Raw genomic sequence first — 57,671 nt, forward strand, 5'->3', positions numbered from 1 at the left:
TACCTTGGCCAAAAGGACCTAACATTTGAAGCTGCTGATACGTTTCTGCTTGGAAATCTCGACTCGTAATTGGTGCGGTGATTTCCAAAGGCTGCTTTTGTTGCGTTTGATATGTTTGCTGTGCTGCCGCATCCTTCAACCAAGTTCTCAGGGCTGACACCTGATCCTTGGCCACTGTAATTCCTGCGGCCAAAGCATGTCCACCAAAACTCACCATTTCATCTCGATGGGGATTCAAAGCCGCAAATAAATCAAATCCAGGCAGCGAACGTCCCGAGCCCTTAAAGCCTTGTTCCATCTCAGTTAAAACAAGGGTTGGTTTGCCAACTTCATGCATAACATGTGCAGCGACAATTCCCAAAATTCCCTCATTCCAATTCGACCCAGTTAATAGCAACACTGGATCATTTGCAAATTGCGTTTCAGCCTGTTGAAGCGCCACTGTTACAATCTCGTCCACTAAAGCTTTGCGCTCTTGATTCAATTGCTCCGTCTTTTGTGCTAGTTCTTTTGCTTCATGCTCATCTTCAGTTAAGAGTAACCGAACGCCCATCTGAGCATCCGCTAAACGCCCAATCGAATTTAAGCGGGGGGCAATTTGAAAGCCCACCGTTTGTGCGTCGATCTCGGTTTGATGTAAATTGACGAATAAAGCTTGCAGGCCAACACGTGGGCTTTGATTAATGTTTTTCAAACCAAGTTGAACAATTACGCGATTTTCGTCAGTTAAATCCATCACGTCTGCAATGGTTCCCAAGGCAGCCAAGTCCAACATTTCATCAGCGGGGGCATCTAATAAAGCCGATGCCACTTTAAAAGCGACTCCAGCTCCAGATAGTCCTGAAAATGGGTACGGCGTCGTTTGTGGTAGTCGGGGATGAATAATGGCTATCGCATCGGGTAATTCAGCTGGTAACTCATGGTGATCGGTCACAATCACATCAATCCCCCGTGCCATCAAAGTATCAATCGCGGTCTTCCCGCTTACGCCATTATCAACTGTAATTAACAATTGCATCCCCGCGTCAGCTAAGCGCGCATAGGTTTCTGCATTCGGCCCATATCCATCGGTAAAACGACTTGGAACATAAGCTTCCACCTCGGCCCCCATAATCTCTAAGGCGGAGGTCATAATCGCTGTCGCAGTCATCCCATCAACATCATAATCGCCATACACTACAATTTTTTCACCTTGATCAATCGCCGCAAAAATACGATCAATGGCCGTCTGCATGCCTTCAAACAAAAATGGATCATACAAATTTTCAAGGTCAGGATACAAAAAAGTTTGGACCGCTTCAGGCGTCTGATAACCCCGTTGAGCTAAAATTTGCGCCACTAATTTCGTAGCACCAAATTGCTCTTGAATCATTTGGACGGCTTCATCTTCAGGTAACGCTAAAGCCTGCCAATCAAATTTAGCATCAATCATTCTTCATCCTCGGTTTCTAACTCATCTGTAATTTTAATCGGTCCGCCATTATTTTGAGGACCCATTGGTATTTCATAAACATCAAAGTCTTGAACCACCCGGGTATTGGCAAAAAACGGTTGCGCCGTATAAGCTAATTCGTTTGCCTGGCGTCCAGGATAGCGGGCCGAGATGTGTGTCAACAACAAACGTCCAACTTGATTCCGTTGTGCTGCTTCCGCGGCTTGGATGTTAGTTGAATGATGATAAGCTCGTGCCAACTTTCCTTCGCCCTTACCATATGTGGACTCATGCACCACCACATCGGCCTCTTGAATCAGCTGATCGATAGTCGGGGTTTTACGCGTATCACCTAAAATCGTCACCACACGCCCTTTCTTCGGCGTTCCAACGACATCATGCGCAAAAATCGTCCGCCCATCGGCTAAAGTTACGTCTTCGCCACGCTTTAACTGCCCATAAATTGGTCCAGCTGGCACTTGTAAGGTTTGCAATTTATCTACTTGCAATTCACCTTCATGATTGGCCTCAGTCACACGGTACCCAAACGATAAAATCCGGTGATCTAAGGGCAAAGCTTCAACTTTAAATTTATCTTGATCAAAAATTAAGCCACCCTCCGGCTTTAATTCATGAAACCGCAAAGGATAAGTTAGATGTGTCTGTGAAACTCTTAAACTGGTCTCCACATAGCGCTTAATCCCCACTGGACCATAGATATCTAATTGTTCTTGTCCACCTTGAAAAGAACGTGATGACAATAACCCGGGTAACCCAAAGATATGATCACCATGCAAGTGGGTTATAAAAATTTTGGAAATTTTACGAGGTCGAATCGTCGAACGCAACATCTGTTGTTGTGTCCCTTCACCAGCATCAAATAACCAAACTTCATTGAGCTCTTCTAATAAGCGCAACGCAATGCTCGTCACATTCCGATAACGAGCCGGTGCCCCAGCGCCTGTCCCTAAAAATTCCAACTGCATAAATTTCTGCCAGCTTTCTTTAAATTTATTTTTTTAACGTGTCGGTTAACCCTAACCAATAAGGGATTCCAAACTTAATCGTATTTTCAGTTCCATTGATCATGCGTTGAATATTTTTTCGATGTAAATAAATCACGTAAAGCATCACAACGCCAGTTACCGTTGCCAATATTTTTTCGTCCAACCAATAAAAAATAATCGTGCTAAATAAAAAGGTTAGCATCGAACTCATTGAGACGATACTAAAAAGAAACAGTCCCGTGATAAAAACAGCAAAAGAAATAAAAAACAAACTAACAGAATAAGCTAACAAAACCCCTAAAGAAGTTGCGACCCCTTTGCCACCACGAAAATGTAACCAAGGCGAAAATGTATGCCCTAAAATTGCAAACACCCCCACCAATAAAACATAAAAATGTTGGTTAGCTGTCAAAGGGCCAAAGAGATAAACGACACTCGCCCCAGCAGTCCCTTTGAGCACATCTAAAATAAAGACCACGGTCCCTGCTTTAGTCCCTAAAATGCGAAACGTATTCGTCGTTCCGATATTGCCCGATCCTCTTTTCAACAGATCTCGATGATAAAAAACCTTGCCAATCCAATAACCAAAGGGTAATGAACCCAAAAGATAAGCCAATACAACACTAATTCCTAGTTCATATAATTGCATATACATTTTACTCCATTAATTATCCGTGCTAAGCACCATTTCTAATCATTTTTTAACAAATTAATTTGAAGTGCCATTCTTGAAATGCTGCGCTCTTTTGCAATAAAAGTTCTTTTTCAACTTTAATTTATTTAATTTTTGCAATAATCATGCATCATCCATTATACCAAAAATCACCAACTTAAAAAAGCAACCATTCTGCAACTTATTAAGTAGACAAATCCATAAAATGAAAGTACTAACGCCTAGGAAAAAATAAAAAAAGGCCTACGTTAAAGTCGTTGGCCTTGTATTTTAATTAGTAAAAAACTCCGCTTTGACTGCCTCGTTGTAAAATGGCGTTCAATTGCGGATTCTGTTGCAATAAATCCGTCAAATTCGGCCAGGTATGCTTTTGATATAAAACCGCCCCCAACGAACCAATTAATGGCATAATCGCTTCTGGATTACCGGGAACGGTTTGCGTAACATCTAATGCTTCCTGATATGAAGTTGTGTTCAAAAAGACCCACACTAGGGCTTCTAAACTTTGGACCACATATCCTGTCACGTTTAAATCATCTTTGGATTGATTCATAAAATCCGGTGTATTTAAATTATCAAATTCGCTTAAGAAGGGCATGAAGATAGCGTGTTCTGCGTAATATTCATAAGTAATTCCGATGGCGCGATCCAATGCATTTAAAAAGTCAAACCCATCTAGAATTTGACCGACCAAAATGGCATAAAAGCCAATTCCCATCAAACCACGGGGATGATTATGTGTCAACCCAGCCACTTGATGCAAAATTAGCATCGCAGCTTCATCATTAATAAAGTCAGAACCATACTTTGTATAAACATAGAAAATAACAGGCATCATTCGCGTTAAAGCACCGCTACCATTGTCATCATCAGCAATTCCACCAGAACTAAAAGGGTCTTGTGCTTGTGCAAAGCGTTCCAACGCTTGTTGCGTAGTCCGCCCAATATGGCGTACCTCACCATCAGCGGTATATGCTCCATTTTGTGCCCAGCGTTCAAAACTATTCATTATGTCATTTAAATTGTAATTTAATGACATTGCATCAATCGTTGCTAACGTCAGAGCACATTCACTTCCCCAGATGGTTGTATCAAGTCCTCGCAACTTAGCTGCTTGAATATCCCCGTCAAATAAGCCTAGAGTACTGTTGATGAACGGATTATTCGGTAAGTCCATATTTATTTCCACCCTTTCCATTCTGGCATTGTAACATTATTGCAACCTATTTGGCAAATTTATTAAATTTCCGTTATAATAGGGCTATTGAATAATAAAGGAGTACATTATGGCGCACGAATCAAATAATCTTTTTCCAATTACTCTACTACGGGACCGGCTACTACCAGACCTTTTCACCGACGATTTAAGTGATATTTCTTACTGGGCCGGCAAAAGTCTTGCTCGTGAAATGCCATTAAAAGGAATCAATGCCATTATTGATTTTTTCGCCAGTGCCGGCTTTGGGACCCTAGATATTGAACAACAAAAAGAAACTTCACAAAAATGGTCTTTAACTGGTGACATTGTCGAAACCCGTCTCTTTGACCAAGACACCCCCGATTTTTACTTAGAAGCTGGCTTTTTAGCTCAGCAAATTGAGCAACAAATCGATGCGAGCGCGGAAGCTGAAGTTGAATTTGATAAAAACAAAATTAACTTCAACGTCCTCACCGCTGATTCCGCCAAAGATTTAATGGAATAATTGCATTTATAAGCCCGGGCATTTCGCATGCGCCGCTTTTTATACCATCAAATCCACCCATCCATCATCAAAAAAGGGTATTACCTCAGTCAGAAGTGATACCCTTTTAATTATTTAGTTTTATAGTAGATATTTGGCATCAAATTCAGGATCTTGTGATGTTAAAATCTTCGGTCCGTCATTAGTGATCGCCACCACATGTTCATACTGAGCCGACCATGAACCGTCAGCCGTTGTCACCGTCCAACCATCTTCAGTTGACGTTTCAACTTCATAGCCACCCATATTAACCATGGGTTCAATCGTAATGGTCATTCCAGGCTTCAAACGCAATCCACGTCCAGCTACTCCATAATGGGGAACAGCTGGCTCTTCATGCATCGTAGGACCAATTCCATGTCCAATATAATCCCGGACATTTCCATAACCATTTTGATTTTCCACGAAATCATTAATTACCGCCCCAATATCACCTAACCGATTGCCAACTTGGGCTTGGTCAATTCCTAAATATAAAGCTTCATGGGTTACATCCATCAAACGTTGCACTTCTGGTGAAACATTCCCAACAGCATAACTCCAAGCCGAATCAGAATAGGCGCCATCCAAATCTACCACTGTGTCAACTTTCACCAAATCACCATCTTTTAAAATGAGATCCTTACGTGGGAAAGCATGGGCCACTTCATTATTCACCGAAATCGTCGTCGCATATTTAAAGCCTTCAAACCCAATTTGAGCAGCCCGGCCACCGTGACCTTCAATATAATTACGTCCAAATTCTTCAATGGCCCAAGTTGACACCCCCGGCTTAATAATTTTACGTAATTCTTGGTGCATCCCGGCGATGATTTCTCCCGACTTCTCCATGGCAGCTAATTCGCGGTCTGATTTAAGTGTTATCATTTTATTCCTCCAAATTTATCTTAAATACCATTATAACGCTATTTAAAAGCTTGCCAAGTCCTTTATTTTGATTCTTGATCCTGAGCTAAAAGCTTTTGGCAGTCCGGGCACAACCCCCGCACTTCAACTTGATAAGATGAAATTTGAAAGCCTGTCGCCGCTTGTGCCAATTGTGATAAATCTTGCATCGCAAAATTATCTGCATCGACAATTTTACCGCAATTCGTACAGATTACGTGATAATGTGGTGTCCCAAACCAATCGTAATGCATTTTACCGTCCATATTATTATCGATTGCTAAGACTAAATGCGCGGAAACCAAGGCCTCCAAAGTATTGTAGACCGTTGCTCGACTAATCGAACACCCCGCTGCATTTAAATCGTTATAGATAGCATCTGCGGTTGGATGTTTTGGAAACATTTTATTTTCGACCAAATACTTAATGATCGTCGAACGTTGCGCGGTCAACTTAAATCCCGCCTGACGTAACTGCTCCAACGCCTTTTCAACTCGTCTACTCATCCGATACCTCCCATCTAACATTCAATTAACATTGATGCTTAAAATAATAAACCAATTCCGTAATGAATCAGAATTGTCACTAACCCAATTATAACATTACGCACAACTGCTTTTTTCACAAAGCCATGCCCCAAAATTGCACTGGCCCCTCCAATTAAGGCGGAAGCAACAGCAGTAGCGAGCACCGCTACCCACATACCTAGATGACCATGAATTAGCGTCATCACAATCAGTGGGATCGCACCTCCTAAAGCGGCACAAATCATTGAAGATAATGCAGCAGCCCAAGGATTAACATAATGCCCCAATTGGACATCATACTTAGTGGCTAAAATGGCTTGTAGTGGATTCGTCTGCATCAATTGATCCGCAATTTGATCCGCAGTCGCACGCGTCACTCCACGTTCCTGATAGAACTGACTAAGATCATCCCAAACAGCAACAGCATCCGTCTGTATGCGTTGAGCTTCTTGTTGTACCACGACTTTTTCCGCATCGGATTGTGAACTGACCGACGCATATTCACCGGAAGCCATTGAGAGCGCGCAGGCTAAAAGATCAGCTAAGCCAGCAATAAAAATCGTAAATGCATTATTGGTGGCGGCTCCAACTGAAAAGAGCACGCCTACGACAGTTAAGACACCATCATTAGCCCCTAAAACACCGGCACGAACCACATTCAAGCGCTCTTCCATCGTTAACTTTTCCGATTGTTTAGGTCCTTTTTGCAGTAATTGTTGATCTGTTGTTGATAATTCCATCTTAACGTCCTCCAATCAAAGCGCCAATTCCAAAGGTCACCAACATTGTAAAGATTCCAGCAACAACATTGCGCAGAGTGGCCATTTTAGTATTGGCTCCCGATTGCTTGGCAGCGCTATAACCAGTAAGCGCTAACGCCACGGCGACCGTAATCCCTGTCACAATAATGTTCCAATGCTGACTACTAGGGAATAAAGTGATTGCTAACATCGGTAAGAGCGCCCCTAAAGGAAATGAAATCATCGAAGCTAAACTAGCCGACAAAGCGCTAACTTCTTGATGTAAAGTAAACCCGTAACGCTCGCGCACCATGGTTCCTAAGGCATCCCCCGCCATCATTTCTTGCGCTGCTTGCAACGCTAAGCTTTCAGAGATCCCCGGCCCCAAATATTTTTGCTGGACAAAAGCTAATTCGCCCGCATAATCTTCATCCAGACGATGCGATTCTTCAGCTTCCGCCTTTTTTTGCGCATCATTTTGTGAATGCACCGAAACATATTCACCCATCGCCATTGATACCGTTCCTGCTAACGTTCCCGCAAAACCGGCAATAAAAATTGCGAAGGTGTTCGTGCTCGCACCGGCTACCCCTATCACAATTCCAGAAACCGATAAGATGCCATCATTAGCGCCCATCACAGCCGCCCGCACAATATTATTTCGTTGCGCTAAAGTTTGCTTTAACTTTTCTTCTTTTTGTCCCATACTAACTCTGCAGACCTACCTTTTTTAGATTGATTCTAAACAAACATTAGTATAACAAACCCATGCTTGATATTCAACGCTAATTCATGATGCTTGAGAGCTTGAAACTTTCTTAAATTCAAAAAAAGATTACCTTCCCTAAGTCCAAACTGGCACTCGAGAAAAGTAATCTTTCTTTAATCTTTAATTTTTCACGCTGTTATTCTTCACCTTCGTCAATATCTAAATCAATATCATCGACTTCCGTTTCAGCTGGCTTAGCTTCTTCGTCTTCATCCGTTGACACGGTAAGCTCCGCATCAGCATCTAATTCAACTGGTGCATCCAAGTAGGACTTTCGAACCAAATCAAAGATCTCGTCATAAACAGCCTTGTTTTCAGGGTCATTCAGCCAGTTCATAACATTAACTTTTCCTTGACCAATTTTGGTACCATTATAAGAGAACCATGAACCGGCTTTCTTAATAATATCCTTATCCACCGCTAAATCAATCAACTCACCAGTCTTGGAAATTCCCTTTCCAAACATAATCTCAATTTCAACTTCGCGGAAAGGTGGCGCCACCTTGTTTTTGACCACCTTGATGTGGGTCGTATTACCCACCTTAACCTTGTCTTCATCCTTGCTACCCTTACCAGAATCAATGCTTCCACGCCGCCGCACGTCTAGTCGTACCGTTGAATAGAATTTCAAAGCACGTCCGCCCGGCGTTGTCTCAGGATTTCCAAACATCACCCCAATCTTTTCTCGCAATTGATTAATGAAAATAACTGTCGTTCCCATTTTCAAAATGGCTCCTGACAATTTACGCAAGGCCGATGACATCATTCGTGCTTGTAAACCAACGGTCGTATCACCAATCGCCCCGTCAATTTCGGCCTTAGGAGTTAATGCAGCAACCGAATCAATGACAATTAAGTCCACTGCTCCTGATTTGATCAATTCTTCAGCAATTGAGAGCCCTTGCTCACCAGTATCTGGCTGAGACAAAAGCAAATCATCAACTTTAACGCCCAAATTCCGGGCATATTCGACATCCATGGCATTTTCCGCGTCAACATACGCGACCGTTCCCCCCTCAGCTTGTACTTCAGCTGCGGCATGTAATGCCAAAGTCGTCTTACCTGATGATTCAGGTCCATAAATTTCGATAATTCGTCCCTTTGGATAACCACCGATTCCCAAAGCAATATCTAACTTCAAAGATCCCGTTGAAAATGATTCCACTTTCGTAAATTTTGAATCACCCATCCGAATCACGGATCCTTTTCCAAAATTCTTTTCAATTTTCTTTAATGCATCATCTAATGCTTTTTTACGGGCTTTAGGTTCTGTAATTTTTCCTTCTAGCTTTTTTGAAGGATTAATGTTCTTTCCTGACGTTGCCATAAATTTATAGCCTCCGTTTTTTTGTTATTACATTAAGTATAACCTAATTGTTTTCGTTTGTAACTACTTTATTTAATTCACTTAAGACCCAAGCTGCCCCAGCTTGAACAGCCGCCATTCTGACTGTGTCACGAGTGCCTTTAAAATTAAATTGGCGTGCTAAAACCTGATTTTTGGGGGCAGCTACTCCAATCCAAACCTCTCCTGCAAGATGTCCTTCCAGCGCATCGGGGCCCGCCACTCCTGTAAAACTAATCGCCCAATCCGTTGATAACTGCTGCTGAGCTCCTTTGGCCATGGCCTTAGCAACTTCGGCCGAGACAACTCCATATTCTTGAATCAAAGGCGCTGGCACCCCAACTAATTGCGTTTTAGCCTCCGGACTATACGTCACAAACGCGCCTGGCAAAACCTTTGAAATTCCTGGCACCTGCGTCAAGGAACTACTAAAAAGGCCGCCCGTCAAACTTTCCGCTGACGTTAACGTTTGTCCTACTTGAATTAATTTTTTACCTAATTGTTGCACTTTTTCCATTACATACCTCAATTCTAATCACTCGACGCCAAAATACCAGCCAAGGCATCCCACTCTATTTATTAAGAACCCTTCCTGAGTTCAAAGGAAAAAAAAGATACCATTGATGCCAATGATACCTTTTATAATCTATTTAAATCCATCCGCAAACACAAAGCGAGCCTTTACAAAATAATCAATTCCTGAATAAATCGTGAAGAACAACGCAATTCCCAGCATAATTTCCGCAAAAGGAATTCCAAAACTTCGGAAAATGATATTATGCAAAAGGTAAAAGGTGATGGCGAGCATCTGCGTGGATGTCTTAATCTTACCAGGCATCGCAGCCGCCATTACAGTCCCATTATTTTCAACAATTAATGTCCGTAATCCAGTCACCGCTAACTCCCGAATGACAATCAATGCAACCACCCAAGCTGGAACCCATTGAAATTGAACAAAGAACACCAATGCAGTCATCACTAATAACTTGTCTGCAAGGGGATCAGCAAATTTACCAAAGTTAGTCACCAAATGTTGACGCCGAGCAATTTGACCATCCGCAGTATCAGTTAACGAAGCCACCACAAAGATAATTGTTGCAATTAGATGCGTCGTGGGCAATTGCGCATCGCCGCCCCAAATATTAGTCGGTAACATTAAAACAATGGCAAAAATAGGAATTAAGATAATCCGAAAAACGGTTAATTTATTTGGTAAATTCATAGTATCGACCTATTAATGTTGGCTTGAAGCAACTGGGGCTTGAGCGGACGTAATGTTCAAAACTGCTTGCCAAACGAAACCGGTATTATTTAACTTCACATCTTCACCATTGAATTGTAACTTCAAATTATTAGCATTTCCGATTTGAACACTAACCCCGGTGACGGTATTGTCAACGACAATCTCCTTAGTCTCATTGGCGTGCACTGTTCCAGAATACAAAACTGCCCCCGTATTTGACTTAATTTGATTCCATGAATCACCATTCGTACCAACCAAAGTTAACTTACGCTCACCTTCTGCTGGGACTTTAACCGCAATGGTTGAGACATTTCCAACCACCGCTGGCGCTCCAATTTCTGTCTTAGTCTCTTGCTTGCTGCTAGAACTACTCTTTTCCGCTGAGCTTTCCTTTGAAGAACTCTTTGAAACTATAGAGCTACTTACAGATACATTTGAATTTTCCGAAGTATCCTTTGAATGTCCGGCAAAATTAGCTACCAAAGCCCAAATGACAACTACAATTGCAATAGCTGCCACACCCATGATTACCTTAGGCAACATGTTATTGGCTTGTTTAACCCGCTTAGCTTCATCCTGACGCATCCCTGCACGTGAAACGTTCTCACCAGCATTAATCCGCATCGCACTCTGATCAACAACTGGCTTAGTTTCGTCAGCTGGTATTTTCGTATCCAAGGCATGTCGCTCTAACAAATCCTCAGCATCTAAGCCAACTACAGCTGCATATTGACGAGTAAAAGCACGTTCATAGAAACTTCCGGGCAATTGATCGAATTGATCATTTTCAATTGCCTGTAAATAACGCTTTTGAATTTTTGTCTGGGCTTGAATGTCATCAAGCGACAAACCTTTTGCAATCCGGGCCGCTTGTAACTCTTCGCCGATTCCTTTTTGTTCGATATCTGCCATTTTAACAATTCCTTTACTAAATGATTTCTAAGTATAATTTTACCATAACTTACTCGTAATAAATCAATTCTTCTTTGAATTATTCTGGATGAACTGTCACGCTTACTGGCGCACTTACAGACACTTTTGCAATAATTTCACTAATTTCTGCGCTGGTCAACGTATTTAAAATTTCAATTTCGTCCCATAAGAAAGCATCCTCAAAGGTTGGTCCTTCAAAGCGAGTGGCAATTTCATCAAGTGAATTCAAGCGGCTGATATAACGACCCAACTGTTCTGATTTCACAAGCTCTAAGCCATCCGCTAAGTTCAAAAATTCAGTCTGTAAATGTTGCAAAACACTTTTAATTTCTGAAATTAAAGTTTCTGGCTCTGGTGTTTCACCTAATAATAACAAATGGGCCGCTCCCCGCTCCATCGTCAATTCAGTGCTAAACCCATCGTCAATCAAACCTTGGTCATACCAATCCAAATAACGAGCTGAGTGTTCACTAAATACTAGGTCCAAAGCTAGATTATAAGCTAGACTAATTTTTAATCCTAAACGCCCCCCTGGCACCGCTTGTTGCTCAAACAACCGCTGACCAACGGCAATTTTATTCCTTAACGTCGCACCTTCCAATTCCAACGACATTGCAGGTAACGGCATTTGCGTAAATTGCTGGGCTTCCACCGTTGTGCCATGTTGACTAGCTGAACGTTGACCCAACGGCGACTGTTCGATTACTTCCAAGACCTGGTCTTGATCAAAGTTACCAGTTACGAACAGTTCCATATTGTCAGGTCGATAATGTCGTGTGTAAGCTCGATTTAATACTGCAGGAGTAATCGCAGCAATACTCGTCGTGGTCCCGCCAATATCAATGCCGAGCGCATCGTTAGGATAAAGGGCCCCCAAAATATTTTGGTACAATTGCGCTCCCGCATCGTCTTCATACATTTTAATTTCTTGTTGAATGATTCGTTGCTCTCGTTCCACTGAAGTAGCTTGAAAATATGGTTCTTGCGTAAAAGTTAAAAGCTCCGCTAAGCTTCGGTAATCCTTTGCCGGGGCAATCGTAAAATAACTTGTCTGGGTCATAGCTGTAAAAGCGTTGACTGTATCTCCCCAACCACTAATTTTATCTAAAGCATCATACCCTGGTTGTTGAAAAAGCTGATGTTCAATAAAATGGGCCGTCCCAAAAGGTTCGTCCGTCCATGTGTTTTGATCGCGCGCACCATAATTTACAGTTAATAAACCTGCTAATTGATGGTATTGCGGACGGGGACTCAAATGTACCTTTACCCCATTAGTCAATTGAAAAGATTGAAGGGTTGGCATTAAATTATTCATCATTCTCATTTGCTCCAATCAATTGCACTTCACTCGCTAATTCAACTAATTGCGCGACGTGTAAAATATCTTCCGGTGTTACGGACAAAATGGCTTCCATCCAAGCTTGTTCATCCAAATTCCAACCACTGACAGATCCTGCCACTTCACGCTCAACTTGATTTTGCGGTTGATCTTTAGCAATCACGAAATCATGCATTAAAGCTTGTTTACTCTGCTCCAGCTCTGCTTTTGAAACCAACTCGGTCTGCAAAACGTGCAACGTTGTTTGAATTAATTGCTGCGTGGCGGGCAATTTTTCGCCATCCACCCCGGCTACCACCATGAGTAATTGATTATATGGATTATAATCGGAATAAATTGTATAAGCCAATCCAGCCTTTTCGCGCACCTCTTGAAATAAGCGGGCATTGCCAGCTCCACCCCATAACGCATTAAACACATAACCCGCAAAGCGCATTGAAGCTGGTAAAGGTAAATGATAACTTTGCGTTAATTGACTTTGTTTTGCTGGATGTTGAATTGTGAGCTTTTGATGCTTAAAGGCATCTTGCGTCTGCGGTTGCTCTACTAAACGCGGACGAGGGGCAAACATATCCAATTGCGCTAACTGTTGCTTGACCACCACTGGATCAACATCACCTAAAATCACAATTTCAATAGGATCATTTTGCCATGTTTGCATCCAAGCTTGCCACGCTTGCTGCGGTGTCACTTGCGCTAAAGCTGCCATTGTATTATAGGTTGGCAAGCCTAATGTTGGATCCGCAAAATTAATATTCAGGAGTTGCTGTACTGCTTGATACTCATAGTCTTCATCCCAACTGGCAACTTCATCTTGGGCCATATTTTTTTGATGCTCAAAAATAGTGCCATCATAACCATTTTCTACATCTCCCAAAGGCGCTGCAATAAGTTGCTGAATAAATTGTAACCCCTCAGCAAATAAAGCCGCATGTGGCGTCGCAAACTTATCATTGACTAATTCCATTGAAATCCGCAATAAGCTTAGTCGCCCCATGTTAATGAGGCCGATATTTAAGCTCGCGCCATATAAACGCTGTAAGGCTTCCATAAAGGAGCGTTGCGTTGGATACTGAGCGCTTACCGTCTCGGCCATTTGACTCGCCATAAACCGCGGCGCTAAAGTTGGGGCCTGCTTTTTTTGGATCGCATTAATTTGAATCTGCGTAGTGGTGAATTGTTGCGTCGAAATAACTGTTAAATTAATTCCGGTTTGTAATTCAAATTTAACTGCTTGCATTTGTTTTCCTTTTATAAAATTGGGCTGATTAACCGTGAAACTCGCTGCACAAACTTTTTCCAAACGGATTGGTTTTCAAAATACTGTGCATCTAATAATGTTGAATTTTCCATATCTTTTTGATAAATAATCTCTAATTGTTGGGCCACATCCCGGTCATAAATGAACGCATTCGCTTCAAAATTCAAAGTATATGAACGAATGTCTTGATTCGCCGAACCTACTGAAGAGACGCGGCCATCAATCATAACCATTTTCGCATGCATAAAGCCATAATCATAACGATAAATTTTCGCACCTGCTTGTAATAATTGCTTAGAATACCATTCTGTAGCACGATAAACAAAGGGATGATCCGGGAAAGCCGGAATCATTAAACTAACTTCAACCCCCGACTGTGCAGCCATTCTTAACGTTTCTAAGACCGCTTGATCGGGAATAAAATATGGAGTTTGAATGAAAATTTTCTCTGTCGCCGTCGCAAACATTTTCAAATAACCAGTTTGAATTTGTTTATTTGAATCATCGGGCCCAGAAGATACAATTTGAATGGCTGTCGAATGCTTTTTCGTTTGTTGATGCTGTGGGAAATAATCATCCGAAAAAGTCAGTTGCTGCTTTTTAGTGGTCGCATTCCAATCAGTAAAGAACCGTGATTGAATCGCCAAGACGGCGTCACCTTCAATTCGCAAATGTGTATCTCGCCAGTAACCAAACTTTTTACTACGTCCCAAATATTGGTCACCTACATTATAACCACCAATATAACCCACATTACCATCAATCACAACCAACTTTCGATGGTCACGGAAATTAATCCGAAAAGTCAATGGAACATAACGGGGGGATAAGAATGGGATGACTTGCCCACCAGCATCACGTAAACGCCGCCACATTTTATCATGCCGCCCATGCGACCCCCATTGATCATAAAGGACGCGTACTCTAATTCCAGCTTGTGCTTTTTGCGTTAATAAATTAGCCAATTCATTCCCAATTGCATCATCATAAATGGTAAAGTATTCCAAATTAACATGGTGTTTAGCGGCTTTTATATCCGCGAACAATTGCTTGAACTTATCGGGCCCATCCGTAAAAATTTTCACGCTATTTTCTAAAGTTAATAAGGCGGCATCATTTTTCAAAAATAAACGGACGAAGCTACTTTCTTCTTCCAATTGATCTGCCGCATGTGTTTTTAAAGCTAACCGTTTTTGATTCTCAACGATTTTATCAATTCCCAAAATCTCTTGCGTCTGCAAACTAAAGATTTTCTTACTGGTCAAATTGCGCCCTAAAAACATATAAATTATTAATCCTAAGCCAGGAAACGTAATCAACACCATTAACCACGCCCAGACCGATGACACTTCGCGCTCACCGTGAAACACCACATACAATGCTACTATTGTGTTTAAAAGCACCACTATTGTAGCTAAACAACCCCAATTTAGATATAAAAATGGCATACCTATAACCTATTCCTTCACCTTTTTCCAGCGTCTTAATCGTCCGCTGCCTACTACTTAATAATTGATTCCATATGCGAAATATTAAAACAATCAAACCAACCTGTAAACCACTTTAACCATCTTTTTTCATAGATTTCTATTATTAAATGTCTTTTTTGAGTTTAACATAAAAGAGGTCAGCGAAAACGCTAACCCCTATTTTGTAATAAATTTTATGATAATAGTTTGATTATGAGAACAAAGCGCTCAAAATCAAGATAACAATCAAACCAACTACTGATAAGATAGTCTCTAAGACAGTCCAAATCTTAAGGGTCTGTGGCACATCCAAATCAAAGAATTCTTTAAACATCCAGAATCCCGCGTCATTGACGTGTGAAAGTCCAATTGACCCGGCCCCAATGGCCAAAACCACAAAGGCTGGATTAACGGCTGTTTGACCAGCAACCAATGGTGCAACAATTCCGGCGGCCGTCAAACCAGCGACCGTGGCAGAACCAACTGATACACGAATGATCAAAGCAATCAACCATGCGAAGATAATTGGTGACATTGATGTCTGTGAGAAGGCATCAGCAATCGCTGTTGAAATTCCACCAGAAGTTAAGATTCCCTTGAAGGCAGCTCCACCACCGATAACCATCAACAAGTTAGCGATGGACTTAAGTGCATCTGACATCGTATTTCCAACTTGCCCCATTGTCCGACCTTGCTTTGGACCCATAGCCCAAATTGCAAAGACCATCGCAATAACCATAGCAATCATTGGATTTCCCAACATTGCCATAATTTGGTCCATGGTTGAAGGATTGTGCAAGTAACCATTTTGAGCAGCGTGTGACATTGCTTGCCAAGCTGTATCACCAAGTTTACCAGCATAAACTTGCTTACCACCATTTTTAATCATGGTGTAAGCAGTAGCAATTAACATAAAGAAGACCGGCATCAATGAAGTTGCGATGGCCAACCCAAAGCTTGGTGTTTCCTTCAAATCGAAGGTCTTAACTTCTCCAACTGCATCCAACTTCTTTGTAATACGGAAGGCCTTAGGCTCGATTTTACGGGCAAAACGCGTAAAGACAGGTCCGGCAACAATCATCGCTACCAAAGCAACAATGACTCCATACATCAAGACAACCCCAACGTTGGCTCCTAAGATATTAGTAACCGCAGTAGGTGATGGTTGTGGAGGCAAATATCCTTGGGCCGCTGACAAAGCCGCAGCCATCGGGATACCTAAGTAAAGCAATGGTACATCAGCTTCCAATGCAATCGTGAAGACGATTGGAATTAAAACAACCATACCAACTTCAAAGAGCAATGAAATTCCGATGATAAATGAAGCTAACGCCACAGCAAGCTGCAACCGCTTCTTACCAAAAGTATTAATCAACGTTGAGGCGATTCGATATGAGCCACCCGCGTCCGCTACTAAACGTCCAATCATTGAACCGAATCCGAAGACGACAACCAATTCGCCCATCGTTCCACCGATTCCACTCTTTAACGCATCCGCGATACTTGCGGGAGCCATTCCTAGACCGATGGCAACCAAGATTGAAATAATAATCAACGAAACGAAGGTATTAACCTTAGCTTTCAAAATCAAAAATAGCAAAACAACGATTCCAAGAATCAGAATCAAGAATGGCCAAACGTTGATTCCGTTGACCATCCAAGCATAAAAACCTGTAGAGGCATCAGTTGTGATACCAGCAGCAACATTAAACATTATATCTTCCTCTTAACTTCTTAAAAATTTATTACCTATTTAATATGGGCACGTTGGAAGTCCGCGATATTCTTATATTCCGTTTGAAGTTGACGGCTCAATCGAATAAAGATGGGTGCTAACTCACGGTAAACTTCATAGTTTTCAGGATTTGGTTGGTAAGTATTTGCTTCTCCAACCATATCACCGATAACGTCCAAAGAATCAACCAATCCCAAAGCCTTTTGTGCCATCACAGTTGCAGCTAACGCACCTGATTCAAAGGCTTCGGGGACTGTAACAGGTTGCTCAAAGATATCAGCCAACATTTGACGCCATAGGGCTGAACGGGCGAACCCCCCAGTCGCTTGAATTGACTTCAAATCACCAACAACTTCTTCCAAGGCTAATTCCACCATGTAAATGTTGAAGATGATTCCTTCCAAAACTGAGCGGGCCATGTGGGCACGAGTGTGGCCGTGGGTCAAACCAAAGAACGAACCACGCGCATTCGCATCCCAAATTGGAGCTCGCTCACCACCCAAATACGGGTGGAAGATCAATCCATTGGCTCCGGCAGGAACTTGGCTGGCGATTTCAGTAATCAAATCATATGAGTCCATGTTCAACAATGAAGCCGTTGACTTTTCAGAATCAAACAAGTTGTTACGAACCCAACGGAAGACATCTCCACCGTTGTTAACTGGTCCCCCCACAACCCAATGATCACGGTCCAAAGCATACGTAAAGGTCCGGCCCTTTGGATCAATCTTAGGGGCATCAGTCACGACCCGGATTGCTCCTGAAGTACCAATGGTTACGGCCGCTACACCAGGTTGTACCGCATTAACTCCCAAGTTTGATAGGGGACCATCACCGGCTCCGTATACGAATGGAGTGTCCTTTGGCAATCCAAGCAAAACAGAATATTCTTCAATCATATCCGTTTCCATTGCGTATGGATCAACTGTTTCTGGCATTTGCTCTTGTTTAACACCAGTGACTTCCAAGGCTTGCTCATCCCAATCTAGGTTAAAGCTGTTAAACATTCCCGTTCCAGAGGCAATTGAGATGTCCATCCGGTTAACCCCAAACAAACGGTGGAAGATGTATTCTTTAATTCCCAAGTAATGAGCCGCATTATTATAAATGTCAGGGTGCTCATTCTTTAACCAAAGTAACTTTGACAACGGTGCCATTGGATGAATAGGTGTTCCGGTGTGTGCATAAATCTCATCACCAATTCCATTCGCCTTTAACTTTTCTGTGTACTTAACAGCCCGTGTGTCGGCCCAAGTAATGACTCGCGTCAACGGAGTCCAGTCTTTGTCAAAAGCAATCAAAGAGTGCATCGCTGATGAAAATGAAACAGCTAAAATATTAGCGTTCTTATCATAACGTACAACTTCACGAATCGCATCAGAAAAGGCTTCAAAGATTTCATCCAAATCTTCTTCGGCCATATCTGGCTCATCACGATACAAGTTGTAACCCTTGTTAGCCGAGGTAATAACATGCCCCGCCTTGTCAAACAAAACCGCTTTCGTTGAAGTGGTCCCCATATCAACACCAATTAAATAATCCATTAGATCCTCCATTGTGTTTTGTGAAATCAATATCAATATTATATGTGTATAATTTTTACATTTCAAGTTAGTTTTATGAAAATTAATTACAAAAGTATAACATTTCTGTAGTATTATTTGCAAAATGATGTTGCTCATAAAACATTAACCACTACAGTAACTATTATAAGTAAAACGTTTACATTTTGCAAACGTTCTCATGAATTTTTTTGTATTTATCCATAAAATCACCTACTTTGATAATAACATAGCTGTCCAGAACCGATGAACCTGCTCAGGTTAATCCTTTTACCCGAAATATTCGTTTTTTGAAATATTTCTTTGACTAATTATATGTTTTAGAAAGTAATTATGCATTACTATGTATATTTCACAGCATTTAAGCATTTATATAAGCGTAATATTTGAAATATTACATCTGCTGTTCGATTTTTATTAAACATCAAAAAAGACCAGTTTTGACACTGGCCTGCGCTACTATTTATTTTGATAATCTTTTTTATAATCAGCAATAAATTGATCTGCTTTAGCGGTTTTGCCACGCAAATCATCCAATTGATACGTATCGATAATCTCCAATTCGCGATCCAAAGTCATGCGTTCATCCGGATTTGCCAGCTGATAAGCCCGCAATAAAGCATTAATTGAGCGGATGGGCTCTTTTGGCTTACCATTGACATACTCAATTTCGGGATTGAAAGCAAGTCCTTTAAAGACACCATTAATAATCATCCCGGCTTTTTGCCAGCGGAATTTAATATTGCGCTTCAATAAGACTCGTGGCAATTCATAGCGCAAGGCTCCCCACGCCACAAGGCGCATTTCACGTTTAGAAATCCGACGTGCCGTTAACACCCGATTCCGGAATTCATACCGATACCGCCATAGACGTGAATCATCCTTTTCCCGGATAATATCACCCGGCATCGAATTTTCTTTAGACTTATGCACGGCCACCGACTTTACGACGGTGTAGCCCCGATCGACATCCGCAATTCGATTCGTAAATTCCATGTCGTCACCCCAGATAAAGTATTCCTTCTGAGGCAAACCAACCTTGTTCACCATTGCTCTTGAAAACATGACCGAAACAAAAGTTGAATTAACAACTTCGATCCCGGGATTATCATAATTTAAAGCTGTTTGCCATGTGAAAACGCGTGGTGCTGGAACATTCATCCAAGAGGGGTTCCCATTCCGGGCCCCCCAACGGACTACTGAATTGACGAAGCCAACATGCTGGTGTTCATCCATAAAATCTACCAAATACTTCAAAGCATCTGGCTCCACCATGGTGTCGTCGTCCATCAACCATACATAATCATCATCTAATTGTTCCATAAATAAACGTACTGCTTGGTTAAAGCCACCCGCGCCTCCTAGGTTTTCCGGTGAATTATACACCAACACCCGGGGATCACTAATGGTTGCTAAATACTCTTTCGTCCCATCATCGGACTTATTATTTACCACAATCACATGGCTGAGGTAGTCTGTTTGGTTTAAGACCGCAGCCAATGATTCTTTTAAGAGCGCCAAACGATTATATGTGACAATCGCCGCCGTTACTTTTTTATCAGTCATTTTTGTCTCCATGTATTTCCATTTTTAAACAAAATCAATTAATTGATCTTTAAATTTTAAGTATAGGTGGGTTCCGATAATTGCAAAGAAAGCCATCTCTAACCAGAAAATTGCCATCACAGTTGGAGAATTCCAAAACCACTCATTATTTAAGAAAGTCCCGCGCCACCCATTTACAATATAATAGAACGGATTAATTCGCGAAATGTAATAAATAAAGTTATTAAAGCCATTCCCTTGTACTGGTTCAGACAAAATTCCTGAAACGAAGAAAAGTAACCGGAGCACTTGCCGGATAGCTAAGTCATAATCGGGAATTAAGATATTAATTGTCGCATTGAAGATTCCTAAGAAAAAGAGCATAACAAAAGCTGCAAACAAATAATAAACAATCTGTAGCCAATAAACACTTGGGTGAAAATGACCGGTGACAAGCATCGCAATTGCTGCCACAACCGAAATCGATAGTACGGCCGGAATAACCTGTACGACTCGAATCATGGGTAAAATTACTACCGGAAACTTAACATTTTTCACCATGTATAGTTGCGTTTGAATGGAACGAATTGTGTCAGAGAAACCTTGATTGACCAAATACCAGGCCGCAAACCCTACCGCCATCCACGTAAAATATGGCATTCCATCTTGAGGTGCCCGTGTTTGAAAGCCGCCACCAAAGATAACCGCGTAGGTCAAAACTTGAAATAGGGGATCCAAAATTTCCCACAAGCTCCCCAAGTATTTATGCGCATTATTGGCCCGCGTATCATAAATGGCCAGACGCACCGTCAAGCCAATATTTTGAATTTGATCGGCTGCTAACTGAAAAATTGATTTAATTATAATCCACATTTTAATTACCTACCGTATCCTCTCATAATTACCAAAACCATTAACCCTATAATTAAGAGCAAGCTAACCCATAAGCTGAAACTATTGAAGCCCTCAAAGCTTCGCAACTTTGTTACTTCACGTACTTCATCCTCAGGTACCTTTTGAATAGCAAACTGATCTTGTAATTGTTCAATAGTAAATAATTGTTGTTGATTCTTTTCAGTATTCACAAACGCCGTTCGCTCTTCTTCTGACATTTGATCGAGTTTAGCTGTAAAGGCCTGATATTCATCCGCAACTTTTTTAGTCGCCCCGAAATCACGCATTTCACCATACTGAATCCACATGACCTTGTTCGTAAATTCGCGAACTTGCTCTAAATCATGCGAAACAAAGAAAATCGTCTTCCCTTGCGCAATAAATTCACGAATTTTACCCAAAGCCTTTTTCGAAAAGTTTTGGTCTCCAACAGATAACGCTTCGTCCACAATTAAAATATCAGGATCATTATGCGTGACAATCGAGAAGCCTAACTTAGAACGCATTCCAGAAGAATAATCTTTAACTGGTTGATCAATAAACTCCCCTAATTCGGAAAATTCAATAATATCAGGCATTGCCGCATCAATTTCTTTATTGGTCATCCCCATCATCAACTGCTTTAGACGAATATTTTCACGGCCTGTCAAATCCCAGTTTAAGCCTTCATTAATGGCCACCACACCAATCGAACCATTAATTTCCAAAGTCCCAGAAGTTTGTGGAATAACTCCGCTCAAAATATTGAGCAAGGTTGACTTCCCCGAGCCATTTGTTCCTACAATTCCGACCACATCACCTGGTTCAATATCAAAATTAATACCCCGGAGAGCCCAAAAATCAGCAGCGTCCGTATTACCTTTAAAAATCGATTTTAGTTTTTCTGCTTGCGTCGAAAATAATTGGAAATTTTTTGTAATTCCTTTCGCACGCACTGTATATTGCTCTTCTTGTTCGGACATTTTATCTTCCTTACTATTTTTAGTTAATTCGAACCCATTTAGAAATATCGTATAAAACCTGAACTGATTTTTCAAGCTTTGATGTATGTTAAAAAATACTATTATATCTATTGTAATCAGTCAAGACCGGTTGTAACACCATATCCCTAAGTCTTATGCAGTTTTTAATATCTAAATAAGCGCAGCAAAATTTTAAAATAGCCAAATTTATACTTACGGCTATTTAGCTGGCGCTTGTCGTAACCGTTGAACTACCGCCGCACTAGGGGTCACCGTCAGCGTCTGTTGCCCTTCGAAAATGACAAATCCTGGTTTGGATCCATTGGGTTTTCGTAACCGTTTCACCGGTAAATAATCAACCGGCACATTTGATGAATCTCGAGCCTTTGAGAAATACGCTGCTAATTGAGCACCTTCCAACAAGGTTGCTGGACTCGGTTCACTAGTATGCAAAACAACGTGTGACCCAGGAATGTCTTTTGTGTGTAACCAGATATCATTACGATTGGCCGTATGCATCGATAAACGTTCATTTTGCAGATTGTTTTTTCCCACCTCAATTAACGTCCCATCACTAGCATAAAACTTTTCCGGTGCACTTACCTTAGGTTTTTGCTTCTTCTTAGTCTGTAAACGTAAGTAACCCTCTTGAATCAACTCTTGCTTAATTTCTTCAATATCGCGGGGAGCCGCCAAGGCGACTTGTTCTTGCAAATTTTCAAAATAAGCAATTTCCGTTTGCGCTAAAGCCATCTGTTCATTGATATATTTCACAGACGTTTTTAATTTATTATAACGGGTGAAATATTTTTGCGCATTACGTGATGGACTCAATTGATTTGATAAAGCGATGGTCAATGGATGATTATCATCATAATAATTTGGCAAATCGATTGAATTCATCCCCCGTTCTACTTCATGCATGTAAGTCGTCAAAAGCTCGCCTTTGACCTTCAACTCATCCGCATGGTCAACCTGTGCTAACTCTTGTTCAAACTTTTTAACCTTATTTCGATTCTTTTTTAACTCATTTTTAATTACGCGCAGCACAACACTAGCTTGTTGATTAACGCGATCCCGTTCGGATTTATCCGCAAAATATTGATCCAACATTTCCGACAAAGTGTCAAAATACGTCTTTTCACCCGGTAAGGTCAGCCAATCAAAGGTGGCAAACGCCATCTTTTGATCCGTCGTTACTAACTGCGGCTGCGGATGATCAAAAGCCGCTAACCACGCCTTAGCATATGCCATAGAATCACCCGACTGTAGTACCACCGTCGCAAACTCAAGACTCGAATCACGCGCTAATCCTTGAAAATGTTGTTGTAAGGCTGGCGCGAGTGTCTCAACGTCCGGATGCTCTAAAATTAAAGGTGCTAACCCTTGTAATGAAGTAAAGGGGTTAATCAATCCCGATTGTTTTGGTGGCTGAACATACTGACCCCCTGGAATCAGCGAGCGGACCCGGTTTTGATCAGGTGAAACGTGCTTAATTAAATCAATAATGCGTTGCTTAGCTTCATCAACTAAAAACAAATTCGAATGCCGTCCCATCATTTCTAAATAAAGGGAAGTCTTCTCTTCATCACCTAATTCATTGCGCCCCGTGGTCGCAAATTTAATAATACGATCATTTTCAATTTGTTCAACACTCAACAACTGAGCACCTTCGAGGTGTTTACGTAACATCATGACAAAATTCGGTGCCGTTTGCGGATTCGTGTATTTAATTTTAGAAATTTGGGCCCGTGCAAAGTTCGGGTGGGCACTTAACAAAACTGGATAGTTTTGATGATGATTCCGCACTACCATAAAAATCTCATTAGGATAAGGCTGGTGCAGTTTTGTAATCCGTCCGCCCGCCAAAGTTTGATTTAATTCACGAACCATTGCATGGGTAAATAAACCATCAAATGACATAAAAAACCTACTTTCCTTTCTATAACACTCACTACAAATGAGCTAAATAATCTTTACTAACTGTTCGGTCTTCTATAAGTTGTTGGGTCAACGCTTCCACCCCCGCAAACTTAACTTCTGAACGCAAGAATTGATGCCAATGAATCTGCACTTGTTCACCATAAACTTCACCATGAAAATCAAATAAATTAATTTCTAACGTTTTATCCCGATTCGACTCAAAGGTTACGTTATAACCGATTTGGGCCATACCACCATACCACTGACCGTTTAATAACACCTCCACGACATAAACGCCATCGCCGGGTAATAGTTCATTTTCTGGTGTCACAATATTCAAGGTTGGAAACCCCATTTGCCGCCCGCGCGCATCACCATGCACCACCACACCATCTGTCGTGTAAATGCGCCCTAATAATTGGTTAACGGACTTTATCTCACGTTGGCCAAGATGCTTTCTAATATTAGTCGATGAGGCTTCTTCTTGGACCACCATTTGACGAGGGACTTCCACCACAGCAAACCGCTGCTCAGCTAATAATGGCAAGGTCTGCATATTGGCTGTCTCGCGTGGCCCAAATGTATGGTCAAAGCCCGCCACAACCGTCTTAGCGTGGAGTCCCACCATATATTGTTCTACAAAGGCCTGCGGAGATAAGGCTGCTAATTTGGAAGTGAAATCAACTACAAAAACCCGCTCAACACCCAGCGCTTCAAATAAGACCAACTTTTGCTTTAACGGACTAACATACTTAAATGGTTGCGGTTGCTTTTTAAACACTAACGAAGGATGTTGATTATATGTCAAAACCGCCAAAGGCAATCCTTGCTCCTCAGCCACAGCCCGCGCCTTTGCTAAAACCGCTTGATGGCCTACATGGACGCCATCAAAAAAGCCCATCGCTAAAACTACCGGCTGCCTATCTAAGTCTGCTGCTGTATATGGATGATGTAATTTAAAAACTTGCATTGGCGTGCTCCTTTTTAATGAATTTTAAAGGTCCGATAGGGACGATACTGATTTTTCTCTGCATTCCAAGCGACCACCGACTTAACTTCGCCCGCATAAACATACACTAATTGCGGAGCTGTCTTTGGTACCTCGCTAGCTGGTAACCCTTTCCCATCTTTGACCTCACCCCATTGGGACGCACTCAAAGTAAAATGTGGGAAATCTTTTAATGCATAATCAAGCGGTTCAACCCAACCACCTAAATCACCAGTCATTTGCATCCGCTCGGCGAATTCCTCAAGGGTATGCGTATCTTCTAACGTAAAGCCACCGGATTGCTCACGCGTTAATTGGCTCATCACAGCCGGGTAACCCAATGCTCGACCTAAATCCACCGCTAGCGTGCGAATATACGTCCCCTTTGAAACGACTGCGCGAAATTGAAAAGTCTGCGTTTGCTGCTGAGCATCATACTCTGGCGTCCCAACCAATTCAAATTGATAAATCTCAGCTTGTCGCTTGGGACGTTCGACCGTTTCACCAGCCCGGGCATATTGATATAAACGCCGACCATTCACCTTAACAGCTGAATACATTGGTGGTACTTGCGTAATCGTTCCCGTTAATCTGGCCATCTCTGTTTGAATTTGAGCAGAAGCCACGGGCTGCAAAACGGGTTTTATTTCCACGACCGCCCCGTCTAAATCTTCCGTTTCCGTCGCCAATCCAAGCGTGACCGACCCGGTATAGGTCTTCCCTGCCGCCTGCAAAAATTCAATAGTTTTAGTTCCTCGACCCAAAGCGACGGGTAAAACACCGTCCACATTTGGATCCAAAGTCCCAGCATGACCAATTTTTTTCATCTGTAAAATTTTACGTAACTTAAAAACCACGTCGTGTGAAGTCATGCCTTTGGGCTTATATACCCCAATAATTCCATCCATACCAAACTCCTAAATTCAAAAAGGGAACTTCAGACAGGCCCACCTTGCATGTTCCTCGACCAACGCTCCCATTCTTTAATTAATTACATTATTATAAGACCGACCTACTTCAGTTTATCATGTTCATACGTATGAACCATTTCTAAACCAGGAAAATTTTGTTGCCGTAATACCTCATAAATCACAATGGCAGCCGTATTTGACAAGTTCAAAGCGCGAATATGTTGATCGTTTTGGGGAATGCGCAAAGCTAACTCGCGATGGGTTTGCATAAACTCTTCTGGCAACCCCGTCGTCTCTTTACCAAACATAAAATAATACTCATGATCTTGTTTCTGGTAATTAGCTTGCGTATAACTCCGATCCGCAAATTTTGAAATTAAAAACAGCTCGTCCGTGTCCGTTAAGGTTTGCATAAACGCCTCTAAATTCGGATGAATCGTGATATCAACCGTATCCCAATAATCTAAACCGGCGCGCTTTAAATGCTTATCATCCAGTTGAAACCCTAATGGCTCAATAAGATGTAATTTGGTATTCGTCCCCGTTGCCGTACGCGCAATATTACCAGTATTGGCTGGCATCAAGGGTTCAAATAAAACAATATGATTGGTCATCTATGGTGTCTCCTCTGATGACGGGCGCTCACTTAACCGCGCCTGCCATAAATTTAATTTTTGAATAAAAGATTTACTCTTTAAATGCACTCCAACTTGGTCATCGTAAATATGATTCATCAAGCGAGCCATTTCCGAAGTCGTCTCGGGTTTTAAGCGAAGTGTCCCAATTTGTTTTAAAGGGACCGTCGCTAAACGGCCCAAAATCAACATCGCACGCGGATTAATATGCCAGCGTTCTAAGTCTTGGTCAAAATGATTTTGACAGATGGCCCCATGATAATGGTCTGAAAAATCAAGTGGCAGATCCCGTCGACCACAAATCACACAATGATTAAAAACCATCTGCACCCCAAAGGCTGGCAACAATGCTAGTTCAAAATAGTTAGCAATGCCTTGCCGACTAGCGCCCTGTTTTAATTTTTCCAGTCCTAAAGCAGCTAAATCGTACCATGCCGATAAAGGTTGATTATCAACAAACGCTGAATCAATTAGGCCTAAAATATACACGCCGTACGCGTTCAACTCGATATCTTCCATAAATTCTGGCTGAGCTTGTTGGGCTTTAATATCCGTAATAAAACTCAGCCCGCGCTGGTTCAAGGTACCTTCATAGGTGGCCTGCGCCAAGGGTTGGAGTTCCGCACTAAAACGATTACGCTTACTCTTACCGCTTTTAACAAAAAACATCTTCTTACCAGCTTCACGCGTCAAAATTTTTACTAATAAGTCGCGCTCTTTATGTTCGCGTTGATACATCACAATCCCATGAAACGTGGTTAATGGTTGATCCGCCATGCTTGCCCCCTACTTAAACGTCGGCATCCTCTTTATAACCGTAACTTTGTAAAGCTTGCGGCTTGTCGCGCCAGCGCTCTTCCACTTTCACCCAAGTCTCTAAGAAAACCTTGTCGCCCAAAAGTCGTTCGATGTCACGCCGCGCCCGGGTCCCAATTTCTTTAATCATTGAACCTTGTTTACCAATCACAATGTTCTTTTGTGAAGGCCGTTCTACGACAATTGTTGCTTGAACATGCAGATGCTGTTCATCTTGTCGTTCGATTTTATCAATCACCACCGCCACAGAGTGCGGAACTTCTTGCCGCGTCAACTGTAAAACTTTTTCCCGAATTAATTCAGCCATGATAAACCGCTCGGGGTGATCCGTAATTTGGTCGGCCGGATAATACTGCGGACCAGCTTCCATTTTTGGCATCGCAAAATCTAGGAGCTCTTGTACTCCGTCATCTTGTCGCGCTGAGATTGGGAAAATTTCCGCAAAATTCATTTGAGTTTGATAATCCGCAATAATCGCTAATAAATCTTCAGGCTTTACTAAGTCGATTTTATTGATAATCAAATAAACTGGCGTCTTACTTTCCTTCAAACGTTCAATGATAAAATTATCACCGCGCCCACGTTCTTGTGAGGCGTCAACAAGCATCCATACCATATCAGACTCTCGAATCGCTGACATCGCAGTTTTCACCATATAATCCCCTAAAGAATTCTGTGGTTTATGGATTCCAGGCGTATCCAAAAAGACAATTTGTCCTTCATCTGTCGTGTAGATTCCTTGTATCTTATTCCGCGTGGTCTGTGCCTTGGGTGACATAATCGCGATTTTTTCACCAATCATCTGATTTAACAAGGTCGACTTCCCCACATTAGGCCGTCCGACTAAGGCAATAAATCCAGACTTAAATTCTTCACTCATTCGTTGTTTTCCTCATCTTACTTTCTCATTTCGATCATCAAGCCTTCCGTTAAGCGCCCTTTTAGATCTAACGTCTACTATTTTTTAAAATTGATACTGTAACATCTGGCTAATGCGGGGGATTAAATAAGGCCAAAACACAATTGTCCCAACCGCAATTGCATAAACCGCCGCAAACACCACCGCGCCTGCGGCCACGTCTTTTGCTACCTTGGCCAGAGGATGATACATCTGCCCCACAACCAAATCAACCATCGTCTCAATCATTGTGTTCACAAATTCAGCCATAACCACCGCAAAAATCGCCATGGCAATCCACAACCAATCTTGCCGATTAATCTTCAACATAAAGCCAATATAAATCACCACGGATGAAGCAAAAAAATGAAACCGCATATTCCGCTCGCGTTTTAATAACTGACCAATTCCTTCGACTGCATGCCCAAACGATTGTAAAAAACCAGTATTTTTTTCAATTTGGAGCTTTTCTCCCGGCTGTTGCTCCAGTTTACCCTGCTTATCGGGCGAGCCCAAAGTCATCTAAAATCTCCCGTTGTAATTTGAACATTACGCGTTCATCTTCAAGACTGCGCATATGGTCATAATTATTCAAATGCAAAAAGCCATGTACCACCAAAAAGCCCAGTTCTCTTTCAAAAGAATGTTCCAAAAATGCTGACTGTTCTTGCACTTTATCAACGGATACAAAAATATCACCAATATTTTTAGGCAATTCTGCTGTCATTTCATCATCCATAATGAGTGGTAAATCATCGTCATCATCCTCTAACGCAAATGAAATAACATCCGTCGGACGATCCAAATCCCGATATTCACGGTTAATCCGTTGTATTTCATCATTGTTCACAAAAGTAACTGACATTTCAGTATTTTCCGGTAATTTTAAATAATTTCCCGAAAATTCTAAAACATCCTGGACTAATTTAAGATGCGCTTCGGTTACTCCATCCGCTGTTTGATCATAAATCGCCAAATCCATTTATTGATCCTTCCTTTCTGCTTTCACTTGTTCATCATAATGCTCATAAGCTTGAACAATCGCTCCGACCACCGGATGCCGCACCACATCATTAGTGGCAAAACGAACAAATTCAATTCTTTTTACTCCTGACAAGACTTTTTCAATCTGAATTAAGCCTGACTGTTGATTTTTAGCTAAATCAATTTGTGAAATATCACCATTCACTATCATCTTCGATCCAAAACCAAACCGTGTTAAAAACATTTTCATCTGTTGCGGCGTTGTATTTTGTGCTTCATCTAAGATTATAAAGGCACTATCTAACGTGCGCCCCCGCATATAAGCCAGTGGTGCAATTTCAATCGTTTCCCGCTCCAATAAACGTTCAGTATGTTCTTTACCTAAAACAACATATAATGCATCGTAAATTGGCCGTAAATAAGGGTCAACTTTTTCTTTTAAATCACCTGGCAAAAAGCCTAAACTTTCGCCGGCTTCAATAGCTGGTCGGGTAATAATGATGCGTTCAACATCCCCCCGCTTTAACGCTGCCACCGCCATGACGACCGCCAAAAAAGTTTTCCCGGTTCCAGCCGGTCCAATTCCAAACGTTATGTCATTATTGCGGATTGATTGAATATATTGACGCTGACCAAAGCTTTTTACCCGAATGGCCCGACCTTTTTGGTCTCTTAAGAGCGTCTCAGTATAAAGGTCCTTAAAATATTCTAGCGTTCCTCGCTGAGCCATAGTAACCGCACTCATAAAATCAGCTGGAGCTAATCTAAGCCCCTTTTTAATTAAGTGGGTTAATTGATCTATGACAGCCCAGGCTGCAACAGCATTATCTTCCTCACCCACAATTTGTAATTGATCGCCCACGGTCGTTAAAGATACCTTTAACCCTTCAGCTAACAAGTTTAAATTGCTGTCTTGAGGTCCAATAATGCCTAACTGCTGTTCTGTATTCTCAAATTGATATAATTTTTTTACCAAAACATTTCCTCTTTTTAAAGTCTATCTTTTGATATTATACCGCAAGGGGACAAAAAAAATAAGTTAAGCCGAACAATTAAAAAAAGATATCCTCCAAATACTGAGAATATCTTTTTGACATTACACATTAATCTAGGTGTTTTTGAACTAAGTCCTTAACTAACTTACCGTCAGCCTTCCCCTTAACCTTAGGCATCAAGGCACCCATCACTTTACCCATATCCTTTTTTGAAGTAGCGCCCACTTCAGCAATCGTTTCTTGAACTAATGCTTCAACTTCTGCTGCGTCTAGTTGGGCTGGCATATACCGCTTCACAACTTCAATTTGTTGGGCAATTTCTTCGGCCAACTCTTCGCGTCCACCAGCCACATATGATTCCTGTTCTTCCACTCGTTGCTTTAATTCGCGTGACAAAACGGCAACTTCTTCCTCAGCAGTCAAATCGTGTCCAACCTTAATTTGTTCATTTGAAACCGCGGCCTTTAACATCCGCACAACTGATAAGGCCGCTTTATCTTTAGCCTTCATGGCCGTTTTCATATCATTTGTAAGTGCCTCTAATAAGCTCATTTCCATCCTCCTTAATCCCAATTAGTGCTCTTTTAAGTGGGTTCTAATTGACAATAAAACACCGTATTTTAAAAGAAAACCGAACTATTTTTCAATAGTCCGGTCATGAACCAATTAATGGCTCTTCTTGTTCTTGCGCTTCCGTGCAGCTTCGGCCTTAAGCTTACGCTGTACTGATGGCTTGATATAGAATTCGCGCTTACGATATTCTTGCAAAGTTCCATCCTTTGACACACCACGCTTGAAACGACGGAGAGCATCATCAAGAGACTCATTCTTACGAACAACAGTCTTAGTCATGATAAATTCCCTCCTTTCTCGTGTTTAATTAGCTAGATAGCTGACACTATGTTCAAGATTTAATTTTAGCAAAGCCCTTTACTTAAAGCAAGACCTTTCCCATATTTTTTATAAGCCAGTTGCTTACAGGCGCGGCTCATAGAACCGGCCAAAGGTCCGTTCAATTTTCCACATTGATGACCAAGCCCCTGGATCAGCTAATTGAATAGCTTGATACGCATCCATTTCTTCGTACAAAGAAATAACGGTAAACAAAATTTCTTTAGGCCGGTGATTATAAGCCCCCTCGGCATGATGCACGATAGTGATTCCACGTCGTAATTGATTTTGTAATGAATCAGCCACTTCTTGTGGTCGCTCGGTAATGATCATAACTTGCATTTTTTGTTGCCGTGTATACAATGAATCAATCATCCGTGCATTAATGACCAAACCAATCGCCGTATAGAGGGCGTATTTTGGACCAAATAAAATACCCGCTCCTAATAAGATAAAGAAATTGAAAATTAAATTGGCGCTCCCCATATTAATGCCGTATTTTCGTCGGACCACAATCCCGATTATATCTAAACCGCCAGTTGACAGCCCGTTACGTAAAGCAAATCCTGTTCCAAATCCGTTGATAATCCCCCCGAAAATGGCATCAATCAAAGGATCATGAGTCCATGGTCGCGCTGGTCCCGTAACAAAACGCATGGCAAATGAAGCCAAGAAGATTGCCACCGCCGTAAAGAAAGTAAAACGGCCACCAATCTCTTTACGGGCAAAGATCAAAAGTGGCAAATTAAAGCCGACAAAGAGAATGTAAACGGGAATTGTGACGCCAAAACGTTGGGTAATCGTGCTCATTAATTGTGCTAATCCGGTGAACCCCGAAGAATAGATATGACCAGGGGTCCAAAAGAAATTCAAAGCAATCGCCGCACAAACCGCATAAACCACCGCAGCCGTTAAGCGACTGGTATATTCATGATTCCGCATATAGCTTTCAACTGATTGCATAGTTTGGATATTCCTCCTTATTCTTCGGCCATATTCGGCGCATCAATATCCGCATATGTTGGAGCTTGCAATCCAAGGTCGTCCAATTGAATTTTAGCTACTGGCAATGGGGCTTCCGTCATTGGTTCGGTTCCCTTAGAATTCTTTGGGAAAGCAATGACTTCCCGAATATTATCCGTACCGGCCAAAAGCATCGCCAAACGATCCAAACCTAAAGCAATTCCACCCATTGGCGGGAAACCATACTCCATTCCCTCTAACAAGAAGCCAAAGGCCTCTTGCGCTGCTGCTGGTGTAAAGCCAAGGGCTCGCAACATTTTCTGTTGAATATCCATCCGGTGAATACGGATGGAACCTGAGCCCAATTCATAACCGTTCAAGACCAAATCGTATGACTGGGCATGCGCTTGATGGGCCCCTTCCACTGTATCAAGTAACGACAAGTCTTCTTCATTTGGCATGGTAAATGGGTGATGAGCAGAAATCCAACGATCTTCTTCTGGTTGGTATTCAAACAAAGGCCAATCTACAATCCAAGCAAACGCCCACTGACTTTCGTCAATCAAATCTTGCTCGGCCGCAAACATCCGCCGCATTGCATCCAAAGTGGCTGCTACGACCGGATTTTGATCTGCAGCAAAGACAATCAAATCCCCGGCCTGCGCACCAGTTGCTTCCATCAAAGCGGCACTATCGTCAGCAAAGAATTTCGCAATGGGTCCATTAATGCCTTCATCAGTCACCTTTAACCAAGGCAAACCCTTAGCCCCAAAACGCTCAACGTACTGCACCTTTTGATCCAATGCTTTGCGTGAATAAGCTTGCGCTGCTCCCGGCACCACAATCGCTTTAACTTGACCACCATCAACCACGGCTTTGGAAAAGACGCTAAAGGTTGAGTTTTGCATCAACTCTGATAAATCAATCAATTCCATCCCAATACGCAAGTCAGGCTTATCCGTTCCGAACCGATCCATCGCTTCTTGCCAGGTTAACGTAGGAATTTGCGCTGGGTCTAAATCATACCCAACTGCTTTATCCATAATCGTAACCATCCACTGATTAACCAAATCCATGATTTCAGCTTGGCTCATAAATGAAGTTTCCACATCAAGTTGGGTAAATTCTGGCTGTCGATCCCCTCGTAAGTCTTCATCACGAAAGGCGCGCGCCACTTGATAATACCGATCAAAGCCAGCCCCCATCAACAGCTGCTTAAATAGTTGTGGTGATTGTGGCAAAGCGTAAAATGAGCCGGGATTGATTCGCGAAGGTACCAAATAATCACGGGCCCCCTCTGGCGTTGACTTAGCTAAATAGGGCGTTTCAATATCAATAAACCCATTTGCATCCAAAAAGGCGTGCGTGGCCGCCGTAATCTTTGACCGCAAGATTAGGTTTTTTTGCATTTGTGGCCGGCGCAAATCTAAGTAACGGTACTTTAACCGTAAATCATCGGAAGCTTCCACATTATCGTCAATCGCAAACGGGGTTGTTTTAGCCGTTGCCAAAACCTCTAAATGTTGCACTTGAACTTCAATCTTTCCCGAATGCATATTTTCATTAATCGCACCTTCGCGTGCTGCCACCAAACCAGTTACTTCAATCACATATTCGGTCCGCACCTGTTCGGCTGCATGTAAAGCTTCTGAATTAAATTCATCTGCAAATGTCAGCTGAACAAGTCCTTTTCGATCACGTAAATCAATAAAAATTAAGGCTCCCAAATCACGACGCTTTTGAACCCAACCTTGTAAAGTTACCGTTTGACCGAGATAACTTTCATCAATTAGTCCTGCATAATTTGTTCGTTTCATGCTTCATCTACTCCTTCTTCTTGGCTGGGCTCTGTTTCTAAATAAGCTGGTAAATTAGTATAAAGTTCCGCCAACTTAACCGTAATCTCCTCATGGGTGGCTAGGTTCTTTAAGTTAGCGCTTTGTTCGGCCAGCTCACGCTCACCAATCACAATCGTGTAACGTGCATTTTGACGATCCGCTGTCTTAAACTGCGCTTTCAATTTCCGATCTAAATAATCGCGATCGGCTGAATAACCAAAGGAGCGCACCGCTTGAACCATCTGCAAGGCAGCCAAGTCCGTCCCAGCCCCTTGACTAATCACGTAAACATCCAACGGTGGGGTACTTGGCAAAGCAGCATGTTCCGCCTCAAGCAATAACATTAACCGCTCCAAGCCAATTCCAAAGCCAATTCCAGGCATTTCCGGTCCGCCTAATTCTTCAACTAAGCCGTTATAACGCCCCCCGCCAGCGATGGTCGTCCACCCATGTCCTAAAGCTGGTGACTGGGTCATAATTTCAAAAATGGTGTGATTATAGTAATCCAATCCACGCACCACATTTGCATCAACTTCATAATTAATACCCAATGCTTCCAAAGCAGCTTGTAAGGCACCCCAGCGAGCTTGTGCATCCTCTGACAGATAATCCAAAATTGATGGTGCTCCATCCACAATAGCCTGGTCCGCAGAATCTTTAGAATCTAAAACACGCAAGGGATTTTTTTCAAAACGCACTTGTGAATCCGCTGATAAATCATCAAAATGTGGCTTCAAGTAGGCAATCAAAGCCGTCCGATAAGCGTCACGAGACGCTTGGTCACCCAAGGTATTCACAACCACTTTTAAATTCGTCAAACCTAACGTCTGGAAGAAGTCAACGGCCATCGCAATAACTTCGGCATCTAATGTCGGCGCCGTTGATCCAAAGGCTTCTACCCCAATTTGATGGAATTGACGCATCCGTCCTGCCTGAGGCCGTTCATACCGAAACATTGGTCCAATATAAAAAGCTTTATAGGGCTTTGCAAATTCAGGCCCAAAACGTTTATTCTCAACAAAGGCCCGCACTACACCCGCCGTTCCTTCAGGGCGCAAAGCTAAATGCCGATCGCCTTTATCTTTGAAATCATACATTTCCTTGGTCACAACGTCGGAAGTATCACCGGATGTCCGTGAAAAGACCTCAAAACTTTCAAAAATCGGCGTACGAATTTCATGATATTGATAATCACTAAATAATAGTCGCGCTGTTTCTTCAACATAATGCCATTGGGCCGAATTTTCGGGCATTAAGTCCGCCGTCCCCTTAGGCTTTTGATAAATATTCTTTCCCATTTTTCCTCTTCTCTAATCTTCTTTTATTTCATGATCTGCAACGTTACTACCTAATTTAATAAAAAGCGCCCCTAACGAATACATTCGTCAAGGGCGCTTCATCGCGCGGTACCACCTTGGTTTAGACTCTGGTTATAACGGCACCACCGCGTTTTAGAACGTCGATCTCAAAAGTGTCACACTAAAGCTGCCAAGCCGGGCTCGCACCATTCCCCGTTCGCTATCTTTTTCGCCTTAGTTCGTCTTTTTCGTTGATCATAATAATCTCTTTTATTATGCCGTAACTGTCCTATAATTTCAAGTTATTGCACCTGTCGCGAGCGATAATTCAAATACTGCTCCAAACCGGTCGGAATTAACCGCGCAATTTGATTTTGATAACTGGCTTTTTGAATATACTTGAAATCCTTCGTTGAATTAATATAGCCGTTTTCTAGTAACGCGGCGGGCACCTGATTATATTTCAAAACTATATAATCAGCTTGCTTAACCCCTAAATTTTGCATGGGCATCTGTGGTGCCATCGCAGAATTGAGATATTGTGCCAATTCCTGTGATGTATTATCTTCTCGCCCATAATAAGCCGTAAAGCCGCTTCCCGTATCTTTCTTTTCGGTTGCATCAAAATGGAATGAGATAAATGCATTAGCCCGTTTTGCTTCACCGACTTTTGGAATCTTCAATAAGCCCACAACTTCATCCGTATCGCGTGACATCACTACGCGTGTCCCATATTGTTGCTGCAACTCATTTTTAACGCGATTCGTTAAGGCTAACGTATAATCTTTCTCATAATGCTGCCCATCCGAGCTAGTTGCACCGTTGTCTGACCCACCATGTCCAGGATCCAATTCAATGGTCGCTTCTGATAACAAGTTCATATGCTTAATTGGTTGTTTACGTTCCAATAACCAACCGGCCACCCAGCCCGTTGTTTCATCTTCACGCTGAATTTTATACCAACCGTTTTCCCGATCTAAGATATCCAAATGTTCACCCGACTTTAACATTCCTTCTGCCGGTCGTAAAACATCTGGTCCTTGACGAACCGTAATATTAGGAATATGCACCGTAATCTGTTGGCGGGCCATTAAAACTACTGTAAAAGAAATTGCAACTGCTAACATCCCCACCGTAATTGACAAGGGGATCCAAAAGCGCACTAAGAATTGTCGCAAGATTTCCCATCCGCGTCTAAAAACCACAAGCTTACTCCTTCACCATTTAAAATACCGGTCCATCCCATTCACTCTTTGGTAATTGATTAAAATCATAGGTTGCTAAGTCTTCAGCTTGACGGATAAAGGCATGACCAGGTACCGAAATCATCAGATTAATGCCTCCATCCTTTTCCTTAAAGACAATGACTGGCTTTTCTTGCATCCCAGCATAACCAAGTTCCCAAGCAGTCCCGGGGTCCACATGATCTTCAACATAATCCACGATGCCTACAACTGCTTTAGCAGTGTGTAATTCATGACGATCTTCAGCAAAAATAGCGCTAGCCCATTCCTTTGAACCAAATTCCAAATCTTCTAATGGATGCCGAAAAGGACTATAAAAATCTTCCACTGTCGGATTCTGAGTCAACGCTGCCTCAACGCGTTCCAATCGTGCGATTTGTTCATCGCTAAAAAACGGACCTGCTAAATAAATTTGTGCCATCGTAGGTTCTCCTTATTAATAATCAACTCTGTCTATTAAATTATTCTACATGATTTCCCGCTGAACGCCTATTAAAATCGTCCTTTTTTAATAAAATTAATGTTGTTTTAAATATTGGCGCCGTTCGTTTTTCAAGCCGGCGAGGACAAATTGTGCTGGATCATTTTTAATTTCTAATTCACGATCAGCTGATCCTTGCAGGGTTTGTTCAAAAATCTGCTCATACTGCGCAATTGAGAGGCCTTGACGCCGACTTAATAAGTCAGGCACTTGGTTTGACACTAAGCCAGCATGATATTTAGGCTGCAAGATTCCTGAATAGAACTCGCCCTCAGCTCCTGAACCGTATGAAAAGAGTCCGAGACGCGCGCCCGGCTTCAAACCAGGCGTTTCATTTAATAGTGACAAAAGGCTTAAATATAACGAGCCCGTATATAAATTACCAATCTGCCGGCTATACTTTTGACTGGCCTCAAATTGGGCTAGCAGTTCCTTTTGTTGCAATTCATCAGCTTCAGGTAAGACCATTTGCAAGCCCTTTTTACCCATCTTAGTATAAGGTAAATGGAAAACTAAAGCATCGAAATCATCAATGGTCCGACCTGTTTGTTTGCGGTAACGATCCCATAACTCTTTAAAGAACTCTTGATAAACATTACTTGAATACTTACCATCAACCCGCGCCTCAGTTGCATAATTCGGCCGCCAAAAGTCCATTACATCATCTGTCATAAACTGGCTATCATTTTCCAAGGTTAAAATTTGTGGATCAGCACTCACAAGCATCGCAACTGCGCCCCCACCTTGCGTCACTTCACCACTCGTCTTTAGTCCATAACGGGCCACATCACTGGCAACCACTAAGACTTTCCGATCCGGATGAACAGCTACATAATCACGGGCCTGCATCAAGCCGTACGTTCCAGAATAACAAGCTTGTTTTAATTCAATCGTCCGTGCATACTTTTGAATACCTAATAAACGTTGCAGATAAGCTGCCCCCGACTTTGATTGGTCAATACCGGACTCAGTTGCAAAAATAACTAAATCCAAGGTTTGTCGTAATTCATCGGTCATCAAAGGCGCCGCCGCGTTGGCTCCCATGGTCACCGCATCTTGCGTTGGTGGAATCACAGCTTGGCGTGTCTGACCAATCCCAATGAGATATTTGTTGGGGTCTTCACCACGGGCTTGCGCTAAGTCGGACATCTCAATATAGAGATGCGGTGAAAAAAAACTCATTTGATCAATTCCAATTTTCATTTAATATCTCCCCGTTCTCGTTGAATCTGCACAATTTGTTGCACAATTTTCCGTGCTACTTCAACCTTTGGTAAGATTGGCAAAGGTTTTGGCTCTAATCCTGGCTGTAAGAAAGTCACTAGATTAGTGTCCGTTTGGAAACCACTCCCCGGCTGAGTAACGTCATTGGCTACTAACAAATCTACATTTTTCTTCGTTAATTTAAGATTAGCGTGTTCAATCAAATCATTTGTCTCGGCCGCAAAACCTACTAAAATCTGTTGCTGTTTGGCTTGCCCCAATGTAGCTAATAAATCTGGATTTTCTTGAAGCGTGAATTCCAAGTTCGCACCGTCTTGCTTTTTAATTTTTTGGGACGCAACAGTGAGTGGTCGGTAATCAGCCACAGCTGCGGCCATCACAACGCCATTCACATGCGCAAAATCGGCTTGTAGGGCGGCTTTCATTTCACGTGCGGATTGAACAGGGACCACTCTAACCCCCGCTGGACTTGGTAAATTCACTGTTGTAATCAAAGTTACATCTGCCCCCCATTCAAGGAGTGCCTGAGCAACAGCGTAACCCATTTTACCGGAAGAATGGTTTCCGATAAAGCGAACAGGATCCAAAGCTTCTTTGGTTCCGCCAGCTGTCACCAGAAACTTTTGCCCTTGTAATGGCATTTGAGTCATCACTTGCCGTAATTGCAATTCGGCACTTGCTAGTAACTCTTCGGGCTCAAGCATCCGTCCTTGCCCCTGATAGCCTTCAGCTAAGAGACCCTCAGTTGGCTCAATAATCATTACGCCGTCTTGACGTAGTTGCGCCAAATTGCGTTGAACCGCTGGATTTTCATACATGGCCGGATTCATTGCCGGCGCGATTAACATCGGCGTATGCCTGGCAATCGCTACCGTGGAAGCGGCATCATCAGCTAATCCTTGAGCCAACTTACCAATGAAATTAGCCGTGGCTGGGACCACGAAAAATAAATCCGCCCAATCTGCCCATTCAATATGAGCCACCTGCGCATCGGCCGTTTTAAATAAGTCAGTTAAAACGGCATGTTTGGTCAAGGTTGCAAACGTTTTTTCCGTCATAAATTCCAAAGCATTCGCTGTCATTACTACGCGTACTTCAGCCCCAGCTCGCATCAATAAGCGGGCCACCCGGGCTGACTTATATGCTGCCACACCGCCGGTCACAATTAATACTATTTTCTTATTTTCAAACATCTTGGAACCTCATTTCCAATCATTACAAGCTAACCATATTCTGGATTAAATTTCAGCTTACTACGCTATTATTTTACCCTACTTCCCCATTTTCGCAAATTTTTTACTTTATTTTCAAAAAAAAGCTTGCCAAACACTTTTAAACTTGTTATTATATTATTTGTTGTTAAGCGACAACAAGTAATAATGGCTCATTGGTCAAGCGGTTAAGACTCCGGTTTTTCACACCGGCATCCAGGGTTCGACTCCCTGATGAGCTATCGTCCATAAAGTCCTCAGTCTTGAGGGCTTTATTTTTTTGTATAAATTTACGGTATTCAGCTCAATCAAAAAGAGGAAGCCTAATTGTCGGCTTCCTCTTTTTAGATATTACATTCATCAATTAAACACTGTACTCACTTAAGCCAACTCCACATAGGTAGCACCTTGATCGGGTCCAGTATAATCAAAATTTTTCACCGAATGATGCGACCGTAGATACTCTTGTACCCCTTTACGGATGGCTCCCGTCCCTTTACCATGAATAATTTCAACGCTTTGTAAATTATTCAGCAAAGCAGAATCAATGAATCGATCTAATTCTTGCATCGCTGGTTCATAACGCTCTCCGCGCAGATCCAAAGTGGCCGAAGCATGGGCTCGGTTCATGGCCTGATTCGTTGAAACTGACCGTGCATGCCTTGGTTTACCGCTAGCTTTAGCCTTCTTAACGTTTTGCTTAGCTGGATTAGCGGTTTGTTTTTCAATCTCATCCCCACCAACAACCATTTTCAAAATTCCAATTTGAACTTCGTATTTACCATCTTTCAGCTTGCGGACAATTGTTCCTTGTTGACCATATTCTCGGACCAAAACGGTATCGCCCACTTCAATCGCCACATTTTTAGCCGCCTTTGCTTTCCGTAAAATCCGATTATTTTCAGCTGTAGGTGTCTGTTGTAATTGATTTAAGCTCCCTTTAGCATCAATAATCTTATTTTCTTTAATTCCCGCGGCCCCCGCTCGTTGCATTTGATGCAAATCATCAATAATACGTTGCGTTTTTTTCCGCGTATCCGCGACAATATGATTGGCTTCTTGTTGTGCCTTTTGTAATAATTGCGCCTTTTGCACCTCTAATTGATTTTGAGCATGAGCTAATTGTGCTGCTTGCTGCTGATTATCAGCTAATTGAGCATCTAACTCCACCCGCTCAGTCCGCACTGCATTTCGTTGATCAACCAAATCTTGAATCATTTCATTTAGTTCTTGCGCTTCATTATCCGTCAACCCGCGTGCTTGTTGAACAATCTCCGTTGGCAAGCCTAAACGCTGGGCGATATCCAAAGCATTTGAACGCCCTGGAATGCCTAACAATAAATGATAAGTAGGTTGTAACGTCTCAATGTCAAATTCCATCGAGGCATTAATTGTGGCTGCGCGATTATAACCATAAACTTTTAATTCGGGATAATGGGTCGTCGCTACCGTATAAGCACCAACTTCACCCACGGCATCCAAAATTGCCATGGCTAAAGCCGCTCCTTCTTGCGGATCAGTTCCAGCACCTAATTCGTCAAAGAGCACTAATGATTGCTTCGTCAAGTGCTTGAGAATCTCAATAATGTTTACCATATGCGAGCTAAATGTTGACAATGATTGTTCAATCGATTGTTCATCCCCAATGTCTGCAAAGACATTATCAAAGACCCCCACAGTTGAATGTTCCGCGGTCGGCAAAAACAAACCTGACTGGGCCATTAATTGCAGCAAGCCCAGAGTCTTTAAGTTAATAGTTTTTCCACCTGTATTAGGACCAGTCACAATAATTGCTGTATAATCTTTCCCCAAGATAATATCATTAGCCACCGCTTTAGCTTGATCGAGCAAAGGATGCCGTGCTTGTATTAAATTAACTTCTTGTGTTGCACTCACCGCGGGCTCCGTGGCTCCTAATTGTACCGCATATTGACCTTTCGCTAAAACAAAGTCCAAATGACCTAGGAGCGCAGCATTGTGTAAAATGTTTTCTGCTTCCGGTTTGAGGCGTTGTGAAAGTTCATGCAGCACACGCTGTTCTTCCGCATACGCTTTGAGCTGATATTCGCGTAAGCGATTATTCATATCCACGACAGGCGCTGGCTCAACATACAAGGTTTGCCCCGTTTGACTCTGATCATGCACGACTCCACTCAATTTACTACGGTATTCAGCCTTAACAGGCACTACATACCGATCATTACGCATTGTCACAATTGGGTCTGATAAATATTTAGCGGTATTCCCACGAGTATAGTCTTGCATCTTCTGTCGTATTGCGTTTTCCGTGCCCGTAATTGCTTGCCGCAATCGATGTAGTTCAGCTGAAGCATCATCTTGCAACCGACCATCTTGATCCAACGCCTGACGTAACGACTTGCTTAGGTCCGGTAAGGTGATTAATGCTTTTACATAGGGCATTAAGGCTGGTAAAGCTTCTCCTTGATCAGTCGCAAAATTAACGAAAGTTTGTTCGACCTGTCCAGTCGCCCATAACACGCGGCCCACTTGAACTAATTCCGAGCCATTTAAATCTGCATCAATCAACACCCGCTGCATGGGGCTTTTAATATCAGCTAAACGAGGCATTTGAAAGGCAGCAGCGCGCCGTAAAATCAAATAGGCATCTGACGTTTCCGCTAGCCATTGCTGAATTTGTTCAGCATCCGTAGTGGGGTGCAGTTGCTCCAACTCAATTTCACCCCCCGCCGTCATTAAGAACGGCTTAATTTTAGCTTTGACTGCATCATATTCAAGCGTTTTTAAAATTTTTGAATTCATTTTGAACCTCCTTCAAAATAATCTTTGAGTACCATATTTTCAGTGCTCGTCATCCACACCGACTTGCATACCCGATTCTGATTTAATTTTTATCTTTTAATTTTATAAATATATATAGCTTAGTTTAGCATATCTTAGGCGGTTCTAACCAGTTGAAGGGCTTGGATCTACTGTAAGTTCAGAATGATTGCTTCCAATTAGATGAAAAAAACCACCCGTTACAAAACAGGTGGTTTAGTTCACTAATACCAATTGATAACCCAAGCGCGCATCTCCACATGTCTTACGTCGTTAAAAATTGACAATAAACCATTGATAAATTTGACTGGATAAGATCGGCGTTTCTTGCATCACAAATTGGGCCACAGGTGAATACGTAATTTGTTCATGCATCCATGTCCAATCAAATGCCCCTAAAATATATAACAAAAAGAAAATTCCGATATACATAATAATGGTATTTAACAAGGCCCCCAGAACCCGATTAAAAAATCCTAAAACAGGAATTTTATTTAAAATTCGCATGCTCCGTTGAATTTGCCGTAAAATGGCAAACCCAATCATTGTCACAATAGAAAAACCAATTCCCGAATACAAAAAGCGGTTCGATTGATTTAACAAAGGTGCACTCACTGGCGATGACCATGTTGAAGTTAATTGATTATTAATCAAATTCGCAATGACATCCCCAATATTATGTGCCAAGAGCACCGCGAGGACCCAGACTAACACGCGACCGACTGAACGAATTAACACCCGGACAAAGCCTTCATGATAACCATGCATACACGCCGTTAGCAACGCAAATAAGATTAGAATTGAAATAATCATACATGCTCCTCAGCTGTCTTTTTCATATTAATTTGATCTGATAACGCGTTAATCGCCACTAACACTAAAGCGTCACTGGCACTTAACTTAGGATTTTGTTTTTTTAAATCATTTAATTGTTGATTGGCCAAATTAAAAACTGCTTCCATATGCGCTTGGTTTTCATTTGTGGTCAACGTATACGTTTTTCCTAGGATTTTTCCTTGAAATCGCTGCATTGCGGCCATTAAACTTTCCTCCACTTTCATCTGGAATTGCGGTGCACCTATTCGTCGGCTAGCTCTAATTCTTCAGCTGCAGCGGTCCCGTCCAACATCCGGGCTTCAATCCATTCCCAAACCAAATCTTTACCATATTTAGTTTCTGATGAAAACATTTCAAAATCTGATACTTCTGAATTAAATTGAAGGTCTTTTTTAATCGTACTTTCCGCATGATTATATTTACCTCGCGCAATTTTATCCGCTTTAGTAGCCACCACCAAGACAGGTAACCCACCCATATCATCAGACGTGAGCCATTGATACATCTCAATGTCTTCTTTTGAAGGCGCATGCCTGGCATCGACTAACTGGATGACACCGCGTAACGGAATCCGTTTTTCCAAATATTCACCAATCATCACTTGGAACTTGGCACGGGCACTTTTTGAAACCTTCGCATAACCATAGCCAGGTACGTCCACAAAAAAGACTTGATTTTCAACTTTATAAAAATTAAGAGTTTGTGTTTTTCCAGGCTGTGAAGATGTCCGTGCAAAAGCCTTACGATTAATTAACGTATTCGTTAGGGATGACTTTCCAACATTTGAACGGCCAACCAAGGCAATTTCAGGTAAATTATCATCTGGATATTGACTTGCTTGAACCGCTGACATCACCATCTCAACATTATGAACTTCCATTGTTTTCTCCTTAGTTACTTTAAAATAACTTTTGGTGTCGTATTTTTTTCGACATTCTCTTGTGAAATCACAACTTCCGCCACATCATTGCGACTTGGAATATCAAACATGACATCGCGCATGACTTCTTCAATAATAGAGCGCAATCCGCGTGCTCCAGTTTCTCGCTCAATCGCTAAATTAGCCATGGCTTTCAACGCACCAGGTTCAAACGTTAATTTCACTCCATCTAAAGCGAGTAAAGCTTGATATTGCTTAACCAAAGCATTTTTAGGCTTGGTCAAGATTTGCACCAAATCATCGGCTGTCAATTCATCCAATACCGTTAAGATTGGCAAACGCCCAATGAATTCTGGAATTAAACCAAAGGTCATTAAATCTTCAGGCACAGTTTGTTGCATAAAGGTCTGGTCAGAATTCTGCAATGCTTTAGCGCTATCCGTTCCAAAGCCAATTGTCTTACCCCCAACCCGTTCTTTAACGATATTTTCAATTCCAGCAAAAGCTCCACCCACAATGAATAGGATGTTAGTCGTATCAACTTGAATGAATTCTTGGTTCGGATGCTTCCGTCCCCCTTGAGGTGGCACATTAGCAATCGTTCCTTCGATCATCTTCAAAAGGGCTTGTTGAACTCCTTCACCAGAAACGTCTCGTGTAATGGAAACATTTTCCGACTTCTTGGCAATTTTGTCAATTTCGTCAATGTAGATAATTCCCATTTCGGCACGTTCAACATCATAGTCAGCAGCTTGAAGTAACTTCAACAAGATGTTCTCAACGTCTTCACCCACATAACCAGCCTCAGTCAGCGTTGTTGCATCGGCAATCGCAAAGGGCACATTCAACATTTTCGCCAATGATTGCGCAATGTATGTTTTTCCAGAACCAGTAGGCCCCACCATCGCAATATTTGACTTTTGTAACTCGACCTCTGAATCACCATCATGATCCTTATCTAACAAGGTGTTCACTCGCTTGTAATGATTATAAACCGCCACGGCTAAGGTCCGCTTAGCGTCATCTTGTCCGACAACATACGTATTTAAATTCTCAACGATTTCAGCGGGGGTCATCAAATTAACTTTTTGTTCGATTGCATCAGCTTGCAAATCTTCATTAATGATTTGTTGTGCTAATTCCACACACTCATTACAGATAAAAACCCCTGGACCAGCGACTAATTTTTTTACTTCGCTCGCTGACTTACCACAAAAAGAACAATATGCTGCCCCTCCAGTTGTGTTATCAGTTGTATCAATCATACGTTAATCTCCTTTTTCATCATTAAATTAACTATTATCATCTTATCCAGCTTTTAAGATGACATACAATAGACAAAAACGAGACCAGCACCAGCGTAGTCTCGTTTTTCATTTAAATCAGCTGAACTTTAGGCTTCCACAGCTGAATCAACAATTGTATTAACAGCTTGCTTAATTGCAATATCGTGTGCCAACATGTCATCTGACAAAGCCTTACGAATTTCTGCCTCATCCATCGCATACATTTCAGCTAATGACTTAACTTCAGCATCAATTGCAGCTTGATCGGGCTTAATATCTTCAGCCTTAACAACTGCTTCAAGGACCAAATTCGTCTTAACCCGGTTTTCAGCATCTTGAGCATATTGATTATGGATATCTTCTTCAGTTTGTCCAGTGATTTGACTGTACATCTCAGGTGAGATTCCTTGGTTTTGCATTGAAGCGTAGAATGAGTTGATTTGCCGGTGAATGTCTTCTTCCAACATTGCTGCTGGGATTTCATCGCCGACAACCTTAGCATTCTCAACAGCCTTGTTGATAGCTTCGTCTTCCTTAGCTTCAGCGGCTGCGTTCTTTTTAGCTTCAACTAAACGATCCTTGGTCTTAGCTTTAAGTTCTTCTAAACTTGAAACATCTTCGTCAACATCCTTAGCGAATTCGTCATCCAAGGCTGGAACTTCCTTCACCTTAACTTCATGGATTGTTGTTTCAAAGACAGCATCTTTACCAGCCAAATCTTCAGCTTGGTAATCTTCAGGGAACGTTACGTTAACTTTAACAGTCTCTTCCGCCTTGTGTCCTACCAATTGGTCTTCAAAGCCAGGAATAAATTGACCTGAACCTAATTCAAGACTGAAGTTGTCAGCCTTTCCGCCATCGAAGGCTTCGCCATCAACTGAACCATCAAAATCAATGATTACAGTATCGCCGTTTTCCGCAGCGTGATCTTCGGCCAATACCAATTCAGCTTGTTGTTGACGCATGTTTTCAATTTCATCATCAACATCAGCATCTGAAACTTCAACATCTTGCTTGGCTACTTCTAAGCCTTTGTAATCACCCAATTCAATTTCAGGTGCAATTTCAACTTCAGCTGTAAGCACCCAAGGTTGTCCCTTTTCCAATGACTCAACCGCAATTTGTGGTTGGTTAACTGGTGCAATCTCCGCTGCCATTACAGCACTTGGATAAGCAGCTTGCAAAGCAAAGTTAACTGCATCTTCATACAAAGCTTCTTCTCCAAAGCGCGCAATAAACATTTGCTTTGGCATTTTACCCTTACGGAAGCCAGGAACGTTCAATGAATCTTTAACCCGGTTAAAGGCCGCATCAATGGCAGCTCCTTGATCTTCAACAGGAATCTCAAACTTCAAAGTTCCCTTGTTTCCTTCACCACGAGTAAATTCGGCATTATTTGCAACCATTATTTTCTTCCTCCACGTCAGTTTAACTCTAAAAATTAAACTGCCTTATTTCTTATTAATATACTTTCACTATTTTAACGTACTTTACGCGCTTTGGCAAAGTAAACATCGACTTTTTTCTGGTTAAATTTGTCCAAATTAAAAATTACCAGTATTTCGTCCTAAACAGCTTGCTTGAAACTGACTTTAAACATCTAAAATCCCACAATAGACAGCTAATTGATTTCTCTGGCGGCCATTACTGAGCAATCCAATATTGTTTGTCATGTCATTGGGCTTGAAAAACAAAAAAGACTGACCATATTATGGTCAGTCTTTTTTAGATTTAAAGCTCGATGATTAATAAAATTAGTCTTCGATTTGTGAAACAGTTCCGGCACCGACAGTACGTCCACCTTCACGAACAGTAAACTTCAAACCTTCTTCAATGGCAACTGGTGCGATCAATTCGATATCGAATGTAACGTGATCACCAGGCATAACCATTTCTACACCTTCTGGCAATTGAACAACCCCAGTAACGTCAGTTGTGTGGAAGTAGAATTGTGGACGGTAGTTAGTGAAGAATGGAGTGTGACGTCCACCTTCTTCTTTGGTCAAAACGTAGACTTCGGCCAAGAACTTAGTGTGGGTCTTGATTGATCCTGGCTTTGCCAAGACTTGTCCACGTTCGATTTCTGAACGATCAACACCACGTAGCAAAGCTCCGATGTTATCTCCGGCTTGTCCTTGTTCCATAGTCTTACGGAACATTTCGATACCAGTAACAACAGTCTTGCGAACGTCTTCCTTCAAACCGATGATTTCAACTTCATCATTCAAGACAACAGTTCCACGGTCAACACGACCTGAAGCAACTGTTCCACGTCCAGTGATTGTGAATACATCTTCGACAGGCATCAAGAATGGCTTGTCAGTATCACGTTCTGGCGTTGGGATGTATGAATCAACTGTATCCATCAATTCTTCGATGACCTTAACTTGTTCTGGATCACCTTCCAAAGCCTTCAAAGCAGATCCACGGATGAATGGTACATCATCACCAGGGAAATCGTACTCTGAAAGCAATTCACGTGCTTCCATTTCAACCAAGTCAACCAACTCTTCGTCGTCAACCAAGTCTGTCTTATTCAAGAAGACGATCAAGTATTCAACACCAACTTGGTGAGCCAACAAGATGTGCTCACGAGTTTGTGGCATTGGTCCGTCAGTAGCGGCGATAACCAAGATCGCACCGTCCATTTGAGCGGCTCCAGTGATCATGTTCTTAACGTAGTCCGCGTGACCTGGGGCGTCGATGTGCGCGTAGTGACGATTCTCAGTCTCATACTCGATGTGAGCAGTGTTGATCGTGATTCCACGTTCGCGCTCTTCGGGAGCAGCGTCAATGGCAGCAAAGTCTTGTAGTTGTGCCAATCCCTTGTCAGCCAATACCTTTGAGATAGCGGCAGTCAAAGTAGTCTTACCGTGGTCGACGTGACCAATAGTTCCAATGTTAACGTGCGGCTTAGTGCGCTCGTAATGTTCCTTAGCCAAAAGCTTATCCTCCTAATTTTCGTAAGTCGAAAAACATGTTTACAACTTAAAAGTTGTTAAACCCATTATACACTAAAAGTACAACTGGATAAACAACAATCGAAAATAATTTAATTGATTTCTCCCCTAGGGAAGCTGTACTCATTATATAAGACGATTTTAATTTTGTAAATATTTTTTCCAGCAAAAAGATGATTTTCGTGTTTTACTTCAATTTAACGCATTAAATAAAGTCCGAACCTCTGTCCGTAACAGTTCATGATACTCACTTTGTGCTGGTGATTCCGACCTACCCGTAGATTGATGCAGCACAGCTAACTCATTGTCAAACCAGCTTTCACTGTCAACCGTAGTCAAAGGACTAAACGGATAGGTTAAAAGCATTTCTAACCGTAATTGTTCTTGCAAAATCTGTGATACAAGCGGATCTTGCCTATTTTCAAGTTGGTTTAATCCCTGTGTTAAAGTCTGATAAATCGGCATTGCCTCAACTGCTGGTAACGTGTCAGGCCGCACCTGCAACTGGCGTCCATCTAGCCAATGAAAGGCTAGTTCCTTATGCACAACTAACTCCCGAAGACGATTTAAAATCGTGTTTCTTGTCATAGCTGAAAGGAACGGATCAATTAACAAAAACTGTGCGCTGGCTACATATTCATGTAATGGTAGATGTTCAGCTTGTTGCAAAATTTTATTTTGCTCACCCAAACTATAATTACTTAAATGATAGAAACGCCGGGCCTGCGTATTTAGACGTTCCACCTCAGAATTTCTAAAAGCTTGCTCCGCTGTCACAATCTGTGCGACTAAAGTGGCATTCCAAGCAGTTGCTAATGCGAATTCACGCGCAGCTAGAAAATACGTATTTTTTAAAGCAACTGTAAGATAAAATTGCGCCTGCTCTAAACTCTCTTGGTACGCTTGGGGCGCATATTGCAAATAGGACCAAGCATCCACAAAATTTTCTAATTGCGCAAAGCTCACGCCTAAAATTTTTTGAATCTGAATGGTCGGATTTTGCGCAAAGGCTGGCACCAAAGTGTCAATCGCCACTTGCCATTCTTCATTTTGATAAGCTAACTGTCCCGCCTGAATGGCTTGTTGATACTCCTCGTCATTCATGTGTCAGTCCCCTCCTCTATCGCATCAAAGTATCCACTCGTCTAACTAGTGGTGCATTTATTTAGATTCCGGCTTAGCAGAATCGACTGATTTAGAGGCAGGTTTCCTCCGATTATTACGGGGCTTGGTTGGCTTAGCGTCATCTTTTTTGACGGACGCTTTGACTTTAGCATTATTTTTAACTTGATTAGGTGCACTCTTTTTGGCTTTATTAGCTGGTTGATTAACCTTTTTATTTTTACCATCCCCAGCCTTTTTATTCGCCGTCCGTCGGCGCCGTCCGTTTTGATTAGCCTCCATGATCACTGGCAAAATTACCGGTTTCCGATGGGTTTTTTCATACAAGAACTTACCTAGCGCATCCCGAACTGAGCCCTTCAGCTTACCCCAATCAAATTCTTTGGTATTCTTAATTCCTTCAGCAACCGTCGTTTCAACTAATTCAGTTGCTTCCTTCAACAAATCGCGGGAAGTTTTCACGTAAACAAAGCCCCTTGAATCGACTTTCGCATGCGCAATGACCTTCTTTTTCTTCCGATCAATGGTAATCACCGCAATAAAGACCCCATCTTCAGATAAAATCCGCCGATCATTCAACACGATTGAACCAATATCACCGATTCCTGATCCATCAATCATCGTCGCATCAACTTGAATTGATCCAGCCAAATGCGGCGCCGGTTGATTATCAAAGACTAAACGGTCACCATTTTTCAAAATAAAGGCATGATCTTTCGAAATCCCCAATTCTAAGGTGGCTTGATAGCCGGCATTCAACATCCGATATTCGCCTTGAACTGGTAAAACATTTTCAGGTTTCAACAAATTCAACATCATCTGGAAATCATTTTTTGATGCATGTCCTGACGAATTCATATCGGATGAAATTTGCTTAACATCCGCCCCAGCCCGGAAAAGCATGTCGCGCGTCTGCGCTACAAACCCTTCCATCGCAGTTGAAGGAGTCGTTGTAATGAAAACTAAATCACCGTCAGTAATTTTAATATTACGATCATCCCCGTGCGCCATGCGTTGCAAATGTCGCAAGGGTTCACCCATTTTACCGGTTTCTAAAATCACCGTTGCTTCAGGTGCCACAGTTTTTAAGTTTTTCAACGAGACAAACAATTCCTTCTCTGGAGCTGGCAATTCTAGCTTGCCCAAGCGCAACGCTGTTCGCACTGACTTTTCAATATCATTACCTGACAAAACAATCTTCCGATGAGTCCGATAAGCTGCTTGCACAACTTGTTGAATCCGCTGAATATTAGAAGCCACCGCTGCAACCACAATCCGCCCACTATGGTGTCGGAAATTTTCATAAATATATTGCTCAATTTCTGATTCATGTGATAGTTGACCAGGAGTACCTGTCCCAGCTGCATCAATCAACAGGGCCTTAACCCCTTTTCGACCAATCTCTGCTAAACGCAACAAATCCATTTGATAAGTTGACGCTGCTGTCGTATCAAACTTAAAATCACCCGTATAAACAACTTGACCCGCAGGTGTTTCAATCACAATCCCCAATGATTCTGGAATCGTGTGCGTCGTTTCAAAGAATGATACTTTTACATCACCAAAGTCAATTTCTTGACTGCCCGTTACGACATGATAATCAGTGAACGTTTTCGTTTGCGGATTATTTTCAATCGCCAACTTAGCGAGCTCAATCGTCAATTCTGAACCAAAAATTGGCACATTAATTTCTGACAGTAGATACGGCAAAGCTCCAATAGCATCAGCATGCCCATGTGTCAAAAAGATTCCGGCAATTTGATCTGCACGCTCGACTAAGTATTTAAAATCAGGGATGACCACATCCACCCCTAATAAATCATTTTCTGGATACTGCAACCCAGCATCTAAGATAAAAATATCTTCACCAACTGTGACTGCATACATGTTCTTCCCATTTTCGCGCATACCGCCAAATGGCATAATCGTTAAATCTGTACTCATATTTTATATATTCCATTTTCTGAATTCAAAGAGTTCCGTCCGTAAGTGGACCTTACCCTAACCTATTTGTTAATACATTAAGTGTACCATACCAAAATAACCAATCAATCATAACTTTGCATTGGGCTTGTTGAATCTGCTGCTTAGTCCCTTGTGCTTTGGTCCAATCCACATATTTAAATTCAGGTTGACGATCCACTAAGGCTTGTTGCGCATAGGCCGCCAAGGGAAGTCGTTGACTCAGAGCTGGTTGCATGGCCATCAACAAGACGGGAACATGTGGGTACTGTTTTTGTTGCACTAATGAGGCCTGTGCTAGTTGCGCTTGTTCTTGATCACGCAAACTTACATTAGACATTGCATTTTGTAAAACGTCCAGCTGGCGCTCAGCATACCATGCTGTCCAATCTACAATCGGATCGCATAAAATCCCCGCCGTAAAGTTCTGAGAATGGTCAGCCAGCAATTGCGCAGCTAACGTAGCCCCCGCTTGATTTCCAATTACATACAATTTTCCATCTACTAATTCAGCATGTTGCTTTTGCGCCGCATAAATTCCTGTCATCACTGTCGTTTGCATTTGGTCAGCATCTTGCCAAACGTGTGCCTGAGCATATTCCACACTATAACCGCTCATACCGGGTTGATGAATCCACACGACATTAAAGCCTTGGTGGGATAGCCATTGTAGCCGACTTTGATAACTTTCACCGACCCCATATTTTAAATCTGTGCCCAACCAAACAATCGTCCCCGTTGCCTTTCGTTGCGCGTTAGGCAAGAACCACCCGTCAATAAATTCACCAATGCCATCCCGAAAAACAAATTTTTCAGCCGCAGTTAATTGCGTGGAATGCTCTGCTGGAACCAAAGTTTTCCGTTGCGCTAAATCAATTAACTGAACTGGTTGATCAGTTGCCATCTGCAAACCTAAAATTTGATGTTCTTGGACCAGCAAAGAGGTTAAAATTTCGCGTTGATCTGAGATACACTCTTTTTTTCCACTTAAATCCGCCAAGTACAGGCGACTGTGCCCATGGTAATCCGTCACAAAGAGATAATGTTCAGCATCCATCCACTGCAAATGATGATTTTGTTCATGATTTTTAACATCTAAAGTCTCTTCTTTATATTGCAGAGTCGTACGCTGATTAGCACGGTCAAATAAATATAATTGAGCACGTTCTCCACCACCATCTTGTTCATCCGCAGCTACAATCAAAATTTTCTCACCTTTTGGACCATACTGTGCTTCTGAAATTTGCCACCATGACCGCTTAGAAAAGACTTTTGTTAAATCTGGTTGGACCTCTAACTCAATTAAACGTTCATGTCCACTTTCACCCGTTGGCGTCAGTTGGGTATCAATCAATAGTAATTTTTTTGCATTTAAAACATCAGCAATTCGTACAGGTAATTCAAATTTTTTAATATATCGTTGCTCACCATTAACATGGGCAAAATATAAACGATTCTCGACATTTTGGGTCCGTTGTAGGGGTATCTCTGTGACACCCGTGACGCTCATCTGCAAACCCTGAGTCATTTCTAACGGATTCAAACGCCATTGACTAACATCTTCTGTCAGATAAAAAACCGCATCACTGTCAGGAATGGCATGTATTTCCTTAATCCGGCTCGGCCCGAGCCCTAATTCAAGGTCTTCTTCATTTTCCTTGAGTTGAAAAATGCGACCTTGTTTTAAATAATACAAATTATCCTGATTACTTGATATTTGATCAATTGCATGGCGCAAAACCTGCATTTTCCCATCCACTACTTGAACTAAATCATAATCATTTTCGCCAATTTCACTTTGTTTTAAAATATAAATTTTATCGTTTACAATTTGAGGCTGCTTTAAATCTAATTGATCAAATTCATTGATTGTGTTGCTTTGCATCATCATTTTTACCTCTTAATTTAAATTTCATCCAATCATCAACGGGGCAGACTCATCTGAAGTTTGTGGGTCTCGATTACCTATCTGCCTTAACGACAAATAGCTGAGTTTAATTGTCTTTAATTATATTACGAAATATGTGTGATTTTACATATCAGCACCAAAACTTTAAACTATTTCAATTTTATCGCTTAAAAAAGACCGGAACACCAATTCCGATCTCTATCAATCATTCATTTTGCACCCAATATAAACCATATTAATCGGTCATATTATCATCTGACGTCTGCTCACGAAAACGCTCCATAATGGCCTGTTTTTCCGTTAATTGCCGTGTTAATCGATCCACTTGTTCCTTAACAGGCACTTCTTCACGGGCTAAAATATCACTCATCGCCATTAACTTTTTTACTTCTGGTTGCACGGCCATAATAAATCGCCAGACAAAACCAATCAATAAGATTAATGCTAAAACAAGGATCGTCAAACTAATGATTTTAACCATACTTTAAGCCCCCATGTAGCTATTTATTATCTGATTTTGAACTTTCTGGTTGTAAGACTTCAACATCGTTCATGCCTAATGCTTCTTTAACATCATCTTGTTGTGCATCTAAAACAATTTCAAAATCATCTTCAGTTTGATTCAAAGTCTCATTGGCCAAATTCTGCAACGGCTCTTCTTGCTGTTTTAGACTCTTCCGGGCTTCGGTAAACATTTTTTGAGCTTGCACCTTTAGCTCCTGATAACGGTTTTGCATTTCTGCTAGCGTCTCTTTGCTTTGCGCTGAAAGATGATCATCCGCTTCAGCTTGAACCATCTCACGTACTTGTTGATACTGTTCATTAGCTTGATCCGTCAAGTCAATTACCTTCATTTGCAACTGAGCAACCCAGTCACGCCAGGCGACATCAGTTTCGGCATCAGTTAATTTTTCAACTTGTTGGTTAAATTTAGTAGTTGCTTGCATCCGCAAACTATCTACCTTGGTCTTACCCTTCGCTAAATCATCTAAAGCTCGATCTTGAAGGGCCTCTTTTTGCATAGGCGTTAAAGACTTATAGTAAGCCGCAATTGCCCCAAACCCTAGTAACATTCCGCCAAAAATCAATCCTTTTACTTGTCGTTTCATGCTTTCACCTCCGGTTTGTTCTTCTTCTGCTTCCGTCGACTCTTTTGCATTCCAAAGGCCATCCCTGCAGCCTTAGCCATCATCGAACTAGTCTTATTCTTTTTTGACCCAAATTTATCCTTAACTTCATGTGCTGATGTGTTCAGTTCTGAGACACTAGCACCTAAATCGCCAGCAGCTTGGAAAACTGGATCAACTGTCACCATTTTACCATTTACATCTTTAAGTAAAACGTTGGTATTGATTAACAAATCGTCCACATCGTTAGCAATTAATTTGACGTCTTGTGTCACCGAAGTTAAAGTCGCACTTAGGCGCAATAAGAAATAACCAATAAATAAGACTAACCCCAAAATAGCCAGTGCAATAATTAGAAATGAAATATCTCCTGCTGTCATTAACGTTCTCCTTATAAATATATTATTAATTTTCTAATCTCAGGGAGATTTATGTCTATAATTATACAACATGTTCTCATTCAATGCCCTGTAAAAACTAATTTAATTTAAATGTTGATTTGTCAAATAATGTATTAACAACACAAAAGACAGGGGTCTAACGTAGCGGCTTTTTAATTTAAAAAACAAATTACCAACTAATGTTGTTGCTTAGCATACCACTGCTCTTTACTCATTAGAACGGGGCGGCGTTTCCCGCCCGTTGCAGTCCCCAAAATACCTTGATCTTCCATATCATCCACTAGCCTTGCCGCGCGATTATAGCCAATTCTAAAATGCCGTTGCATCATAGACGCTGATACTTCACCTTCAATTGATGCAAAGTCTAGCGCGTCATCCCAAATTTCATCTAAGGCTGAACTAGTATCACCACTAGCTCCATTATCACTGTCCATTGCCTTCAAATCAGCATCAGTCACTTCCATACTTTCATCATATTGAGCGGATCCTTGTTGCCTAATATAATTAGTTAAATTTTCAACATCATCATCAGACATGAACGCCCCTTGAACTCGTTCACCGTTATTTTCGCCAATGGGCTTAAAGAGCATATCACCACGTCCCAAAAGCTTTTCCGCGCCATTAGAATCTAGAATAGTCCGTGAATCGGTTCCTGATCCAACCGCAAACGCCATCCGTGAAGGAACATTGGCTTTAATCAAACCGGTAATAACATCGACTGATGGACGCTGCGTGGCTACAATCAAATGAATTCCAGCCGCACGCCCTAACTGCGCAATCCGCACAATCGCTGGCTCAACTTCACCTGAAACAGTCATCATCAAATCAGCCAATTCATCAATAATAACCACTAAATACGGCATCTTCATGAGCTGCGTATCAGGATTTTGTTGATTATGTTCGCGAATCGCTTTATTATACCCATCAATATTGCGAACGCCCATTTCCGAAAGTTGATCAAACCGGTGATCCATTTCCGACACAACCTTCTTCAAAGCCGCCGCCGCTTTTCGTGGTTCCGAAACAACAGGCGTAATCAAATGTGGAACATCATTGTAAATACTCAATTCCACTTTCTTCGGATCAACTAACATTAACCGAACTTCAGACGGTTTAGCTTGCAAAAGCATTGATGCCAAAATCGTATTAATCGCAACCGACTTACCAGAGCCTGTCGAACCGGCAATGAGAAGGTGTGGCATTTTCGTCAAATCCATCTTAACAATATCGCCAGCCACACTTTTTCCAATCGGTACCTCTAACAAATTCTTACGATTGACCCCGACCGTTTCATACATATTGCGGAAGCCCACAGTTGCTTGTTGTTCATTAGCCACTTCAATTCCCACTAATGACTTACCAGGAATCGGAGCTTCAATTCGGAGACTCTTTGCCGCTAAGGCCATCGCCAAATCATCTGCTAAATTAGTGATTTTTGAAACCTTAACCCCCACCGCGGGCTTAATTTCATACTGAGTAATCGTTGGTCCTAAGACCACCTTTTCTACGGTGGCTTTAATATTAAAGCTTTCCAAAGTTTGTTGCAAAACTCGTGATTTTTCCGCTAATTGACTTTGTTCCTTACTTTGATCTGCCGAACCGGTCTTAGCCAAAAGACTTACCGGTGGCAATTGATAATTTTCATCTTGCACTTGTTGATTGAACCCGTTCACATCCACCGTCATTTCCGGCGTTGAGTGATACGATTCAGCTTGAGTCTGATGTTGGGAGTGTTGATGCTGTCTAGCATCCCGAATTAAATCAACATGACTAATTGCTTCTCCATGCGCATCATCCTTTAACGTATTTGCCGCCGCACTCGCTGTTAAATCCATCTCATCAGGCTTTTCTGCCCAATGATTCACTTGCACATCATCCTTCATTGAATCAGTTGTTTTGTTTGCCAAAAACATTGCGTCCGCCTGCTCATCGATCGCGCGTTCTGGATTTTCAGATTCTGCTTGAGGTTCGGTGCGGTCAGTCGGGGTACTTTCCATCGACTGATTCCAATCGTTTGGCCAATCCATTTCGGTTTCAAAATCTTCCGCCGTCCATTGTGAAGTCCCAAAGGGATTACCAGTAGTATCCGTTGACTGCGCCGTCGAACTAGCTTGATTAGCGTCTGATAAAATTTCACCCGTGGATGGATCCACTGCACGAACATTTCCATCAAAACCTGGTGCGACAATGGTTTGCACTGTCTCAGACTCATTTGTGCTGTTTGGTACTACAATTTCTGGCATGACAAAAGTGCTCGTCATGGCCTCATCAGGATTCAACGGTTGATGGGTATGCTGACCCACTATAAAAGGATTATCATCATCAATTGCTTCTGGTTCCACCGATGCAACATTTTGCGCTTGTCCATTATCAACAGTAGCATCTGACTGTATGTCTGCATCTTTGGGGGAATCTGCCTTAACTTCAAAGTCACGTTCAAATAGCTCATCCGCAATCTTACCACGCTGGGCTTGGTAGGTCTGATTCAACGTACTCATTTTTTTAGCACTCGCTTCTACCGCCAAACGTGTTGTATCTTCCATCACATTTGCGGCATATTCAGTCGCACCAAAGAAACTAGTAAGCACTGCTTTAATCGGTAAATTAAAAGTAATAATCACACCGGAAACTAAGGCCGCAATTGCTAACAACCAGGCACCCCAATTTGATAGTACCGGATAAATCAACGTTAACAAAGTCGCACCAAGTCCGCCTCCACCTACTGGAGTTTTAACCAATCCATTGTTGATGTCTTGTTGAATAAATTTAATAATATAGTTCAAATATGCATGATGAATATTGATGTGATTAAATAACCGGATTGATCCAATTAAAATCATGCCACCATAGATCAATCCTACGCCCCAATAATAATTTTTCTTTAAAGTAGGGAATTTTCCGTAAACTGCCATGCCAATTAACATCAACAAACTGAATGCCAAGAAAACTTGATATGTATCGCCGACTAAAAGTCGCACAACATTGGCCAAGAAAGCGCCCACGATGCCAAATTTTCCAATGGCTG

General features: G+C 41.9%; 53 protein-coding genes and 1 tRNA gene (2 of these 54 running past the window's edge). 2 read left to right on the forward strand and 52 right to left on the reverse strand.

Translation table 11 applies throughout. The annotated features are described in order from the left end of the window. From recJ to IV73_RS04225, 4 genes are all read right to left on the reverse strand, one after another. Positions 1 to 1,432, reverse strand: the 5' portion of a protein-coding gene (gene recJ / locus IV73_RS04210) for a single-stranded-DNA-specific exonuclease RecJ (RefSeq protein WP_057755333.1). The gene continues 875 nt to the left of window position 1, outside the view; 1,432 of the gene's 2,307 nt are visible here — the first part of the coding sequence; the start codon lies at positions 1,430 to 1,432; the stop codon falls past the left edge of the window. Then, on the reverse strand, positions 1,429 to 2,418 hold the full coding sequence (rnz, locus tag IV73_RS04215; RefSeq protein ID WP_057755334.1) for a ribonuclease Z: 990 nt from the start codon (positions 2,416 to 2,418) through the stop codon (positions 1,429 to 1,431). The genes recJ and rnz overlap by 4 nt, the downstream gene beginning before the upstream one ends. Before the next feature lie 25 nt (positions 2,419 to 2,443). Beyond that, complete coding sequence (gene plsY / locus IV73_RS04220) at positions 2,444 to 3,088, reverse strand: glycerol-3-phosphate 1-O-acyltransferase PlsY (RefSeq protein WP_157049539.1); 645 nt, start codon at positions 3,086 to 3,088, stop codon at positions 2,444 to 2,446. A gap of 298 nt (positions 3,089 to 3,386) precedes the next feature. Continuing rightward, positions 3,387 to 4,289: an ADP-ribosylglycohydrolase family protein gene (locus IV73_RS04225; RefSeq protein WP_057755337.1), complete on the reverse strand. Its 903-nt coding sequence runs from the start codon at positions 4,287 to 4,289 to the stop codon at positions 3,387 to 3,389. Between the two features lie 109 nt (positions 4,290 to 4,398). Between IV73_RS04225 and IV73_RS04230 the strand changes: the two genes are divergently transcribed. Continuing rightward, on the forward strand, positions 4,399 to 4,815 hold the full coding sequence (locus IV73_RS04230; RefSeq protein WP_057755339.1) for a DUF2507 domain-containing protein: 417 nt from the start codon (positions 4,399 to 4,401) through the stop codon (positions 4,813 to 4,815). 120 nt (positions 4,816 to 4,935) lie between these two features. On the opposite strand, the gene map is transcribed toward IV73_RS04230, so the two are convergent. From map to coaBC, 34 genes are all read right to left on the reverse strand, one after another. Beyond that, a complete protein-coding gene (gene map / locus IV73_RS04235) occupies positions 4,936 to 5,721 on the reverse strand; it encodes a type I methionyl aminopeptidase (protein WP_057755342.1) in 786 nt (261 codons plus the stop codon). 62 nt (positions 5,722 to 5,783) lie between these two features. Further along, positions 5,784 to 6,245: a Fur family transcriptional regulator gene (locus tag IV73_RS04240; protein ID WP_057755345.1), complete on the reverse strand. Its 462-nt coding sequence runs from the start codon at positions 6,243 to 6,245 to the stop codon at positions 5,784 to 5,786. 38 nt (positions 6,246 to 6,283) lie between these two features. Next, positions 6,284 to 7,006 carry a VIT1/CCC1 transporter family protein gene (locus IV73_RS04245; RefSeq protein ID WP_057755348.1) on the reverse strand — a complete coding sequence of 241 codons (723 nt, stop codon included), beginning with the start codon at positions 7,004 to 7,006 and terminating at the stop codon, positions 6,284 to 6,286. A 1-nt stretch (position 7,007) separates the two neighbouring features. Continuing rightward, positions 7,008 to 7,712: a VIT1/CCC1 transporter family protein gene (locus tag IV73_RS04250; RefSeq protein ID WP_057755350.1), complete on the reverse strand. Its 705-nt coding sequence runs from the start codon at positions 7,710 to 7,712 to the stop codon at positions 7,008 to 7,010. A gap of 199 nt (positions 7,713 to 7,911) precedes the next feature. Then, complete coding sequence (gene recA, locus IV73_RS04255; RefSeq protein ID WP_057755358.1) at positions 7,912 to 9,102, reverse strand: recombinase RecA; 1,191 nt, start codon at positions 9,100 to 9,102, stop codon at positions 7,912 to 7,914. A gap of 43 nt (positions 9,103 to 9,145) precedes the next feature. After that, positions 9,146 to 9,637 (reverse strand): CinA family protein, encoded by a 492-nt coding sequence (locus IV73_RS04260; RefSeq protein WP_057755360.1) that lies wholly within the window; start codon positions 9,635 to 9,637, stop codon positions 9,146 to 9,148. Between the two features lie 129 nt (positions 9,638 to 9,766). After that, on the reverse strand, positions 9,767 to 10,342 hold the full coding sequence (gene pgsA / locus IV73_RS04265) for a CDP-diacylglycerol--glycerol-3-phosphate 3-phosphatidyltransferase (RefSeq protein ID WP_057755361.1): 576 nt from the start codon (positions 10,340 to 10,342) through the stop codon (positions 9,767 to 9,769). Positions 10,343 to 10,354: 12 nt separating this feature from the next. Further along, positions 10,355 to 11,275 (reverse strand): helix-turn-helix domain-containing protein, encoded by a 921-nt coding sequence (locus IV73_RS04270; RefSeq protein WP_057755363.1) that lies wholly within the window; start codon positions 11,273 to 11,275, stop codon positions 10,355 to 10,357. Between the two features lie 79 nt (positions 11,276 to 11,354). Beyond that, positions 11,355 to 12,614, reverse strand: coding sequence for an EF-P 5-aminopentanol modification-associated protein YfmH (gene yfmH, locus IV73_RS04275; protein ID WP_162258963.1), 1,260 nt, complete (start codon positions 12,612 to 12,614; stop codon positions 11,355 to 11,357). Then, entirely contained in the window at positions 12,604 to 13,875 is a 1,272-nt protein-coding gene (locus IV73_RS04280; protein ID WP_057755365.1) for a M16 family metallopeptidase, read from the reverse strand. The genes yfmH and IV73_RS04280 overlap by 11 nt, the downstream gene beginning before the upstream one ends. An 11-nt stretch (positions 13,876 to 13,886) precedes the next feature. After that, the gene (gene cls / locus IV73_RS04285; protein WP_057755367.1) at positions 13,887 to 15,344 is read right to left on the reverse strand and encodes a cardiolipin synthase; all 1,458 of its coding nucleotides are present in this window, start codon (positions 15,342 to 15,344) and stop codon (positions 13,887 to 13,889) included. 232 nt (positions 15,345 to 15,576) lie between these two features. Next, entirely contained in the window at positions 15,577 to 17,079 is a 1,503-nt protein-coding gene (locus tag IV73_RS04290; RefSeq protein WP_057755369.1) for a gluconate:H+ symporter, read from the reverse strand. Between the two features lie 35 nt (positions 17,080 to 17,114). Beyond that, positions 17,115 to 18,644, reverse strand: a complete 1,530-nt coding sequence (gene gntK / locus IV73_RS04295; protein WP_057755372.1) for a gluconokinase — start codon at positions 18,642 to 18,644, stop codon at positions 17,115 to 17,117. A 477-nt stretch (positions 18,645 to 19,121) separates the two neighbouring features. Next, positions 19,122 to 20,228 carry a glycosyltransferase family 2 protein gene (locus IV73_RS04300; RefSeq protein ID WP_057755374.1) on the reverse strand — a complete coding sequence of 369 codons (1,107 nt, stop codon included), beginning with the start codon at positions 20,226 to 20,228 and terminating at the stop codon, positions 19,122 to 19,124. A gap of 24 nt (positions 20,229 to 20,252) precedes the next feature. Then, on the reverse strand, positions 20,253 to 21,080 hold the full coding sequence (locus IV73_RS04305) for an ABC transporter permease (RefSeq protein ID WP_057755375.1): 828 nt from the start codon (positions 21,078 to 21,080) through the stop codon (positions 20,253 to 20,255). Between the two features lie 5 nt (positions 21,081 to 21,085). Then, the gene (locus IV73_RS04310) at positions 21,086 to 22,063 is read right to left on the reverse strand and encodes an ABC transporter ATP-binding protein (protein ID WP_057755378.1); all 978 of its coding nucleotides are present in this window, start codon (positions 22,061 to 22,063) and stop codon (positions 21,086 to 21,088) included. 219 nt (positions 22,064 to 22,282) lie between these two features. After that, positions 22,283 to 23,986, reverse strand: a complete 1,704-nt coding sequence (locus IV73_RS04315; RefSeq protein WP_057755379.1) for an NFACT RNA binding domain-containing protein — start codon at positions 23,984 to 23,986, stop codon at positions 22,283 to 22,285. Positions 23,987 to 24,017: 31 nt separating this feature from the next. Next, on the reverse strand, positions 24,018 to 24,956 hold the full coding sequence (gene ribF / locus IV73_RS04320; protein ID WP_057755381.1) for a riboflavin biosynthesis protein RibF: 939 nt from the start codon (positions 24,954 to 24,956) through the stop codon (positions 24,018 to 24,020). Positions 24,957 to 24,970: 14 nt separating this feature from the next. Further along, positions 24,971 to 25,882 (reverse strand): tRNA pseudouridine(55) synthase TruB, encoded by a 912-nt coding sequence (truB, locus tag IV73_RS04325; protein WP_057755383.1) that lies wholly within the window; start codon positions 25,880 to 25,882, stop codon positions 24,971 to 24,973. A 104-nt stretch (positions 25,883 to 25,986) separates the two neighbouring features. After that, entirely contained in the window at positions 25,987 to 26,499 is a 513-nt protein-coding gene (locus tag IV73_RS04330) for a tRNA (cytidine(34)-2'-O)-methyltransferase (RefSeq protein ID WP_057755385.1), read from the reverse strand. After that, a complete protein-coding gene (gene recO / locus IV73_RS04335; protein ID WP_057755387.1) occupies positions 26,500 to 27,297 on the reverse strand; it encodes a DNA repair protein RecO in 798 nt (265 codons plus the stop codon). It lies immediately after the preceding gene. A 13-nt stretch (positions 27,298 to 27,310) separates the two neighbouring features. Beyond that, a complete protein-coding gene (era, locus tag IV73_RS04340) occupies positions 27,311 to 28,216 on the reverse strand; it encodes a GTPase Era (protein WP_057755390.1) in 906 nt (301 codons plus the stop codon). 84 nt (positions 28,217 to 28,300) lie between these two features. After that, a complete protein-coding gene (locus tag IV73_RS04345; RefSeq protein WP_057755392.1) occupies positions 28,301 to 28,756 on the reverse strand; it encodes a diacylglycerol kinase family protein in 456 nt (151 codons plus the stop codon). Beyond that, the gene (gene ybeY / locus IV73_RS04350; protein ID WP_057755394.1) at positions 28,734 to 29,216 is read right to left on the reverse strand and encodes an rRNA maturation RNase YbeY; all 483 of its coding nucleotides are present in this window, start codon (positions 29,214 to 29,216) and stop codon (positions 28,734 to 28,736) included. The genes IV73_RS04345 and ybeY overlap by 23 nt, the downstream gene beginning before the upstream one ends. Continuing rightward, positions 29,217 to 30,194, reverse strand: coding sequence for a PhoH family protein (locus tag IV73_RS04355; RefSeq protein ID WP_057755395.1), 978 nt, complete (start codon positions 30,192 to 30,194; stop codon positions 29,217 to 29,219). A gap of 127 nt (positions 30,195 to 30,321) precedes the next feature. Then, on the reverse strand, positions 30,322 to 30,765 hold the full coding sequence (locus tag IV73_RS04360) for a GatB/YqeY domain-containing protein (RefSeq protein WP_057755398.1): 444 nt from the start codon (positions 30,763 to 30,765) through the stop codon (positions 30,322 to 30,324). Positions 30,766 to 30,879: 114 nt separating this feature from the next. After that, the gene (gene rpsU / locus IV73_RS04365) at positions 30,880 to 31,065 is read right to left on the reverse strand and encodes a 30S ribosomal protein S21 (protein WP_057755400.1); all 186 of its coding nucleotides are present in this window, start codon (positions 31,063 to 31,065) and stop codon (positions 30,880 to 30,882) included. Between the two features lie 123 nt (positions 31,066 to 31,188). After that, on the reverse strand, positions 31,189 to 32,067 hold the full coding sequence (locus tag IV73_RS04370) for a YitT family protein (protein WP_057755402.1): 879 nt from the start codon (positions 32,065 to 32,067) through the stop codon (positions 31,189 to 31,191). 17 nt (positions 32,068 to 32,084) lie between these two features. Next, positions 32,085 to 33,884: an aspartate--tRNA ligase gene (aspS, locus tag IV73_RS04375; RefSeq protein ID WP_057755404.1), complete on the reverse strand. Its 1,800-nt coding sequence runs from the start codon at positions 33,882 to 33,884 to the stop codon at positions 32,085 to 32,087. Beyond that, positions 33,881 to 35,203, reverse strand: a complete 1,323-nt coding sequence (gene hisS, locus IV73_RS04380) for a histidine--tRNA ligase (RefSeq protein WP_057755406.1) — start codon at positions 35,201 to 35,203, stop codon at positions 33,881 to 33,883. Before hisS ends, aspS begins: the two co-directional genes overlap by 4 nt. A gap of 302 nt (positions 35,204 to 35,505) precedes the next feature. After that, a complete protein-coding gene (locus tag IV73_RS04385; RefSeq protein ID WP_057755408.1) occupies positions 35,506 to 36,408 on the reverse strand; it encodes an N-acetylmuramoyl-L-alanine amidase family protein in 903 nt (300 codons plus the stop codon). 19 nt (positions 36,409 to 36,427) lie between these two features. Beyond that, on the reverse strand, positions 36,428 to 36,868 hold the full coding sequence (locus IV73_RS04390) for a nucleoside 2-deoxyribosyltransferase (RefSeq protein WP_057755410.1): 441 nt from the start codon (positions 36,866 to 36,868) through the stop codon (positions 36,428 to 36,430). Positions 36,869 to 36,964: 96 nt separating this feature from the next. Then, positions 36,965 to 38,131: a hydroxymethylglutaryl-CoA synthase gene (locus IV73_RS04395; RefSeq protein ID WP_057755412.1), complete on the reverse strand. Its 1,167-nt coding sequence runs from the start codon at positions 38,129 to 38,131 to the stop codon at positions 36,965 to 36,967. Continuing rightward, complete coding sequence (gene coaBC / locus IV73_RS04400; protein ID WP_057755414.1) at positions 38,128 to 39,345, reverse strand: bifunctional phosphopantothenoylcysteine decarboxylase/phosphopantothenate--cysteine ligase CoaBC; 1,218 nt, start codon at positions 39,343 to 39,345, stop codon at positions 38,128 to 38,130. Before coaBC ends, IV73_RS04395 begins: the two co-directional genes overlap by 4 nt. A 188-nt stretch (positions 39,346 to 39,533) precedes the next feature. On the opposite strand from coaBC, the gene IV73_RS04405 reads away from it, so the two are divergent. After that, positions 39,534 to 39,605, forward strand: a tRNA-Glu gene (locus IV73_RS04405). Between the two features lie 139 nt (positions 39,606 to 39,744). On the opposite strand, the gene IV73_RS04410 is transcribed toward IV73_RS04405, so the two are convergent. From IV73_RS04410 to IV73_RS04475, 14 genes are all read right to left on the reverse strand, one after another. Further along, positions 39,745 to 42,144: an endonuclease MutS2 gene (locus IV73_RS04410; RefSeq protein WP_057755416.1), complete on the reverse strand. Its 2,400-nt coding sequence runs from the start codon at positions 42,142 to 42,144 to the stop codon at positions 39,745 to 39,747. Positions 42,145 to 42,435: 291 nt separating this feature from the next. Then, positions 42,436 to 42,975 carry a CvpA family protein gene (locus tag IV73_RS04415; protein WP_057755419.1) on the reverse strand — a complete coding sequence of 180 codons (540 nt, stop codon included), beginning with the start codon at positions 42,973 to 42,975 and terminating at the stop codon, positions 42,436 to 42,438. Then, complete coding sequence (locus tag IV73_RS04420; protein WP_057755422.1) at positions 42,972 to 43,202, reverse strand: cell division protein ZapA; 231 nt, start codon at positions 43,200 to 43,202, stop codon at positions 42,972 to 42,974. Before IV73_RS04420 ends, IV73_RS04415 begins: the two co-directional genes overlap by 4 nt. A 38-nt stretch (positions 43,203 to 43,240) precedes the next feature. Continuing rightward, positions 43,241 to 43,879 carry a ribosome biogenesis GTP-binding protein YihA/YsxC gene (gene yihA / locus IV73_RS04425; protein ID WP_057755427.1) on the reverse strand — a complete coding sequence of 213 codons (639 nt, stop codon included), beginning with the start codon at positions 43,877 to 43,879 and terminating at the stop codon, positions 43,241 to 43,243. Positions 43,880 to 43,893: 14 nt separating this feature from the next. Then, positions 43,894 to 45,144: an ATP-dependent Clp protease ATP-binding subunit ClpX gene (clpX, locus tag IV73_RS04430; protein WP_057755428.1), complete on the reverse strand. Its 1,251-nt coding sequence runs from the start codon at positions 45,142 to 45,144 to the stop codon at positions 43,894 to 43,896. A gap of 128 nt (positions 45,145 to 45,272) precedes the next feature. Beyond that, positions 45,273 to 46,571 carry a trigger factor gene (tig, locus tag IV73_RS04435; RefSeq protein ID WP_057755431.1) on the reverse strand — a complete coding sequence of 433 codons (1,299 nt, stop codon included), beginning with the start codon at positions 46,569 to 46,571 and terminating at the stop codon, positions 45,273 to 45,275. 348 nt (positions 46,572 to 46,919) lie between these two features. Then, on the reverse strand, positions 46,920 to 48,107 hold the full coding sequence (gene tuf / locus IV73_RS04440; protein WP_057755434.1) for an elongation factor Tu: 1,188 nt from the start codon (positions 48,105 to 48,107) through the stop codon (positions 46,920 to 46,922). A gap of 210 nt (positions 48,108 to 48,317) precedes the next feature. Next, positions 48,318 to 49,229 (reverse strand): hypothetical protein, encoded by a 912-nt coding sequence (locus tag IV73_RS04445; RefSeq protein ID WP_057755438.1) that lies wholly within the window; start codon positions 49,227 to 49,229, stop codon positions 48,318 to 48,320. 57 nt (positions 49,230 to 49,286) lie between these two features. Further along, positions 49,287 to 51,191, reverse strand: a complete 1,905-nt coding sequence (locus IV73_RS04450) for a ribonuclease J (RefSeq protein ID WP_057755441.1) — start codon at positions 51,189 to 51,191, stop codon at positions 49,287 to 49,289. A 52-nt stretch (positions 51,192 to 51,243) separates the two neighbouring features. Continuing rightward, positions 51,244 to 53,100 carry a prolyl oligopeptidase family serine peptidase gene (locus IV73_RS04455; protein WP_057755443.1) on the reverse strand — a complete coding sequence of 619 codons (1,857 nt, stop codon included), beginning with the start codon at positions 53,098 to 53,100 and terminating at the stop codon, positions 51,244 to 51,246. A gap of 253 nt (positions 53,101 to 53,353) precedes the next feature. After that, a complete protein-coding gene (locus IV73_RS04460) occupies positions 53,354 to 53,599 on the reverse strand; it encodes a hypothetical protein (RefSeq protein WP_057755446.1) in 246 nt (81 codons plus the stop codon). Between the two features lie 19 nt (positions 53,600 to 53,618). Next, positions 53,619 to 54,227 (reverse strand): hypothetical protein, encoded by a 609-nt coding sequence (locus tag IV73_RS04465; RefSeq protein WP_057755449.1) that lies wholly within the window; start codon positions 54,225 to 54,227, stop codon positions 53,619 to 53,621. Beyond that, on the reverse strand, positions 54,224 to 54,625 hold the full coding sequence (locus tag IV73_RS04470; protein WP_057755451.1) for a DUF948 domain-containing protein: 402 nt from the start codon (positions 54,623 to 54,625) through the stop codon (positions 54,224 to 54,226). Before IV73_RS04470 ends, IV73_RS04465 begins: the two co-directional genes overlap by 4 nt. Before the next feature lie 197 nt (positions 54,626 to 54,822). Continuing rightward, positions 54,823 to 57,671, reverse strand: the 3' portion of a protein-coding gene (locus tag IV73_RS04475) for a DNA translocase FtsK (protein WP_057755454.1). 130 nt of this gene lie beyond the right edge of the window; the window shows 2,849 of its 2,979 coding nt (coding positions 131–2,979); its start codon lies off the right edge, out of view; its stop codon occupies positions 54,823 to 54,825.

Origin of the sequence: Weissella kandleri, assembly GCF_001438705.1 — a bacterium.
Taxonomy (GTDB): Bacteria; Bacillota; Bacilli; order Lactobacillales; family Lactobacillaceae; genus Weissella; species Weissella kandleri.

Coding starts and splice junctions, on each gene's coding strand:
- rnz (WP_057755334.1), bottom strand. CDS start 2,418: ATGCAGTTGGAATTTTTAGGGACAGGCGCTGGGGCACCGGCTCGTTAT.
- plsY (WP_157049539.1), bottom strand. CDS start 3,088: ATGCAATTATATGAACTAGGAATTAGTGTTGTATTGGCTTATCTTTTG.
- IV73_RS04225 (WP_057755337.1), bottom strand. CDS start 4,289: ATGGACTTACCGAATAATCCGTTCATCAACAGTACTCTAGGCTTATTT.
- IV73_RS04230 (WP_057755339.1), top strand. CDS start 4,399: ATGGCGCACGAATCAAATAATCTTTTTCCAATTACTCTACTACGGGAC.
- map (WP_057755342.1), bottom strand. CDS start 5,721: ATGATAACACTTAAATCAGACCGCGAATTAGCTGCCATGGAGAAGTCG.
- IV73_RS04240 (WP_057755345.1), bottom strand. CDS start 6,245: ATGAGTAGACGAGTTGAAAAGGCGTTGGAGCAGTTACGTCAGGCGGGA.
- IV73_RS04245 (WP_057755348.1), bottom strand. CDS start 7,006: ATGGAATTATCAACAACAGATCAACAATTACTGCAAAAAGGACCTAAA.
- IV73_RS04250 (WP_057755350.1), bottom strand. CDS start 7,712: ATGGGACAAAAAGAAGAAAAGTTAAAGCAAACTTTAGCGCAACGAAAT.
- recA (WP_057755358.1), bottom strand. CDS start 9,102: ATGGCAACGTCAGGAAAGAACATTAATCCTTCAAAAAAGCTAGAAGGA.
- IV73_RS04260 (WP_057755360.1), bottom strand. CDS start 9,637: ATGGAAAAAGTGCAACAATTAGGTAAAAAATTAATTCAAGTAGGACAA.
- pgsA (WP_057755361.1), bottom strand. CDS start 10,342: ATGAATTTACCAAATAAATTAACCGTTTTTCGGATTATCTTAATTCCT.
- IV73_RS04270 (WP_057755363.1), bottom strand. CDS start 11,275: ATGGCAGATATCGAACAAAAAGGAATCGGCGAAGAGTTACAAGCGGCC.
- yfmH (WP_162258963.1), bottom strand. CDS start 12,614: ATGATGAATAATTTAATGCCAACCCTTCAATCTTTTCAATTGACTAAT.
- IV73_RS04280 (WP_057755365.1), bottom strand. CDS start 13,875: ATGCAAGCAGTTAAATTTGAATTACAAACCGGAATTAATTTAACAGTT.
- cls (WP_057755367.1), bottom strand. CDS start 15,344: ATGCCATTTTTATATCTAAATTGGGGTTGTTTAGCTACAATAGTGGTG.
- IV73_RS04290 (WP_057755369.1), bottom strand. CDS start 17,079: ATGTTTAATGTTGCTGCTGGTATCACAACTGATGCCTCTACAGGTTTT.
- gntK (WP_057755372.1), bottom strand. CDS start 18,644: ATGGATTATTTAATTGGTGTTGATATGGGGACCACTTCAACGAAAGCG.
- IV73_RS04300 (WP_057755374.1), bottom strand. CDS start 20,228: ATGACTGATAAAAAAGTAACGGCGGCGATTGTCACATATAATCGTTTG.
- IV73_RS04305 (WP_057755375.1), bottom strand. CDS start 21,080: ATGTGGATTATAATTAAATCAATTTTTCAGTTAGCAGCCGATCAAATT.
- IV73_RS04310 (WP_057755378.1), bottom strand. CDS start 22,063: ATGTCCGAACAAGAAGAGCAATATACAGTGCGTGCGAAAGGAATTACA.
- IV73_RS04315 (WP_057755379.1), bottom strand. CDS start 23,986: ATGTCATTTGATGGTTTATTTACCCATGCAATGGTTCGTGAATTAAAT.
- ribF (WP_057755381.1), bottom strand. CDS start 24,956: ATGCAAGTTTTTAAATTACATCATCCATATACAGCAGCAGACTTAGAT.
- truB (WP_057755383.1), bottom strand. CDS start 25,882: ATGGATGGAATTATTGGGGTATATAAGCCCAAAGGCATGACTTCACAC.
- IV73_RS04330 (WP_057755385.1), bottom strand. CDS start 26,499: ATGACCAATCATATTGTTTTATTTGAACCCTTGATGCCAGCCAATACT.
- recO (WP_057755387.1), bottom strand. CDS start 27,297: ATGGCGGATCAACCATTAACCACGTTTCATGGGATTGTGATGTATCAA.
- era (WP_057755390.1), bottom strand. CDS start 28,216: ATGAGTGAAGAATTTAAGTCTGGATTTATTGCCTTAGTCGGACGGCCT.
- IV73_RS04345 (WP_057755392.1), bottom strand. CDS start 28,756: ATGACTTTGGGCTCGCCCGATAAGCAGGGTAAACTGGAGCAACAGCCG.
- ybeY (WP_057755394.1), bottom strand. CDS start 29,216: ATGGATTTGGCGATTTATGATCAAACAGCGGATGGAGTAACCGAAGCG.
- IV73_RS04360 (WP_057755398.1), bottom strand. CDS start 30,765: ATGAGCTTATTAGAGGCACTTACAAATGATATGAAAACGGCCATGAAG.
- rpsU (WP_057755400.1), bottom strand. CDS start 31,065: ATGACTAAGACTGTTGTTCGTAAGAATGAGTCTCTTGATGATGCTCTC.
- IV73_RS04370 (WP_057755402.1), bottom strand. CDS start 32,067: ATGCAATCAGTTGAAAGCTATATGCGGAATCATGAATATACCAGTCGC.
- aspS (WP_057755404.1), bottom strand. CDS start 33,884: ATGAAACGAACAAATTATGCAGGACTAATTGATGAAAGTTATCTCGGT.
- hisS (WP_057755406.1), bottom strand. CDS start 35,203: ATGGGAAAGAATATTTATCAAAAGCCTAAGGGGACGGCGGACTTAATG.
- IV73_RS04390 (WP_057755410.1), bottom strand. CDS start 36,868: ATGGCACAAATTTATTTAGCAGGTCCGTTTTTTAGCGATGAACAAATC.
- IV73_RS04395 (WP_057755412.1), bottom strand. CDS start 38,131: ATGAAAATTGGAATTGATCAAATGAGTTTTTTTTCACCGCATCTCTAT.
- coaBC (WP_057755414.1), bottom strand. CDS start 39,345: ATGTTTGAAAATAAGAAAATAGTATTAATTGTGACCGGCGGTGTGGCA.
- IV73_RS04410 (WP_057755416.1), bottom strand. CDS start 42,144: ATGAATTCAAAAATTTTAAAAACGCTTGAATATGATGCAGTCAAAGCT.
- IV73_RS04415 (WP_057755419.1), bottom strand. CDS start 42,975: ATGATTATTTCAATTCTAATCTTATTTGCGTTGCTAACGGCGTGTATG.
- IV73_RS04420 (WP_057755422.1), bottom strand. CDS start 43,202: ATGGCCGCAATGCAGCGATTTCAAGGAAAAATCCTAGGAAAAACGTAT.
- yihA (WP_057755427.1), bottom strand. CDS start 43,879: ATGGAAGTTCATAATGTTGAGATGGTGATGTCAGCGGTTCAAGCAAGT.
- clpX (WP_057755428.1), bottom strand. CDS start 45,144: ATGATTGATACAACTGATAACACAACTGGAGGGGCAGCATATTGTTCT.
- tig (WP_057755431.1), bottom strand. CDS start 46,571: ATGGTTGCAAATAATGCCGAATTTACTCGTGGTGAAGGAAACAAGGGA.
- IV73_RS04445 (WP_057755438.1), bottom strand. CDS start 49,229: ATGAATGACGAGGAGTATCAACAAGCCATTCAGGCGGGACAGTTAGCT.
- IV73_RS04450 (WP_057755441.1), bottom strand. CDS start 51,191: ATGAGTACAGATTTAACGATTATGCCATTTGGCGGTATGCGCGAAAAT.
- IV73_RS04455 (WP_057755443.1), bottom strand. CDS start 53,100: ATGATGATGCAAAGCAACACAATCAATGAATTTGATCAATTAGATTTA.
- IV73_RS04460 (WP_057755446.1), bottom strand. CDS start 53,599: ATGGTTAAAATCATTAGTTTGACGATCCTTGTTTTAGCATTAATCTTA.
- IV73_RS04465 (WP_057755449.1), bottom strand. CDS start 54,227: ATGAAACGACAAGTAAAAGGATTGATTTTTGGCGGAATGTTACTAGGG.
- IV73_RS04470 (WP_057755451.1), bottom strand. CDS start 54,625: ATGACAGCAGGAGATATTTCATTTCTAATTATTGCACTGGCTATTTTG.